Annotated in this window: 54 protein-coding genes and 1 pseudogene (1 of these 55 running past the window's edge); 19 read left to right on the top strand and 36 right to left on the bottom strand. The window is 68.5% G+C overall.

The features are described from left to right. The 5 genes from F787_RS0103020 to F787_RS0103000 all read left to right on the top strand — a co-directional run. Positions 1–1,299, top strand: the 3' portion of a protein-coding gene (locus tag F787_RS0103020; RefSeq protein ID WP_028491273.1) for a response regulator. It extends 891 nt beyond the left edge of the window; 1,299 of the gene's 2,190 nt are visible here — the last part of the coding sequence; its start codon lies off the left edge, out of view; its stop codon occupies positions 1,297–1,299. After that, positions 1,299–2,729 (top strand): diguanylate cyclase, encoded by a 1,431-nt coding sequence (locus F787_RS0103015; RefSeq protein ID WP_028491272.1) that lies wholly within the window; start codon positions 1,299–1,301, stop codon positions 2,727–2,729. Before F787_RS0103020 ends, F787_RS0103015 begins: the two co-directional genes overlap by 1 nt. Before the next feature lie 140 nt (positions 2,730–2,869). Further along, positions 2,870–3,241 carry a DUF5362 family protein gene (locus tag F787_RS0103010; RefSeq protein WP_018868833.1) on the top strand — a complete coding sequence of 124 codons (372 nt, stop codon included), beginning with the start codon at positions 2,870–2,872 and terminating at the stop codon, positions 3,239–3,241. Between the two features lie 96 nt (positions 3,242–3,337). Continuing rightward, positions 3,338–3,904: a hypothetical protein gene (locus F787_RS0103005; RefSeq protein WP_028491271.1), complete on the top strand. Its 567-nt coding sequence runs from the start codon at positions 3,338–3,340 to the stop codon at positions 3,902–3,904. 65 nt (positions 3,905–3,969) lie between these two features. Continuing rightward, complete coding sequence (locus F787_RS0103000) at positions 3,970–5,409, top strand: DUF945 family protein (protein WP_028491270.1); 1,440 nt, start codon at positions 3,970–3,972, stop codon at positions 5,407–5,409. Positions 5,410–5,412: 3 nt separating this feature from the next. Here the strand turns inward: F787_RS0103000 and F787_RS0102995 are convergent, their stop codons facing one another. Continuing rightward, the gene (locus F787_RS0102995) at positions 5,413–6,378 is read right to left on the bottom strand and encodes a sigma-54-dependent Fis family transcriptional regulator (protein WP_028491269.1); all 966 of its coding nucleotides are present in this window, start codon (positions 6,376–6,378) and stop codon (positions 5,413–5,415) included. Positions 6,379–6,699: 321 nt separating this feature from the next. Here F787_RS0102995 and F787_RS0102990 point away from each other — a divergent pair, with 321 nt between their 5' ends. From F787_RS0102990 to F787_RS0102975, 4 genes are all read left to right on the top strand, one after another. Beyond that, positions 6,700–8,685 (top strand): TonB-dependent copper receptor, encoded by a 1,986-nt coding sequence (locus tag F787_RS0102990; protein WP_028491268.1) that lies wholly within the window; start codon positions 6,700–6,702, stop codon positions 8,683–8,685. A gap of 18 nt (positions 8,686–8,703) precedes the next feature. Beyond that, entirely contained in the window at positions 8,704–9,252 is a 549-nt protein-coding gene (locus F787_RS0102985) for a copper chaperone PCu(A)C (protein ID WP_019569379.1), read from the top strand. Positions 9,253–9,328: 76 nt separating this feature from the next. Then, positions 9,329–9,871, top strand: coding sequence for an FHA domain-containing protein (locus F787_RS0102980; RefSeq protein ID WP_018868827.1), 543 nt, complete (start codon positions 9,329–9,331; stop codon positions 9,869–9,871). A 3-nt stretch (positions 9,872–9,874) separates the two neighbouring features. After that, positions 9,875–11,575: a serine/threonine-protein kinase gene (locus tag F787_RS0102975; RefSeq protein WP_019590888.1), complete on the top strand. Its 1,701-nt coding sequence runs from the start codon at positions 9,875–9,877 to the stop codon at positions 11,573–11,575. 19 nt (positions 11,576–11,594) lie between these two features. Here F787_RS0102975 and F787_RS0102970 read toward each other — a convergent pair whose 3' ends face one another. The 10 genes from F787_RS0102970 to F787_RS0102925 all read right to left on the bottom strand — a co-directional run bounded on the left by F787_RS0102970 (position 11,595) and on the right by F787_RS0102925 (position 20,648). After that, the gene (locus F787_RS0102970; protein ID WP_028491267.1) at positions 11,595–12,638 is read right to left on the bottom strand and encodes a LysM peptidoglycan-binding domain-containing protein; all 1,044 of its coding nucleotides are present in this window, start codon (positions 12,636–12,638) and stop codon (positions 11,595–11,597) included. A 63-nt stretch (positions 12,639–12,701) separates the two neighbouring features. After that, positions 12,702–13,544, bottom strand: a complete 843-nt coding sequence (locus F787_RS0102965; RefSeq protein WP_028491266.1) for a PP2C family serine/threonine-protein phosphatase — start codon at positions 13,542–13,544, stop codon at positions 12,702–12,704. 147 nt (positions 13,545–13,691) lie between these two features. Further along, positions 13,692–14,252, bottom strand: coding sequence for a rhodanese-like domain-containing protein (locus F787_RS0102960; RefSeq protein ID WP_018868823.1), 561 nt, complete (start codon positions 14,250–14,252; stop codon positions 13,692–13,694). A 99-nt stretch (positions 14,253–14,351) separates the two neighbouring features. Further along, complete coding sequence (locus F787_RS0102955) at positions 14,352–15,302, bottom strand: PDC sensor domain-containing protein (protein ID WP_018868822.1); 951 nt, start codon at positions 15,300–15,302, stop codon at positions 14,352–14,354. 115 nt (positions 15,303–15,417) lie between these two features. Continuing rightward, a complete protein-coding gene (locus F787_RS0102950; protein ID WP_028491265.1) occupies positions 15,418–15,636 on the bottom strand; it encodes a hypothetical protein in 219 nt (72 codons plus the stop codon). A gap of 58 nt (positions 15,637–15,694) precedes the next feature. After that, a complete protein-coding gene (gene hypE, locus F787_RS0102945) occupies positions 15,695–16,699 on the bottom strand; it encodes a hydrogenase expression/formation protein HypE (protein WP_028491264.1) in 1,005 nt (334 codons plus the stop codon). Continuing rightward, positions 16,696–17,784 carry a hydrogenase formation protein HypD gene (gene hypD, locus F787_RS0102940; protein ID WP_028491263.1) on the bottom strand — a complete coding sequence of 363 codons (1,089 nt, stop codon included), beginning with the start codon at positions 17,782–17,784 and terminating at the stop codon, positions 16,696–16,698. Before hypD ends, hypE begins: the two co-directional genes overlap by 4 nt. Then, complete coding sequence (locus F787_RS0102935; RefSeq protein ID WP_018868818.1) at positions 17,781–18,038, bottom strand: HypC/HybG/HupF family hydrogenase formation chaperone; 258 nt, start codon at positions 18,036–18,038, stop codon at positions 17,781–17,783. The genes hypD and F787_RS0102935 overlap by 4 nt, the downstream gene beginning before the upstream one ends. A 4-nt stretch (positions 18,039–18,042) precedes the next feature. Further along, entirely contained in the window at positions 18,043–20,391 is a 2,349-nt protein-coding gene (gene hypF / locus F787_RS0102930; protein WP_028491262.1) for a carbamoyltransferase HypF, read from the bottom strand. Continuing rightward, on the bottom strand, positions 20,388–20,648 hold the full coding sequence (locus tag F787_RS0102925) for a hydrogenase maturation nickel metallochaperone HypA (protein ID WP_019022603.1): 261 nt from the start codon (positions 20,646–20,648) through the stop codon (positions 20,388–20,390). Before F787_RS0102925 ends, hypF begins: the two co-directional genes overlap by 4 nt. Before the next feature lie 211 nt (positions 20,649–20,859). On the opposite strand from F787_RS0102925, the gene F787_RS0102920 reads away from it, so the two are divergent. Continuing rightward, a complete protein-coding gene (locus tag F787_RS0102920; RefSeq protein ID WP_018947323.1) occupies positions 20,860–21,177 on the top strand; it encodes a hypothetical protein in 318 nt (105 codons plus the stop codon). A gap of 92 nt (positions 21,178–21,269) precedes the next feature. Here F787_RS0102920 and F787_RS0102915 read toward each other — a convergent pair whose 3' ends face one another. Both F787_RS0102915 and F787_RS0102910 read right to left on the bottom strand, forming a co-directional pair. Next, positions 21,270–22,409 carry an acyl-CoA desaturase gene (locus F787_RS0102915; protein WP_028491261.1) on the bottom strand — a complete coding sequence of 380 codons (1,140 nt, stop codon included), beginning with the start codon at positions 22,407–22,409 and terminating at the stop codon, positions 21,270–21,272. Between the two features lie 57 nt (positions 22,410–22,466). Then, positions 22,467–22,940, bottom strand: a complete 474-nt coding sequence (locus F787_RS0102910; RefSeq protein ID WP_028491260.1) for a hypothetical protein — start codon at positions 22,938–22,940, stop codon at positions 22,467–22,469. A gap of 104 nt (positions 22,941–23,044) precedes the next feature. On the opposite strand from F787_RS0102910, the gene F787_RS0102905 reads away from it, so the two are divergent. Next, entirely contained in the window at positions 23,045–23,272 is a 228-nt protein-coding gene (locus tag F787_RS0102905) for a hypothetical protein (protein ID WP_028491259.1), read from the top strand. A gap of 212 nt (positions 23,273–23,484) precedes the next feature. Here F787_RS0102905 and F787_RS0102900 read toward each other — a convergent pair whose 3' ends face one another. The 9 genes from F787_RS0102900 to F787_RS0102860 form a co-directional block, all read right to left on the bottom strand. Continuing rightward, on the bottom strand, positions 23,485–24,609 hold the full coding sequence (locus F787_RS0102900) for a Fic family protein (RefSeq protein WP_028491258.1): 1,125 nt from the start codon (positions 24,607–24,609) through the stop codon (positions 23,485–23,487). Positions 24,610–24,868: 259 nt separating this feature from the next. After that, positions 24,869–25,342: a hydrogenase maturation protease gene (locus F787_RS0102895; RefSeq protein ID WP_155989580.1), complete on the bottom strand. Its 474-nt coding sequence runs from the start codon at positions 25,340–25,342 to the stop codon at positions 24,869–24,871. Between the two features lie 210 nt (positions 25,343–25,552). Next, positions 25,553–25,762: a type II toxin-antitoxin system BrnA family antitoxin gene (brnA, locus tag F787_RS0102890; protein WP_018868807.1), complete on the bottom strand. Its 210-nt coding sequence runs from the start codon at positions 25,760–25,762 to the stop codon at positions 25,553–25,555. A 25-nt stretch (positions 25,763–25,787) separates the two neighbouring features. Then, positions 25,788–26,060, bottom strand: a complete 273-nt coding sequence (locus F787_RS0102885; protein WP_018863205.1) for a BrnT family toxin — start codon at positions 26,058–26,060, stop codon at positions 25,788–25,790. Between the two features lie 78 nt (positions 26,061–26,138). Further along, positions 26,139–27,437 carry a Ni/Fe hydrogenase subunit alpha gene (locus tag F787_RS0102880; RefSeq protein ID WP_028491255.1) on the bottom strand — a complete coding sequence of 433 codons (1,299 nt, stop codon included), beginning with the start codon at positions 27,435–27,437 and terminating at the stop codon, positions 26,139–26,141. Continuing rightward, a complete protein-coding gene (locus F787_RS0102875; RefSeq protein WP_019569395.1) occupies positions 27,434–28,222 on the bottom strand; it encodes an oxidoreductase in 789 nt (262 codons plus the stop codon). The genes F787_RS0102880 and F787_RS0102875 overlap by 4 nt, the downstream gene beginning before the upstream one ends. Next, positions 28,219–29,094, bottom strand: a complete 876-nt coding sequence (locus F787_RS0102870) for an FAD/NAD(P)-binding protein (protein ID WP_028491254.1) — start codon at positions 29,092–29,094, stop codon at positions 28,219–28,221. The genes F787_RS0102875 and F787_RS0102870 overlap by 4 nt, the downstream gene beginning before the upstream one ends. Next, complete coding sequence (locus tag F787_RS0102865; protein ID WP_019569397.1) at positions 29,084–29,557, bottom strand: cyclic nucleotide-binding domain-containing protein; 474 nt, start codon at positions 29,555–29,557, stop codon at positions 29,084–29,086. The genes F787_RS0102870 and F787_RS0102865 overlap by 11 nt, the downstream gene beginning before the upstream one ends. Beyond that, positions 29,554–30,666, bottom strand: coding sequence for a 4Fe-4S dicluster domain-containing protein (locus F787_RS0102860; RefSeq protein ID WP_028491253.1), 1,113 nt, complete (start codon positions 30,664–30,666; stop codon positions 29,554–29,556). Before F787_RS0102860 ends, F787_RS0102865 begins: the two co-directional genes overlap by 4 nt. Before the next feature lie 158 nt (positions 30,667–30,824). Here F787_RS0102860 and F787_RS0102855 point away from each other — a divergent pair, with 158 nt between their 5' ends. The 3 genes from F787_RS0102855 (at position 30,825) to F787_RS0102845 (ending at position 35,272) form a co-directional block, all read left to right on the top strand. Next, entirely contained in the window at positions 30,825–31,832 is a 1,008-nt protein-coding gene (locus F787_RS0102855) for a 2-hydroxyacid dehydrogenase (RefSeq protein WP_019569399.1), read from the top strand. Between the two features lie 94 nt (positions 31,833–31,926). Continuing rightward, positions 31,927–33,936: a CocE/NonD family hydrolase gene (locus F787_RS0102850; RefSeq protein WP_028491252.1), complete on the top strand. Its 2,010-nt coding sequence runs from the start codon at positions 31,927–31,929 to the stop codon at positions 33,934–33,936. A 34-nt stretch (positions 33,937–33,970) separates the two neighbouring features. Next, the gene (locus F787_RS0102845) at positions 33,971–35,272 is read left to right on the top strand and encodes an acetyl-CoA carboxylase biotin carboxylase subunit family protein (RefSeq protein WP_028491251.1); all 1,302 of its coding nucleotides are present in this window, start codon (positions 33,971–33,973) and stop codon (positions 35,270–35,272) included. Positions 35,273–35,597: 325 nt separating this feature from the next. On the opposite strand, the gene F787_RS0102840 is transcribed toward F787_RS0102845, so the two are convergent. Then, the gene (locus tag F787_RS0102840; protein WP_028491250.1) at positions 35,598–36,611 is read right to left on the bottom strand and encodes a class 1 fructose-bisphosphatase; all 1,014 of its coding nucleotides are present in this window, start codon (positions 36,609–36,611) and stop codon (positions 35,598–35,600) included. Between the two features lie 191 nt (positions 36,612–36,802). Here F787_RS0102840 and F787_RS0102835 point away from each other — a divergent pair, with 191 nt between their 5' ends. The 3 genes from F787_RS0102835 (at position 36,803) to F787_RS0102825 (ending at position 39,650) form a co-directional block, all read left to right on the top strand. Beyond that, positions 36,803–38,068 (top strand): 6-phosphofructokinase, encoded by a 1,266-nt coding sequence (locus F787_RS0102835; protein WP_028491249.1) that lies wholly within the window; start codon positions 36,803–36,805, stop codon positions 38,066–38,068. A 93-nt stretch (positions 38,069–38,161) separates the two neighbouring features. Then, the gene (locus F787_RS0102830) at positions 38,162–38,641 is read left to right on the top strand and encodes a PA2779 family protein (RefSeq protein ID WP_019588983.1); all 480 of its coding nucleotides are present in this window, start codon (positions 38,162–38,164) and stop codon (positions 38,639–38,641) included. Positions 38,642–38,648: 7 nt separating this feature from the next. After that, positions 38,649–39,650, top strand: a complete 1,002-nt coding sequence (locus tag F787_RS0102825) for a PA2778 family cysteine peptidase (RefSeq protein WP_028491248.1) — start codon at positions 38,649–38,651, stop codon at positions 39,648–39,650. Positions 39,651–39,675: 25 nt separating this feature from the next. Here the strand turns inward: F787_RS0102825 and F787_RS0102820 are convergent, their stop codons facing one another. The 4 genes from F787_RS0102820 to glyQ form a co-directional block, all read right to left on the bottom strand. After that, positions 39,676–40,320, bottom strand: a complete 645-nt coding sequence (locus F787_RS0102820) for a hypothetical protein (protein WP_028491247.1) — start codon at positions 40,318–40,320, stop codon at positions 39,676–39,678. A gap of 114 nt (positions 40,321–40,434) precedes the next feature. Then, a complete protein-coding gene (locus F787_RS0102815; RefSeq protein WP_028491246.1) occupies positions 40,435–41,175 on the bottom strand; it encodes a 1-acyl-sn-glycerol-3-phosphate acyltransferase in 741 nt (246 codons plus the stop codon). A 12-nt stretch (positions 41,176–41,187) separates the two neighbouring features. Further along, on the bottom strand, positions 41,188–43,269 hold the full coding sequence (glyS, locus tag F787_RS0102810; protein WP_028491245.1) for a glycine--tRNA ligase subunit beta: 2,082 nt from the start codon (positions 43,267–43,269) through the stop codon (positions 41,188–41,190). 90 nt (positions 43,270–43,359) lie between these two features. Next, positions 43,360–44,307, bottom strand: coding sequence for a glycine--tRNA ligase subunit alpha (glyQ, locus tag F787_RS0102805; protein ID WP_028491244.1), 948 nt, complete (start codon positions 44,305–44,307; stop codon positions 43,360–43,362). Positions 44,308–44,446: 139 nt separating this feature from the next. Between glyQ and F787_RS0102800 the strand changes: the two genes are divergently transcribed. After that, positions 44,447–45,673: a cation diffusion facilitator family transporter gene (locus F787_RS0102800; protein WP_028491243.1), complete on the top strand. Its 1,227-nt coding sequence runs from the start codon at positions 44,447–44,449 to the stop codon at positions 45,671–45,673. A 218-nt stretch (positions 45,674–45,891) separates the two neighbouring features. After that, the gene (gene glnA / locus F787_RS0102795; protein WP_028491242.1) at positions 45,892–47,301 is read left to right on the top strand and encodes a glutamate--ammonia ligase; all 1,410 of its coding nucleotides are present in this window, start codon (positions 45,892–45,894) and stop codon (positions 47,299–47,301) included. Between the two features lie 175 nt (positions 47,302–47,476). On the opposite strand, the gene F787_RS0102790 is transcribed toward glnA, so the two are convergent. The 9 genes and pseudogenes from F787_RS0102790 to F787_RS15410 all read right to left on the bottom strand — a co-directional run. Continuing rightward, complete coding sequence (locus tag F787_RS0102790; RefSeq protein WP_018868787.1) at positions 47,477–47,680, bottom strand: cold-shock protein; 204 nt, start codon at positions 47,678–47,680, stop codon at positions 47,477–47,479. A gap of 181 nt (positions 47,681–47,861) precedes the next feature. Continuing rightward, complete coding sequence (locus F787_RS0102785; protein ID WP_028491241.1) at positions 47,862–48,617, bottom strand: SDR family NAD(P)-dependent oxidoreductase; 756 nt, start codon at positions 48,615–48,617, stop codon at positions 47,862–47,864. Next, complete coding sequence (locus F787_RS0102780; RefSeq protein WP_028491240.1) at positions 48,614–50,353, bottom strand: SpoIIE family protein phosphatase; 1,740 nt, start codon at positions 50,351–50,353, stop codon at positions 48,614–48,616. Before F787_RS0102780 ends, F787_RS0102785 begins: the two co-directional genes overlap by 4 nt. 5 nt (positions 50,354–50,358) lie before the next feature. Further along, entirely contained in the window at positions 50,359–50,664 is a 306-nt protein-coding gene (locus F787_RS0102775) for an STAS domain-containing protein (protein ID WP_018868784.1), read from the bottom strand. 27 nt (positions 50,665–50,691) lie between these two features. Beyond that, positions 50,692–51,894: a methyl-accepting chemotaxis protein gene (locus tag F787_RS17305; protein WP_028491239.1), complete on the bottom strand. Its 1,203-nt coding sequence runs from the start codon at positions 51,892–51,894 to the stop codon at positions 50,692–50,694. Further along, positions 51,891–53,003: a chemotaxis response regulator protein-glutamate methylesterase gene (locus F787_RS0102765; protein WP_028491238.1), complete on the bottom strand. Its 1,113-nt coding sequence runs from the start codon at positions 53,001–53,003 to the stop codon at positions 51,891–51,893. The genes F787_RS17305 and F787_RS0102765 overlap by 4 nt, the downstream gene beginning before the upstream one ends. Continuing rightward, the gene (gene cheD / locus F787_RS0102760) at positions 53,000–53,626 is read right to left on the bottom strand and encodes a chemoreceptor glutamine deamidase CheD (protein WP_028491237.1); all 627 of its coding nucleotides are present in this window, start codon (positions 53,624–53,626) and stop codon (positions 53,000–53,002) included. The genes F787_RS0102765 and cheD overlap by 4 nt, the downstream gene beginning before the upstream one ends. Further along, a complete protein-coding gene (locus tag F787_RS0102755; protein ID WP_028491236.1) occupies positions 53,623–54,447 on the bottom strand; it encodes a protein-glutamate O-methyltransferase CheR in 825 nt (274 codons plus the stop codon). Before F787_RS0102755 ends, cheD begins: the two co-directional genes overlap by 4 nt. Positions 54,448–54,470: 23 nt before the next feature. Further along, positions 54,471–54,905, bottom strand: a pseudogene (locus F787_RS15410) (methyl-accepting chemotaxis protein); the annotation flags it as partial.

The following is a 54,905-nucleotide window of genomic DNA, read 5'->3' as shown; positions in this document are numbered from 1 at the left end:
GTGCGCCCCCTGGTCGAGTCGCGGGGCAACGAGCTGAGGCTCGAGAACGGGACGCGACACGAGACCATCCATGCGGACCTGACCAAGCTGCGGCAGATCCTGTTCAACCTGCTGTCGAATGCCGCCAAGTTCACCGACCATGGCGAGATCCGCCTGGCCGTCCGGGACGGCGAGGATGGTGCGCTCGAGTTCGAAATCCGGGATACCGGGATCGGCATTACCGAGGAGCAGCTCGCGCGCCTGTTCCAGCCGTTCACCCAGGCCGATGCGTCCACCACGCGCAAGTACGGCGGTACGGGCCTCGGACTCTCCCTCAGCCGGCATTTCGCCCGGATGATGGGCGGTGACATCGAGGTCAGCAGCGAACCCGGTGAGGGCTCGACCTTCGTGGTGCGCCTGCCGCTGCAGGGTGAGGTACCCGAAGCCGGCCGGGATGCCTCCGGCTCCGCCGCGGTGGCACCACCGTCCGCGCGAAGCTGCCGCCCCGGGCATGTACTGGTGATCGACGACGATGCCAGCGTGCGCGACCTGATTCGGCGCAGCCTGGCCACGGAAGGCTACCAGGTGACGCTGGCCACCGGGGGCGAGGAAGGGCTGCGCCTGGCCCGCGAGCAGCGCCCGGACCTGATCACCCTGGACGTGATGATGCCCGCCATGGACGGCTGGGCGGTGATGACCGCGCTGAAAAACGACCCCGACACCCGCGACATCCCGGTCATCATGCTCAGCATGCTGCGCGACCGGGACATGGGGTTCATGCTGGGGGCGGCCGACTATGTCACCAAGCCCGTAGAACGGCATTACCTCCTCGAGGCCGTCGGGCGGCAGATGCCCCCGCCCTGCGCCTGGGGCGCAACCCCGGAGACCTGCGAACGATCGCCGGGCTGCGGCTGTACCTGCACGGTCCTGGTGGTCGAGGACGATGCCGAGACCCGCGAAATGATCCGTCGCCAGCTCGACTGCGAGGGCAGCCGGGTCATCGAGGCCGAGGATGGCCAGGCGGGGCTGTCCCGCCTCGAAGAGCGGGACGGCCGGGTCGACCTCATCCTGCTCGACCTGATGCTCCCGGGCATGGATGGTTTCGCCTTCCTCGACCAGCTGCAGCGTCACGAGCGCTGGGGGGAGATTCCGGTGCTGGTGCTTACTGCCCGGGATCTTTCCGCCGCGGAACGCGGCCGGCTTCTCGAGCGGGTAGAAGATATCTTCCAGAAGGGCGCCGTCAGCCGTGACGACCTGCTGGCGGCCATCCATTCCCACGTCGACCGCCATGCCTCCGCCAGCAACACGGATCTCGGGTAATGAACGCGGCGAACACCAATATCCGTCATGACCTGCGCACGCCGGTGAACCACATCATCGGTTACGCCGAGATGGTCCAGGAAGACCTGGAGGATGCCGGCATCGATGGTGGTTCGGGGCAGCAGTTGAGCGCCCTGGTGCAGAAGGCCCACGAGCTCCTCGAACAGGTCAATCGCATTCGCACCCCGGAGGAAGGCGGGCCGCCGCTGGAAGACCAGTTTGCCGAATGGACCGACGTGCTGTCCGAGCTGACCCGGCTGCATTCCGATGTCCGCGCCGCAGTTCCGGAGGCCGGGGCCGGGAGCCTGCACGGAGATCTCGACAAGATCGGAGACGCCATCAACCATCTGGCCGATATGGTGCGTGCCGGCAGTCGTACGCGTCTTGCCGATCCCGATCCCGATCCCGATCCTGGCCCCGAGGCCTCCGGGCCCGGCGATGCCACGGGCGCTTCATCCGACGCCCCGCCCGGGGAAGCGCCGGAAGACGCGCCGCGGATCCTGGTGGTCGACGACAATCGTTCCAACCTCGAGATTCTCGCCCGGCGTCTGGAGCGCGAGGGGTATCGCGTGTCGGCGGTGACCAGCGGCTTCCACGCCCTGGCCCGGCTGGGTGATGAAAACTTCGACCTGATCCTGCTGGACGTGGTCATGCCGGACATGGATGGCCAGGAGGTCCTGGACCGGGTGCGCCGCAAGTACGGCCCGACCGAATTGCCGGTGATCATGGTGACCGGACTGTACAACAGCGACAGCATCGTCCAGGCGCTCAATGCCGGGGCCAATGACTACATCACCAAACCGGTGGACTTCCCCGTGGCCCTGGCGCGCATCCGCACGCATCTCCAGCTGGGCGAGCTGGCGCGTGATCTGGCCGCGGCCAACGAGCGGCTGTTCCGGTATTCCTACATGGACGGTCTGACTGCGATCCCCAATCGGCGGCATTTCGACGAACACTATGCCCGCGAGTGGGATCGTGCCCGGCGGGAGTCGCTGCCCATTGCCGTGGTCCTGATGGACATTGACTACTTCAAGCCCTTCAACGACTACTACGGCCATGAGGCCGGTGACCGGGTCCTCAAGGAAGTGGGGCGCGCCCTGGACGCGACCCCGCGGCGCAGTTCCGATCTGGTCGCCCGCTACGGCGGCGAGGAATTCGTGGCGGTGCTCCCGGGTGCGGAACCGAGCGATGCCCGCGACTTCGCCGAGCGCCTGCGGGCGTCGGTGGAGGCCCTAGGGCTGGAACACAGCCAGTCCGGTGCTGCCGCGCATGTGACGCTGAGCGTGGGCGTCGCCGGGGAGCGGCCGGTCACGGGGGGTGACGAGGCGGACGACCGGCGCCGTCAGCTGCTCCTGCGCGCGGACGAGGCCCTGTACGAGGCGAAAGAAGGCGGGCGGAACCAGGTCCGCTGTGCGCCCGATCCGGCATAGGGGGAGAGGACCGGATCGGGGGGCCCGACTCGTGCCCCCTGCAAACATGCAGGTAAGTTCGCGCGGTTCGGCTGCTACACTTCGGCAAGGCGTCGGCGGCTGCGGGCGACCTGCCACTGAGGGAGAGAAAAAGGGGAATCATGAACGAGACAACCAGTACGACCGGCGTGCGCGAACTCATCGAGCCGGTTTATCGCGGCAAATTCTGGATGCAGCTGATCGGGGTCATGCTGATCCTGTCCGGGGTGCTCACGGCCCTGTCGATCATCGGCATCATCGTGGCCTGGATCCCGATCTGGGCCGGCGTGGTGCTGATGCAGGCCGCCGGCAGTTTCGCCCGCGCCTACGAGCGCGATGACGAGCTGGAGGCGAAGAATGCCATGGGCCGGCTGCGCACCCACTTCACCATCATGGGCGTGCTCCTGCTGGTCTACATCCTGCTGATGGTGCTGGGTTTCCTGTTCGGCATCGGCGCGGGGATGATGGGCATGAGCGAGCTTCAGGGCATGTAACCCGGGCAGTCGGGCCGCCAGCCGCGGCCCATTGCCTTTTGCGGCCCGTCGTCATAGCTTCTCCGGTATGTTCATCGTCCAGAACGGAGGTTCGTGATGACCCGCTCGCCAGCCGTGCTGTTCGCCGTTTCGCTTCTGCTCCCCGTTCCCGCGCTGGCCGGGCCGGATGCCGGTGAGGCGGAAGCCGATGCCTTCACGCGTGCCTACGCGGATTCCTGTCTGAGCGGAGTGAGCGATCTGGAGGCACTGCGGGCCGAACAGGAGGAAGACGATCTGCTGCGTCCGGAGCTGGCCGCGCCGTTTCTGGGCGGACAGGAAGGCGAAGCCTGGCGTCTGGAGTCCGAGGCCGGGCGTCTCGTGCTGGCCCTTCCCGAGGGTGACACGTTCTGTGCTGTGCACGCGCGTCGCGCCGATATCGAGCATGCGCACGAGGCGTTCGTGCGTCTGATCTCGGAGGCCCCCGACCCGATCGAGGCCCGTGAGGTCCGCGATGACACCCGGGAGGTGCCGGGGCGCGGCCCGACGCGTACCGTATCCTGGGAATGGGCGGTGCCCGAAGCCCCTCTCAAGCAGCTGTTCACCCTGAGCCTGGCCCCGGCCGACGATGACGGCCGGGGCCAGCTGATGGGGTCGGCGGCCCTGGTGACCGCGGACGACGACTGATTCGCTCCGGGGCCGTTGCTCACCCCGGGGCACACTGGCAACACCCACTAAAGAAGGGAGTCATTATGGCAAGTGGACTGGCGAAGGCCGGCGTGGCCGTCGGTGTTGTGGTACTCGGCGGAGCGGCCTGGGCGGGCGGTGACCGTCTGGTTCAGGCGCAGGCGCAGAACAGCCTGCAGGAGGCGCTCGACCGCTTCGAGGCGGATGCCGCGGCGGTGGACGAGTTCGACGTGATCCGGCTCGCATATGACCGGGATGCCGGGACGGTCGATTATCGCTTCCGCTACCGCCCGGAGTCCGACAACCCGCTGCACGAGCCGCTGGCGGAGCTGCAGGGCACGCCGGAGCCGAGCGTGAGTGCCAGTGGTCGCATGGAGGTCGAGGATTACGGCCTCGCCCGCTGGGTCAGCGGCCAGCCGTTCCGCGCGGCCGGTACGCTGCCGTGGGCCGAGGCGGTGGCGGCCGACCTGCCCGCACTGGAGCAGGATCACTGGGCCACGCTGGAGGTCGCTCATCGCCCCGGGGGCGACACCCGCATCCATCTGCAGGGCACCGGTTATGACGGCGATCTGCTGATGGCCGGCCAGCATCGCATCGGCGAGCTGTCCTGGGACGCCTGGGAGGCCTCCGCACAGATCGCGGGCGAGGCTGGTCTGCAGGCGCTGCACGCCGAGCTGCCCCGGGCCTGGGTCGGCGTGCCGGGCGAGGTGGATCTGCGGATCGACGGCCTGCGCATGCGCGGCGACAACCTGGTCATCGTCGACTCGCTGCTGGTGGAAGGCGATTCCGAACTCGCGCTGGACGGGATCGAGGGTGAGTTCGACGACGAGTCTTTCCGCATGCGCGACCTGCGTCTGGCGGGGGTGACCCGCGAGACCGACGGCCGTTCGCGCAGTGACCTGAGTCTGGAGCTGGGCGAGACCCGGGCGGAAGGCCTGACCGGTCTGCAGCAGTTCCGCGCCGAGCTGCATCTGGACCTCGATGCCGCCGCCGTCCGCGAGGCCGGGCGTCTGGGCCGCGAGGTCGAAGCCGGCCTGCACGCGCTGGAGGATGTGGACGCCCTGTATCAGCAGTGGCTGATGGATACCGCCTCGCAGGGCGCCGCCCTGGAGCTGCGGGAACTGCGGGTGGTGGACGCCCGGGGCGATGCCCTGGACGGCAGCCTGACGCTGCGGGCCGGGGAGATCCCGCCGGCCGCCTGGCAGGGCCCGGGATTGCTGGAGTATCTGTCGGGTTCGTTGCAGGCGGGCGTGGACCGGGGACTGATCCGCACCTCGGTGCGCGAGGACATGGCCCTGCGTGAGCCGCATCGGCCGGCGGCGGAGGTGGATCGCGAGGCCGAGGAGATCGTGGCCATGCTGATACAGGGCGCGCGCGAGTTCCCGCTGTTCACGGTGGAGGATGACCGGGTCCGGCTGGACGTCGAGGTCGCCGAGGGCATGATCGTGGTCGATGGCGAGCCGATGATGGCGGTCACCGACCTGATGATGCTGCTGCAGGGATAGCGGTCAGGCGATCTGGTATTTCTTCATGCGGTAGAGCAGGGTGTCGCGGGTCAGCCCCAGCAGGCGGGCGGCCCGCGACCGGTTGCCGGCGGTCTGTTCCAGGGCCTGGCGGATCAGGTCCATCTCCAGGCGCTCCAGGCTGAGCCCTCCCGGCGGGATCACGAACGGCCCGCCGGCCTGGTCCTGCGGGGTCTGCAGCCAGGCATCGGGCAGATCGCCCGGGTTGACCTCGGCACCGCTCATGAAGATTACGCAGCGCTCGACCAGGTTCTTCAGCTCGCGCACGTTGCCGGGCCAGGGCCACTGGCCGAGCCAGCGCAGCAGTGCGGGCGTGAACCGCGGCGGTTCCACGCCGTGGTGTTCCGCCAGTGTGACGCGAAAGTGTTCGGCCAGACGGCGCACGTCTCCCTGGCGGCTGCGCAGCGGCGGCATCTCCAGCGGCACCACCTGCAGGCGATAGTACAGGTCGGCGCGGAAACGCCCGTCGGCCACGCGCTGCTGCAGATCCTGGTGGGTCGCGGCGATCACGCGAACGTCGATCTGTTCCGCCTCGGCCGCGCCCAGCGGCTGGCATTCCCCGTTTTCCAGAAAGCGCAGCAGCTTGGCCTGGGCCCCGGCCGGGAGTTCGGCGATCTCGTCGAGCAGCAGCGTGCCGCCATGTGCCTGGCGCACCAGCCCCGGTTGATGGTCGTTCGCGCCGGTGAAGGCCCCGCGGCGGTGGCCGAACAGCTCGGACTCGACCAGCTCTTCGGGCAGGGCCGCGCAGTTCACCGTGATCAGCGGTCCGTCCGGGCGCCGGCTGCGGGCATGGATGTGGCGCGCCAGATGTTCCTTGCCGGTCCCACTCTCGCCCAGCACCAGCACCGTGGCATCGGTGGCCGCCACCATGCTGGCCTGACGCAGCACGGCCTGCAGCTCGGGCGAGCTCCCAACGAAATGTTCGGCGGTATTTTCTGATTCGACCAACATCTCCTCCCGGCCGCCAGGCGCTTGCCGCATGACTGCATAGCCTGCCCCAGAGTCCGTGCCCGGGCAAGGGAATCCGTCCGCGTCCGGTTCGCAACTGCGGCGTTTCACCCCTCCGCTGTGGCAAATCCCGCACCGGCCCCGGGGGCTGCCGTGTATGCGTGGCGGTTCCGGCCACCTCCGGTGGTGCTCCCAATGGTGCTTCGGGCGCCGCAGTCCGCCATTCCGGTTTCCCGTTCTCCGTTCGTGCCCGTATCTGGCCCGGCGCTTGCTCGCGAGTCGGTCGCACGACGCCAATGACAAGAACAAGGACGGAGAGAAATCATGAAGCATTCGCATGGATTCCGGTGCCGCTGGATCCCCCTGGCGATCGCCGGTGCCGCGGCCGCGCCCGTGGCGGCCGAAGGGCCTTCTGCGCCGCAGGCCGGGGACCCGGCGCGGCTGGCCCCGGTGGTGGTAACGGTTCCCGCCATGGAGGGGCCCGGGCGGATCAGTACCGATCCGCGCCAGCCCCGACTTCCGTTGCCGGCGCATGATGGCGGGGCGTATCTGGCCTCCATCCCCGGATTCGTGACCAGTCGCAAGGGCGGTACCAGTGGCGATCCGGCCCTGCGAGGCCTGGGAGGCTCGCGACTGTCGCTGCTGCTGGACGACGATCCGGTGCTGGGCGGCTGTGGCGGGCGCATGGACCCGCCCACCGCGTATGCCTATCCGCAGGCCTTTGACCGCATCGAGGTGAGCAAGGGTCCGCAGAGCGTGCGGCATGGTGCCGTGTCGGGCGGTACGGTGCGTTTCGAGCGGGACGCGCCGGTGTTCACGGAGGCCGGGGAGGTCACCGGATTCGCGGGCCTGACCGTCGGGCGTTTCGATCGCACCGACCTGGTGGCGGACGTGGCGACCGGGTCCTCCGCGGGCTATTTGCGTGCCATCGGCACCTTCTCGGATCAGGACGACTACCGCGACGGCGATGGCAACGAGGTCCACTCTCGGTATTCCCGCTGGAGTGGCACCGGGATCGCCGGCTGGCGCCCTGACGAGCAGACCCTCATTGAGTTCACGTATGACCGTTCCGACGCCGAGGCCGCTTACGACGACCGTGGCATGGACGGCGTGCGCTTCGACCGCACCGGCTACAGCCTTGCGCTTACCCGCGATGATCTCGCGCCCTGGTTCGAGACCCTGGAGGCGCGGGTCTTCCGCAACGAGATCGACCATGTGATGGACAACTACACCCTGCGGGAGCCTCCGGGCATGCCCATGGTCAGCTACCCCGAACGCATCACCGAAGGGGCGCGGGTGGCCGGGGATTTCCGGCTGCCGCGGGACATGGCCCTGCACGCCGGGTTCGATTACAGCCGCAACCGCCACAGCGGGAACCGCCTGATGGGGCCGGACGCCTTCGGGTGGCGCGATGTCGCCCGCGAGGATACCGCGCGATTCCGCGACGCAGGGGTGTTCGGCGAACTCGAGATCCCGCTGGATGCGCGGCGCCGCGTGGTGAGCGGCCTGCGGGTTGACCGGACCCGGGCCGAGGCGCAGCGCGACGGCTTTGGTGGCGCCAGCGACGGCGACCGCGAGCGCGCGACCGCCACCAGCGGTTTCCTGCGCTATGAACAGGAGCAGGCGCAGCGGCCGCTGGCCTGGCACGTCGGTGTCGGGCGTTCGGAGCGTGCGGCGGATTTCTGGGAGCGCCGGCGGGTGTTCGATCTGGATACCGAGGTCCTGACCCAGCTGGATGCGGGCATTGCCTGGAGCGGGCCGCGCCTCCGAGCCTCGCTGTCCGGTTTCTACGGCGAGTTCGACGACTACATCCTGGTGGCGCAGCCCGGGGATCGCACGCGCAACGTGGATGCGCGGACCTGGGGCTTTGAAGCGGACGCCGCTTGGGAACTGACGTCGGCGTGGACCGTGAACGCGAGTGCCGCCTGGGTGCGCTCGGAGAACACCACGGACGACGTGCCCCTGGCGCAGACCCCGCCGGCGGAGGCAACGCTGGGCGCGGAGTATGCGTCGGGGACGTATTTCGGCGGGCTTCAGGTCCGCGGCGTGATGCGTCAGGACCGCATCCACGAGGATCACGGTACGATCTACAGCCTGGACACCGGAGAGACCTCGGGCTTTGCCACCGTCGCGCTGTACGGCGGGGTGGAGCTGTTCGGGAACTCGCAGCTGACCGTGGGCGTGGACAACCTGTTCGATCGCACCTACAGCGAGCATATCCAGCGCGGCAGTGCCGAACTGGGAGCGGCCACCCGGCCGGTCAACGAACCCGGGCGTACCGTCTGGGCCCAGTGGAACGTGGAATTCTGAGAGAGGGAGACATAAGCAATGACCAACATCTCGCAATATCAACGCCCCGGGCGGCTGGCCCTGGCCGGTGCCGTATTCCTGGCACTGGCTGCCACCGGCGTGACGGCCGGAGAACATGCGCATGGCGCGGACGAGACCTTCGCCTGCGACTGTCCGGAGGGCCTGGAAATCGTGTCCGAGCCCTGGGTGCGCATGATGCCGCCGGGCATGGGCTCGACCGCGGCGTATCTGACCCTTGCCAACCATACCGACGAGGACATCGAGCTGGTCCGGGGCGAATCGCCGGTCGCCGGGGTCACCGAGCTGCACGACCACGTGCAGGATGACGCGGGCGTGATGCGCATGCGCGAGGTCGAGGCCATCACCATCCCGGCCGGCGGGAAGACCGCGCTGGAGCCGGGTGGCCTGCACGTGATGCTGATCGATCTGCATGAACCGCTGGAGCGGGATCAGCGTGTGTCGGTCACCCTGGAGACGGCCGCGGGCGAAACCGCGCGCTTCGAGGCCACGGTGCGCGATGGTGGCGGGTCGCGCCATGGCCACGGATCCGGCCACCACGGGCACTGAGGATTGATCCAGATCGTTGTGACCCTCCGGGGGGTGCGGGCATACTCCATCCCGTATGTCCATTCACGGGGGGAGCATGAACGAGCATTCCGAGGGACGGGGCGAGGGCCGCGACCGTAACGGCCCGCAGGGCACCATGCTGTTTCAGCGCGGCGAACTGCCCGAGGCCCCGCCGGAGCCCGCCGGCACCGAGGTCGAGGAGAGTGACCTGCCGGTGCTGGTGGGGGTCGCCGAGCCGTTCAAGCAGCAACGCCTGCTCATGCGCCCCGGCCGCCATTCGCTGGGGCGTCAGTCCGACAACGACATCGTCCTGCAGGAGCCGAGCGTGTCCTCCCAGCACGCCTGGGTCATCAACGAGGACGGCGAATGCCGGGTGATGAACCTGCTCTCCACCAATGGCACCTGGGTCAACGGCGAGCGGGTGCACGAGGCCACGCTCAGGGAGGGCGACCGCGTGCGCTTCGGCGGGGCCGAATTCGTGTTTCATCACCGGGATCATGCCGGGGCCGGTCTGCCCCTGGCCGGCCGCCGTCCGCGCTGGCGGGCCTGGCTGGCGGGCGGTGCCGCGGTGCTGGTGGTGGCGGTGCTGGTACGGATCGGGCTGGAGGTCCTGGCCTGATTCATGCGGCGCTTCGGCCGGTACGAAGTAGGGGAGGAGCTGGGCCGCGGCGCGATGGCGACGGTCCATCAGGGGTATGACCCGCAGATCCGGCGGACCCTGGCCATCAAGATCCTGCATGACGACTACGCCTGCGATCCGGAATACCGCCAGCGCTTCCTGACCGAGGCCCGTGCCGCGGGTACGCTGACCCACCCGGGTATTGTCACGGTCTTCGACGTGGGCGAAGCCGAGGGCCGGCCGTTCATCGCCATGGAGCTGGTGGAGGGGCAGACGCTGGATGCCTACGCCGAACAGTTCCGTCCGCTGCTGCTGCGCAATTTTCTCAAGGTGGCGCAGCAGCTGGCCGAGGCGCTGGACTATGCTCACCGCCATGGCGTGATCCACCGGGACATCAAGCCGGAAAACATCCTCGTCACCAGTGCCACGGTCAACATCAAGGTGATGGATTTCGGCATTGCCGAGACTTTGTTCGACCCCGAATGGCGCGCCGAGGACCACACCGCGTCGGCCGGGACCCCCCATTACATGGCCCCCGAGCTGATCCGCGGCGGTGATGCCGATGGTCGCAGCGATCTGTGGTCGATGGGCGTGGTGCTGTACGAACTGCTCACCGGGCATCGGCCGTTTCTCGATGGCGAGGCCGGTCGGGTCCTGCAGCGGGTCCTGGAAGAGCCGGTGCCGGAACCACGGCCGATCATCCGCGACTGCCCGGAAGACCTGGTCGCGGTGGTGCGCCGGCTGCTGGAACGCGACCCGTCCCGGCGGTATCAGTCGGCCGCCGAGCTGCTGGTGGATCTGCAGCGCATCGAGGACGAGCGCGCCGAACGCGAACGCGCCGGTGCGGGGCGCCGCATCGTGCCCCTGCGCCTGCGCTGGACCGCGGTGATGGGGGCTCTGGTCGCGGTCACCCTGGCGGTGGGTGCCTTCCTGGTGCAGCAGAAACAGAACGAGGTGATGACCGACCTCGCTTTCGATTACGGCTCCACGCTCGCGGGCACCATCGCGGTGGAGAGCGCCGAGGATCTGCTGCTGGAGGATTCCATCGCGATGCAGGCGCGCCTGCGCGACATGCAGGCCAATCGCGAGATCGAACTGCTGTCCGTTAGCGACCGGCACGGACGTATCGTCGCCAGCTCCGACCCGGACGCGCTGGGCGAGCCGCGCAACGAACCGCCGGCCGAGGATCTTCTGCTCTCGCGCGACGGGCGCACGGTATGGTCCACCGCCGGTCCGGACGGCAACGACGTGTTCCTGTTCGAGGCGCCGGTGCGGTTCCAGGATTTCGAACTGGGACATCTGCAGGTGGCGCTCAGTACCTCTTCGCTGCAGGAAGCGGGGCGCACCACCATGATGGCGCTGCTCATGCTGACGGTGGTGACCGTGCTGGCGGTGCTGCTGGGCGTCTATGTCTTTGCCCGGCGCCTGCAGGTGCCGATGGAAACCCTGCGCGGCGCGCTGGACCAGATCGCTCAGGGGCGGCTGGATACCCGTATCCGGGTGCGGCGGCGGGACGACTTCGAACGCGTATTCTCCGCCTACAACGCCATGGCGGATTCGCTGGAAGCGCGGGTCAAGCGGGCGGCTGCGGACCCGGCGCCGTCGGGGCACAAGGACGATGCCTCCGCCACGCGGACCATGCCGGTGGCTCCACCGGAACGGCCGCCCGGCGCGGACCCGGGCGGCGACGAACGCAGCGGATAGTCCGCCGCGGTCCGGCCGGTTACTCCATGTTCTCCAGGCGCCGCTGCAGCTCGCGGGCGCGCAGGCGATAGCCTTCCGCCGCGTCGAAGTCGGGATCGAGCTCGAGCGCGGCATCCCACAGCTCAATGGCCCGCTCGAGTTCCTGGTTGCGGTAGTGGACGATCGCGGCGGAGTGCAGGGTCTCCGCTTCCGCGCGCCGCAGACGCGCCAGTTCGGTTCGTGCCGGTTCGCGCCCGGGTTCCGCCTCGAGTGCGCGTTCCAGCCAGTCCCTGGCCGCGTCCGCGTCGCCCCGGTCTCGCGCATCCAGGCCGCGCCGTTCGTAATGGGCCGCCGCGGCCTCCCGTTCCAGCGGGTCGAGCCAGTCGTCCCAGGCCTCCCCGGGGGCGGCCTCCCGGGCGGCCCGTGCGGTCTCGTAGGCCGCTTCGTGACGCCCGGCGTCGAGGTCGGCGCGGATGGTCATGCGGTAGGACTCCCCGCGTTCGCCCGAGCCGTCTTCCGCGCCTGCGTCCAGGGCCTGCAGCTGCTCGTCGAGATCGGGGGTGACACCGGGCTCGCCGCCGTCCTGCGGGTCGGCGGGCGGGGGAACGCGCAGCTGCTGACCGACGGTCAGGTGCTTCGGCCGCCGGATGTCGTTGAGCCGAGCCAGGATCACGAACTGCGTGGCGTCGCCGGTGTAGCGCCTGGCGATCAGACCCAGGGTGTCCCCCGCCTCCACGGTATGCCGGGTCTCGCCGTCGGCGAGCAGCGTTTCCGGGTCCTCCTTGAGCTGACGTTGCAGCGAGCGCGCGGTGGGGTCCTCGGGGCGGGATTCCCGGAACTGCTCCAGCATGGCCTCCGCCCGGTCCCATTCGCCTGCCTGCAGCCGGTTCAGGATGCCCGCAAGGGTCGGCGGCGAGGCGCGTTCTTCGTCCGACCGGGCTGCTTCCGGCGGTTCATCCGTCGCTTGCGGGTCCCGGGTCGGTTCCGGGTCTGCGTCCGGTTCCTGTTCCAGCAGTGCACAGCCGCCCGTCAGGGACAGCAGGGACAGCAGCAACAGCGCGCGGACGAAACGGGAGGGGGGCATCGGGCGATCCATTATGTGAACGGCTTCACTTTTTCTGCAGTATACGGGTTCGGTGATTTCCGCTCATCCGCCGCCGACCGGCCAGAACAGGATCGCCAGCACCGCCAGCAGGATGATCCCGCCCAGCAGCGTCGACGGCACCAGCGACCCGCCCCGATGGCGCAGGCGGTCGAAGCCCCGGGGGGCGCCACTGCGCCAGGCGGCCACGGCGATGTTGTCGCCGCGCGGGCCCCCGCGCCTGGCGGCTACCCGCACCGCCTCGTCGAGCCCGCGGGACAGGTCATCGGACACCAGCAGGCCCGCCATCTCCGCCGGCTCGATCTGTTCCCAGAAACCGTCGGTGCACAGCAGGAACGCGGAGTCCGGATGGCGTTTCGCGTGTCCGTGGTCCAGGCGCAGGCCTCCGGGCATGCCCAGCGCCGCGAGCAGGTGGTTCTGATCCGGGTGGGTGGCCATCTCCTGCTCGCGGATCATTCCGGCCTCGAACAGCTCCTGCACCCGCGAGTGGTCGCGGGTGCGTTCGATCAGGCGCGTGCCACGGAAATGCAGCAGGCGGCTGTCCCCGCAGTGCACCCACCACGCACCGGCCTCATCGACGAACAGCACCACCAGGGTACTCCCGGGCGGGGCGGTGTCGTCGGTGATTTCCGCGCGCAGGGCGTCGTGGGCCGCGCGGGCAACGGTTTCCAGCCAGCGGGCCGGACGCGTGGGCATGCCGTTGCACTGCTCCCAGTGCGCCTCGATGGTGGCGATGGCGGTATGCGAGGCCCAGGCCCCGGCCGCGTGGCCGCCCATGCCGTCGGCGACGGCCAGCAGTGCGCGGCGACCGTCGTCGGAGACCCGGACGGTGACGGCATCCTGCTGTTCGGGGCGCGCCCCGATGTCGCTGGCGGAGGCGGTTTCCATGTCGAGTCCGGCGGGAGGGATGAAGACCCTGCCATGATGCCGGTTTCGGGGATTGCGGGACACCCCCGGGCGGGAGAGTACGGAACGGGTGACACGGCCCCGGTGGCATCCGGGGCCGCGGAGGATCCGGACAGATCCGGGTGGGGGTCAGTCGCTGCGGTGGATCTTGTCGGCGTTCATCTCGCGGCTCCACGGCAGGCCGGAGTTCTGCCAGCCGTTCTTCAGGCGGAAGCCGGCGCGTTCGCCTTCGCTGATGGCGTCGCCCTGGAAGCCGTTGACCACGTAACGGGCGTTGGGAAAGCCGTTCTCGCGCAGGAATGCTGCGCTGGGCTCCCCGCGTTCGCTGCCGGAGCGGCACATGGTGATGATCGTGGCGTCGCGGTCCAGGCCGCGCTCTTCCAGCGCCGCGTCGATCTGGTCGACGAAGTCGGGGTTACGCGAGGGGTTGAAGCGGTTCTTCTCGTCATCCCAGTCGTGGCGGTCCACCAGCAGGAAGGGGATGTTGAGATCGACCTTGTCGGTGAAGCCCACGAACATGATCTCGACCGGGTCGCGGACATCGATGAACAGGATGTCATCGCCGTCTTCCTGCACCAGGTTGTAGGTCGCCTGCGGCGAGATCCCGAATTCGTGGACGTCGTCGGCCACGGCGGTGGCGGGCAGGGCGAGGGCCAGGCCCAGAGTCAGGGCGGCGAGGGTACGCTGCATGCTTCTCTCCAGTATTTATTAGGGAATCCTAATATAAATGCAGCGCCGTGACCCCGGGAAAATGACCCGGCCCCCGAGGGGGTATGAGGCCGGGGCGGATCAGCCGGTCGCCCCCAGCCAGAATTCGATGGAACGCCCGAGGAATTCCTCGGAGGTCATGTAGTGTGAGCCGTCGCAGGAGAAGGTCAGGCTGACCATGCCGTTGAACAGGTTGAGCGACGCGGAACGCAGATACACGGTGTCGTCGGCGAAACGCAGGGTCCGCAGGCCGTCCAGCACCCGGCCGATGTCCCGTTGCGGGATCAGTGCCTCCTCCGGGTAGGGCTCGTGGGGGAAGGCCAGACAGACATCCGGGTCGGCCAGCGACTCGTGGGTCAGGATGCGGTAGCGGTACGGATCCTCGGTGGTCCACAGGGTCGCGCGCGAGCTGGAGAAGTGGAACACGCCCTGGAACACGCCCCGCTCGGTGAACAGCTCCTCCAGGATGGCCAGCGCGGTGTCCATGTTGCGGTCCATCAGGCTTTCGGTGCGGCTCTGCTGGAACAGCGTGCCGCGGATCGACGGGTCGCCCTTGATCTGACGCCACTCGCTGGATTCCTCGTACAGGTCTTCCGACAGGTCCGGCAGGTTGCGCAGGTCGAAGTCCGCGCCGAGGAAACCCAGGGCCCGGCCGTTGTCGTCGCGGACGAGCTGCAGGGCGGTCAGCGACGGGCGCCGCCCCAGCAGGCTGATATAGGCCTCGGACAGCAGGAAACCGTCGGCCGGCACGGCCTCCTTCATGTATGGCCGCTGCGAGCGGTCGCGGCCGAAGTGCTCGGGCAGCACGCCGCTGCGGGAGATGTTATCGGACAGCTGGATCCCGCGGGTGTTGAGCGCGTACATGAATGTGGCCTCGGGGATCCGCCGGATCCCGTCCTCCAGGATCGAGTCCAGTTCCTCGCGCCGGGGCCAGGCCGGCACCAGGCGCGCCGCGATCCCGCTCAGCGGCTCATGCAGCCGCTCTTCCAGGTACTCCCGCTGGTGCTCGATGGCCTGTTTCAGTTCGTTCATGGTGCGTTTCCGATTCCTTTTGGTGCGCGCGCATTATCCCCGAACCGGGTTTTCACTGTCGTGACCGGCCCTCCCGAGCATTCAGCGGTTTTGTCAGCAGGATTCGTGCCCGCCGTCAGCTCCGCAGGTCTTTCCGTCGGCGCGAGCGCCGCCACAGCCATGCGCCGCCGATCACGGCGGCCAGCAGCAGGGCCGCGGCCGCGGGCCAGACATGCTCCGGCGAGCTCAGATAATGCAGCAGGGAATGGCCGTCGCCGTGCCCATGTCCGGGGTGCGCGAGCGCCGGACTGGAGGTCAGGGCCAGCGGGGCGAGAGCGAGGGGGCGAAGGGTCATGGTCGGTCTCCGGTGGTATGGCGGGCCCGGCCAACGATAGCGCGTGCCGGCGCGGTTTTCAGCAGATGCGCGGGAGCTGTTCTCCGGCCGGCAGGACCAGTCGGCGTTCCACGCCGGTGGCCAGGCGCCGGATCACCGCGGGGTCGCCGGCCGCGGCCCGGCCGATGGCGACCGCGTCCCGGGTCTCGGGAACGGATCGCAGGATCGCCAGTGCCTGCTCGGCATGGTCCGCCGGGACGGCCGCGAGGAACCGCCCCTCGCAGGCCGAGTGCAGCGGGTCCAGCCCGAGGATCTCGCAGGCCCCGCGCACGTCTTCGCGTACGGGGATGGCCGCATCGTCCAGCACCAGGCGGCTGCCGGAGGCCTCGGCCAGCTCCTGCAGCGCGGCCAGCGTGCCGCCGCGGGTGGGGTCGCGCAGTGCATGTACCGGCACACCGGCGTCCAGCAGGGCCGCCACGCCCGCGGCCACCGACGCGCTGTCGCTGGGAACCGGCGGCTCGAGGCCGAGGTTCTCGCGGGCGGCGAGGATGGCCACGCCATGGCGCCCGAGGTCGCCGCTGGCCAGCAGCACGTCGCCCGGCCGGATCGCGGTCGGTTTGATGCCAACCCCGTTCGGGACCACGCCTGCGCCGCTCGTGTTGATGTAGACCCCGTCACCATGCCCGGCCTCGACCACCTTGGTGTCGCCGGCCACCACCTGCACACCACATTCTTCGGCGGCCGCGCTTACGGAGGCGAGGACGCGGCGCAGGTCCTCCAGCGGGAGCCCCTCCTCGAGGATCAGCCCCAGCGTCAGCCACAGCGGTCGCGCCCCCGCCATCGCCAGGTCGTTGACCGTGCCGTGTACCGCGAGGCGGCCGATGTCGCCGCCGGGAAAGAACAGCGGCCGCACCACGAAGCTGTCGGTGGTCATGGCCAGGCGCCCGCCCGGCGCGTCGAGCACGGCGGCATCGGGGGCGCCGCAGGCGCGGGCGCCCAGGGCCGGCAGGATCACCTCGTCCAGCAGCCTGGCCTGCAGCCGGCCCCCGCCACCATGTGCCAGCCGCACGATCTCGGTGGTCATGTCTCGCCCCGGTAGTGGAGGTAGGCCGCACAGGCCCCCTCGGAGGAGACCATCGGCGCCCCCAGAGGGTGATCCGGGGTGCATTCGCGGCCGAAGGCCGGACAGTCGGTGGGTCGGCTCAGCCCGCGCAGCACCTGGCCGGCGATACAGGGACCGTCTCCTCCGGATTCGGTCCCGGCCAGGTCAAAGCGCTTCAGGGCATCGAAGCGCGCGAATTCCGGGCGCAGGGCCAGGCCGCTGGCGGGCAGGCGGCCCATGCCGCGCCACTCGCGTTCCACCGGCTCGAATACGCGGGTGACCGCATCGCGCGCGGCGGCGTTGCCGTCATCGCGGGCGGCGCGGTCGTAGCGGTTCTCCACCCGCGCTTCGCCGCGTTCCAGCTGCTCCACGCAGGCATGGATCCCGGCCAGCAGGTCCACCGGCTCGAAGCCCGTCACCACGATGGGAACCCCGAAGTGTTCGGCGATCGTCCGGTAGACGGTTGCACCTTCCACCGTGCAGACGTGTCCGGCGGCCAGAAAGCCCTGGATGCGACTGTCCGGATCGGTGAGCAGGGCCTCCATCGCCGGCGGTACCAGCGAGTGCGAGACCAGCAGCGACAGGTTGGTCAGGCCCAGGGCCTCGGCCTGCAGCACCGCGATGGCGGCGGCCGGGGCGGTGGTCTCGAAGCCCACCGCCAGCAGCACCACCTCGCGCTGCGGGTGTTCGCGCGCCAGCGCCACCGCATCCAGCGGCGAGTAGATCACGCGCACGTCGCCACCGGCCGCGCGGGCGCCGTTCAGATCGCCCAGCGCTCCGGGCACGCGCAGCATGTCGCCGAAGGTGCACAACATCACCTCCGGGCGGCGGGTCAGCAGTACCGCCTGATCAAGGGTCTCGGCCGGGGTCACGCAGACCGGGCAGCCGGGCCCGTGGAGCAGCTCGACCGAGTCCGCCAGCAGCTCGTCCAGCCCGTGGCGCAGGATCGCGTGGGTCTGGCCGCCGCAGACCTCCATCAGCGTCCAGCGCCGGGTGCAGGCCGCGCGGATCGCCTCGACCTGGTGCAGGATCAGCGCCGGATCGCGGTATTCGTCGAGGTGCTTCACGGAGCCTCCGGAGCGGACGGATCGTGCCCGGGGATCTCGCGCAGGGCCGCCAGGGTGCGTTCGGCGGCCGCCTCGTCGACGGTGGCGATCGCGATGCCGGCGTGCACCAGCACGTAGTCGCCGGGCCCGGCCTCCGGCGTACAGGCCAGCGACACCGTGCGCGTGACCCCGCCGAAGGCCACGCGGGCCTGGCGGAACAGCGGATCGTCCGCCTCCTCCACATGGTCGATGCGGCCGGGGATGGCCAGGCACATGGTCTCAGTCTCCGTCGGTGGTTCGCACGGGCGAGGTCGCCCGTCTTGCAATCACGGCCTGGCCGGTCGCCAGCCCGCCGTCGCCGGGCGGGATGCGCTGCGGCCAGAGCGGGCGGAAACCGGCCGCCCGCAGGGCGTCCACGCATTGTTGCAGCAACCACCGATTCTGGAAGCATCCGCCGGTCAATGCCACGGTTTCCCGGTTATTGGCGCGGGCCGCCGCGACCGCGAATCCCGCGAGCGCCCGGTGCAGCCGCGTGGCCATGCGTGCGGGCGCGTCCACCGGCCGCGCCGGGCGTTCCGCGAGCAGGGCATCGACCAGCGGGGCCCAGTCGCCCTGCCAGGGTGCAAGGTCGGTATCCAGCGGGATCGCGTCTGTATCGCCGTACTTTGCACCATTGTCTGCGGGCCCGGCTGCCTCCGCGGCTTCCTGCACGCGCAGCGCGGCCTGGCCTTCGTAGCCGGCGGCGATGCGCAGGCCGCTGAGTGCCGCGACCGCATCGAACAGCCTTCCCGCACTGGAGGTCACCGGGGCGTTGATCCCCCGGTCCAGGCAGGCGAGCAGCGGCTGCCATTCCGCTGCGGTGAACAGGGCGCGCGCGGGGCTGGCCTCGAGGGCCGCGTGATCGCCGTGGTACCGGGCATGCAGCAGACCCAGCAGCGCGCGCCGCGGTTCGCGCATCGCGGCCTCGCCCCCGGGCAGGCGGAACGGTCGCAGATGCCCGCTGCGCCGCCAGCTCCCGTCACGGTCGAGACTCAGGCACTCGCCGCCCCACAGCGTACCGTCGTCGCCCAGCCCGGCCCCGTCCCACACCAGGGCCAGCGCCGGTTCGCGCACGCCGTGCTCCGCGAGGGCCGCCACCGCATGGGCATGATGATGCTGTACCCGCGTGAGCGGCAGGTTCCAGGTTTCGGCCAGGCGTGTGGACGCGTAATCCGGGTGCCGGTCGCAGGCGATCCGTTCGATGTCCACCCCGCAGAGCTCCCCCAGCGCCCGGGCCTCGCGGTTCAGCCGCTGTAATGCCGTGTCGCTTTCCAGGTCGCCGACATGGGCGCCGACCACCACTTCGTTCGCGAGCGCCAGGGCGGGCGCTGCCTTGAGCTGCCCGCCCAGGGCCAGGGTCACCGGTCCGGGCGCAACCGCGGGCTCCCCCGCAGGCAGTGGCACGCGCGTTGGCATGCAGCCGCGCCCCAGTCGCAGGCACTGGGGTTCGCCGGCGGCGACCTGGAACACGGAGTCGTCCAGCGCCCGCGCGACCGGCCGGTCGTGATCCAGGATCGCGTCCGCGATATCGCCCAGCCGGGCAACCGCCTCGTCGCCTTCCACGCACAGGGGCTCGCCGCTGCGGTTCCCGGAAGTGCAGACCACCGGTTCGCCGAAGTCGTCCAGGAGCAGGAGGTGTAGCGGGGTGGACGGGCGCATCAGTCCGCGACGTCCGAGCCCCGGGGCGACCCCCTCGGCCAGCGGTGCCTCCGGCCGGCCCTCGACCAGTACGATGGGGGCCTCCGGGGATTCCAGCAGCGCCCGCTCGACATCGTCGATGCGGGCGAGCGTATCCGTTTCGGCCCGACCCGGCAGCATGATCGCCAGTGGTTTCTCCGGCCGCTGCTTGCGCCGGCGCAGCCGCGCGACCGCTTCCGGTCGGGTGGCATCCACCAGCAGCTGGAAGCCGCCCGTGCCCTTCAGGGCCAGAATGCCCCCTTCGCGCAGGGTGTCCACCCCCGCGCGCAGGGCGGCGTCGCCGGTGCTCCGCGCGTCCCCGTCCGGCGTGCGCAGCGTGAGTTGCGGGCCGCATTCCGGACAGGCCATGGCCTCCGCGTGGAAGCGCCGGTCCTCCGGGTCCTCGAATTCGCGGAGACACGCCGGACACAGGGCGAACCCGGCGAGCGTGGTCCGCGCCCGCTCCCAGGGCAGGCCGGTCGTGATGCTCCAGCGCGGTCCACAGTCGGCACAGGCGGTGAACGGATAGCGGAACCGCCGCGCAGCCGGATCACGGATTTCGGCCCGACACGCCGGGCAGGGCGCGCGGTCGGGGGCCAGTGCGGGAGCGCCCCCGCCGGCGGCATGATGGGTGCGGACGTAAAAATCCGCATCGCCGAGCGGCGGAATCGTGGTGGCGGTGATCAGGTCCACGCGTGCGGCCGGCGGGCCGTCCTCCTCCAGGGAACGGCGGAAGGAACTCAGCGCCGCCTGCGGCCCTTCGATCTCGATCACGACCCCTTCCGAGGTGTTCGCGACCGCCCCCGTCAGCCCCAGCCGACGCGCCTGACGGGCGACGAACGGCCGGAACCCGACGCCCTGGACCCGGCCTGCGACGATCAGGCGCCAGCGCGCACGGGCGCGGTCGTTCACACCACGTCCAGGTTCCGCAGCAGGATCTGCTGGGCTTCGGGGTGGGTGTCGTCGTCCGAGGTCTCCACCTCCAGTTCGGCGCCCTCGGCCACTGTGCCGCGGGTGCCGTCCTCGAAATGCTCGCGGAAATGCTCCGGCGTGATATGCGACAGCGCCCCCAGCCACACCCGGACCCGGGTTACGCGCTCGGCGTTGTTGTCGGCCGCCACCTGCTCGATCTTGCGCAGCAAGTCGGCCATCAGCGAATGTTCGTGCATGGTTCAGTGTCTCCCCGTCCCGGTTTCCTTAAGGTAGACTGGTTCCTTCCTATAATGGCTGCAGGGAGGCGGCATGGAAAAGAACGAAACCCGGAAACCGTCGATGTTTCCCTGGGTCTCGACGTCCTCTCCATACCGTTCGCCGTGGATGTCATCCGGCATGTTCGACGGGTACGGGCGGCGGATACCCACTGAACGGAGCCCGACATCCATGCAGATCCACATCGACACCCCCGACCTGATGACCCGCGTGCGGCTCGAATCGCGCTGGCGCGCGGCCGGTGCCGAAGTGACCGGCAGCGGCGAGCCCGCAGCCCCCGACCTGATCGTGATCGACCTCGGTGCACGGGACGTTGCGAGTGTGTCGACCTGGCGTGAACGCTGTCCGGGTGCCGCCATCCTCGCCTTTGGCCCGCATGTGGAAGGGAGCATGCTCAAGGCCGCGCGTGAGGCCGGAGCCGACGAGGTGGTGGTGCGCGGCAAGGTCGCCGATCGCGTGGCGAAAAAGATCGCCGACGACACGGCCTAGCGCAGTCGGGCAGCGGGCGCATGCCCGAGGCCGACCGGGTCGTCCGCTTCAATGCACTCTCCGGGCCCCTGAACTCCCGGGAGGGCAGGGCGTCAGGCGGAAGCCGATGCCGTGCCTTGGCAGGCCGACAGCGCGCGCAGGCGGCGACGCTGCATCTTGAGGCGATACTCCAGTTCCTTGAATCGGGTGCGCAGTTCCGTGCGCAGCCAGCGGTCGTTCAGGGCCTCACGACCGGCCCGCATGTTTTCCGCCTGCACCTGCTGCCACTGGTTCACCGTATCGCGGAAGTGCTGGTATTCGCGTTCCACGGTCGCGCGCCAGGTGTCGTGCATCGGCCCGGCCTCATCGGGGTTCAGCAGGCGGCGGAACTCGGTGTGCAGCCGCGCGCGCAGGATCTTGAAGCGCGGCGTCCAGCGCCGGTCATGCACCAGCCCCGTCCACGCCAGCAGGTTGATCAGCCACTTCGAGGGGTCGTACTGCCACCAGCGCACGCCGTTGCGGTAGTCGCCCTGAAAGGCATGGTGGAAGTTGTGGTACCCCTCGCCCCAGGTGAGCAACGCGACCAGGCCGTTGTCCACGGCGGTATTCTCGTCACTGTAGGGGCGCCATCCCCACCAGTGCGCCAGGGAGTTGATAAAGAACGTGAAATGGTGACTGAGCACCAGCCGCAGCACGCCCGCCAGCAGCAGCATGCCGATCACGTCCCCGAACACCAGCCCCAGCAGCAAGGGCAACCCCAGGTTCAGCCCCCACACCAGGGTCCAGTAGTGGCGGTGCTGCCACATCACCACCGGATCCTTCGTCAGGTCCTTCGCGCGTGAATAATCGGCCCGGCTGGCGGGCCAGTTGCGCAGCATCCATCCCATGTGGGCGTGCCAGAAGCCGCGCTTGATGGAATGCGGGTCGCGTTCCACGTCATCCACGTAGCCATGATGCACGCGGTGCCGGGCACTCCAGTTGTAGATACTGTTCTGCAGCGCCAGCGCCCCGCAAAGCGCCAGAATCACGCGCAGCGGGCCGCGCGCCTTGAAGCTGCGATGCGCCCACAGCCGGTGATAGCCCACGGTAATCCCCAGGCCGCCGAGCACCATGAAGATCCCGAAAAAGGCCCAGGCCGCGCCACTGAAGCCCTGCGTCAGGCCCCACCACGGCACCAGCGTGAGGGCGGCCAGATTGCTCGCCAGAAAGAAGATCGCCGTGGTCCGGGCAATCGGCGGGGTCGGTTCGGACATCGAAAGATACCTGCTGACGATCGGGGCAAGCGCCAATGCTTGCCCCTTCATGTTCGTTCAGACCACGTTGCGAGCAAAAAATGCCCAACAGGGTGTAAAACCCACAGGGCCCAGGGCGCCGGCGGTCAGCTCAACGGCCACATCGTCCAGCGCACTCAGCCCTTCGTCGACCGCGCCATCATGGATGCGGGCTCTGGCGTGGGCTACCTGTCCGATGATTGCCGGTGCCTTCAGGCCGGGCCTGTGTCCCCTTTCCATCGCCTTTCGCGCCCAGTGTCCGGTCCCCGGCATGTCGCCGCACATCAGACGTTCGTAGGTTCTGACCGCAGCGATCCACGCCCGGACCGGGTTGTCCGGTGCATCCGCGACCAGAGTCCCTTCCAGGTCTCCGTCTCCATATGCCGCCATGGCCCGGAGTTCCAGCAGCTCCGACGAAGGCGGGAGGGTGAGGTCGTTAATCAGCTCGCGCGCCCGGGCAAAGTCACCGGCGTCGAGGGCCGCGCGTACCTGTATCAGATCTGGATCCGCCATCTCTCACTTCTCCTTGTCCGTATCGTGACAGGAACTGTCACGCCTTCCGTGTGGATGCTCGATGCATCTGTTCCGTTTAAACCAGAGCATAGGGAGTAGTTGTCATGTCCGAAACCGAAACGCTTTACGACCGGCTCGGTGGCCAGGCCGGAATCGACAAGCTCGTAAACCGCATTGTCGAGCTTCACCTTCAGAACCAGACGGTGGGTCCCCGGTACTGGGCACTCGACGACATCGTGCAGGCCATGCAGGAGATGGATTATCCGCGTCCGGTCTGCGACGAAGTACTCGGTATTTCCTATTCCCTGAAGGAGGAGATCGTCCACAAATAGGCCAGCCTCGGGCTGCCCTTTTCGTCCGACGTAAAAATGGAAACGGGGCCGGGTCTCTCGTCGTATCCGGCCCCTTTCTTCTCACGGACCCGGATAGACCTCGCGAATGAACTCCCCCGGGTCGGAGAGTGCGGCCCACTTCTGTCGCCACGGAAAAATGCGTGTCTGCCGTCCGGGCGCATCCAGCACAGGCCTTTGAATGCAGAAAGGAGTCAAACGCGGACGAGCCGCATCAGGGACTCGAAGCGATAGACGGCCGAACGGCGGCCAGCAGCCTCGCGCACCGGCTGCAGAAGGCCTTCTTCAAGAAGCACACGGGTAAAGCGCGCGGCGGTTTGTCGGGGAATTCCCGCGGACTGTGTGAAGTGGCTGTTGCGAAAGACCGGCCAGGTGAACAGGTAGTCGAGTGCGAGGACGGAATACCGGGAGCCGAGGACATCGGCAAAACGGACTTTCATTTCCTCGTAGTGATCGCGAATGGAGCGGGCCACGTCCGTGTTCCTCCGGGCCTGTTCACGCACGGCGTCCAGAAAGAAGCAGCACCATTCCTCCCAGTGGCCGCTGGCCGATACCTCGCGTAACCGGGCAACATACTCGTCCTTTTGTTCTTCGAAGTAGCGACTCACATAGAAATGTGGCGCGGATATGGCTCCTCCGTGCCACAACATCAGCGTGATCAGCATCCGTCCCACGCGGCCGTTGCCGTCCTTGAACGGGTGCAGGGCCTCGAACTCCGCGTGCGCCAGCGCGGTGCGGAGCAACAGCGGTACATCGTCGCTGGCTATGAACGCGAACAGCGTCTGCATGCCGCTGACCAGCTGTTCGGGTGTCGCGGGAACGAAACGGGCCTCCCGGCTGCCGCGTTCACCGACGTAATTCTGCTCCGTCTTGTACTGGCCGGGGGATTTCTCCGCCCCCCGCCCGAACGAGAGTAGCTGTTGGTGGATGCTGCGAATCAGGCCCTCGGAGAGCGGGTAGCCGTCTTCGAGCTGTGCCTGGGCCGTATTGAGGGCCCGTCGGTACAGGGCCGTTTCGACAACGTCGGATCGGTACAGTCCGGTGGCCCCGGTCTCGTTTTCGTCCTGTTCCGCTTCCAGCTCCAGAATCTCGTCGAGCGTGCTGATGGTGCCTTCCATGCGCGAGGAGATCACGGCCTCCTGGCTGCGTAGCGGGGCCAGGAAGATTTCGCTGTTATGGATGTTCTGCAGGGTCTGGTCGTAGCGCGCCAGCGCATCGGTTGCGGCCAGCAACGACGGCATGAGACGGCTGTAATCGAGCGGGCGGGGCGGGAAGTCACCGGTGTGGTAATGCACGGCGCGAGTACAGTCGATGTTCATGTCGCCCACGCTCGTTTGTGATTAACCAATGACTGGATTTGAGCAACAAATGGCTTTGTCGTCAACAAGAAGACCCCAACAGGGTTTGCGTTCAATAATGGCCGGATTATTGATCTCAATGGGGCTTGCCGGCATTCCGTTACTGTCAAACTTGTTTGTTGTTCATTCGGCGAGGTCGGTGAGCGACAAGCGTGCCAAGTTTCCTGATCGGCCCCGAATCCCGGACCAAGGCGGTTGTTTGCCATTGGACTGAATCGATTCAGGGGGTGCCGCGAGACCCGGATACCGCCTCGGCGAGATCGCTCGTGATTCGGCTGACGACCCGGGCAAGGCTGTCGCGGATCTCGGGCGAGAGGCCGGCGCCATCTTCGAGGCGGGCAGGCTCGATGCCGTGAACGATGAGGGTGTCCGGGAGTTCGTCCAGCGAGCGGGCGAGTTCGACGGCCTCGGCGAGGCCGATGCCGTGGGAGGAGTAGCGGGCGCCGCGCGGCAGCGGCTCGCGGGCGTCCAGCCGGTGGAGGGTGCCGGGCGCAGCGCCGGTGACGATGGCATCGACGAGGATCACCGGGTCGTGGCCCTGCCACAGCTCCATCAGTTCGGCGGGCTCGCCGTGGCTCTTCGCGGTGGCAAGATCCGGGGTATCGGCCAGTGCATCCACCACGGCGTGGCCGATGCCGTCGTCGCCGCGCCAGGGGTTGCCGATGCCGATGACCAGCGCCTCTTTGTCGGTCATTGGCATGTCGGGAGCGGCAGCGGATGCCTCTTGCGGGTGTTCAGGTGCTACGGGGGTGTTTCTTGCCGCCTTGAGAGTTTCTTCGCGGTGTTCGTCGCTCAGGTCCGATCGCCGCCCGTCTGCCTCGGAAGCCGCAGGCAGCCGTTTTTCCCGTGGGGTCTGTCCGGGTGGTCGTGCCACGGGGCGCTCCTGATCGATACCTGGCGGTGGCTAACGTGGCGTGCTCTCGCTTTTCCGGGCAGCAGTGGTCGTTTCCAGCCGCTCCGCCAGCCAGATCTTGATGATGGATTGACGGGTGACGCCCAATCGGCTGGCTTCTCGGTCCAGGGACTCGATCATCCAGTCCGGGAAGTCCACGTTTACCCGCCGCTGTTTGCGCAGCGGTCGTTGGGCCCCGGACAGATCCAGGGCATCGGTCATCTCTTCTCCGCTGTCAAAGCGCTCGTCAAATGTCTTCGCTTTCATACAGCGCTACCTCTTCTTTGCGCGACCTGCGTACCGAAATGATACGGACGCAGGCCTCTCGGTGAGTGACAACGGCGGTCCAGTGCCTCCTTTCAATGCGACCGATCACCAGAAAGCGGGGTTCGTCCTCCGTGCGGCCGGGGACCTCGAGCAGATCGGGGTCACGCCAGAGGGCCTGGGCGGTCACGAAGTCGATGCCGTGTTTCTCCAGATTCGATCGACTCTTCCGTTCGTCGAACTCGAATGAATGCATGGTGTAGAAATTATACCTTTATTCTATCAAACGGGTCCTCACTTGCGCAGAGCCAAGGGTTCCGTTTTGTGCAGGGCTTCACCGGCGGTCGACGGTGAGGTCGAGGAAGTGGGTGGCGCAGGAGATGCAGGGGTCGTAGTTGCGGATGGCCACCTCGCAGTGGTGGCGCAGTTCGTCGTCCGGCAGATGGAGATGGGTCTGCACCAGTTCGCGCAGGTCGGCCTCGATGGTGGGCTGGTTGACCGAGGTGGGCGGGACGATCCTGGCGTCGGTGATGAGGCCCGCCTCGTCGATGCTGTAGCGGTGGTAGCAGATGCCGCGCGGGGCCTCGGTGGCGCCGAAGCCGGTGCCGGCGCGCGGGGTGACCGGCCGCGCGGGTTGGGCCGGCGCGGTCCGGTAGCCGTCGACCAGGCGCAGGGCCTCCTCGAAGGCGAGCACGATCTCGATCATGCGCACCTGGATGCTGCGGAACGGGTTGCGGCAGGCCGCGCCCAGCCCGGCGCGCTCGGCCAGTTCGGCGGCGCGCGGGGTGAGGCGTTCGCGGTTCAGGGCGAAGCGTGCCAGCGGGCCCATGAACACCGGTTCGCCGCTGTCGGAGCGGTGGCTGTGCAGGGCGTTGGAGTGGGCGACGTGTTCCTCGGTGAAGACGTCGTCGTAGTCGCGGATGGCGGCGTCCAGACCGCTGCCGGAACCGAGCCGGCCGTGGGTGATCGGGTATTCGTCCGGGTGCACCAGCGACACGAACTCGTAGTCGCGCTCCAGGTTCGGGTAGTCGAGGGTGGCGAGGAATTCGGCGACCTCGCAGGACGCCTCCAGGCCCCAGGCCAGATCCTCGCGCAGCCCGGCGACCTCGTCGGGCGTCGGCGTGCGGTAGAAGCCGCCGACCCGCAGGTTGACCGGGTGGATCTCGCGCCCGCCCAAAAGGCGCAGGATGGAGTTGCCAATCTTCTTGATGCGCAGGCCGTTGCGCACCATGTCCGGGTGGTCCTTCGCGGCAGTGACCGCGTCGGGATAGCCGAGGAAGTCCGGCAGGTGGAGCATGAACACGTGCAGCGCGTGGCTCTCGATCCATTCGCCGCAGTAGGCCAGCCGGCGCAGGTCCTGCAGCACGCCATCCACGGTTACCCCGCAGACGTCCTCCATCGCCAGCGAGGCGCCCAGCTGGTAGGCGATCGGGCAGATGCCGCAGATGCGCGCGGTGATGTCCGGGGCCTCGCGGAAGTCGCGCCCGCGCAGGAAGCCCTCGAAGAAGCGCGGGGCCTCGAAGATCGACAGCTTCACCTCCTCCACGCGGTCGCCCTCGGTGCGCACGTACATCGCGCCCTCGCCCTCCACGCGCGCGAGGTAGTCGACTTCGATGGTGCGGGTCTCGCTCATGGTCCGTTTCCTGATTCTTCGCGCTCGCTCTCCTCGCGGAAGGCGTCGGCGCCGGCATTGAAGGTGCGGTAGAAGCGCACGCGGGTGGCGCGCTCCATGCCGAGGGCCTCCAGCTGCCCGGACAGGCCGGGCGCGTTGGGCGTCTCCTTGGGGCCGAAGCAGCCGTAGCAGCCGCGGTGGCAGCCGGGGCACAGCGCGCCGCAGCCGGCGTGGGTGACCGGACCCAGGCAAGGCGTGCCGTGGGCGACCATCACGCAGACCTGTCCCGCCCGCTTGCACTCCTCGCAGACGCTGGCGCTGGAGACCTGCGGGCGGCGGCCGTAGAGGAAGGCGCTGATGACCTCCAGCAGCTGGTACTTGTCGATCGGGCAGCCGCGCAGCTCGAAGTCCACCGGCACGTGCTGGCTGATCGCATCCGAGGTGGCCAGGGTCGAGATGTACTCCGGGTGGGCGTAGACCTGGCGGGTAAACTCTTCGACGTCGGCAAAGTTGCGCAGGGCCTGGATGCCGCCGGTGGTGGCACAGGCGCCGATGGTCACCAGGAACTTCGATGCGCGGCGGATCTCGCGGATCTCTTCGGCCGCCTCCGGCGTAGTGATCGAGCCCTCCACCAGCGTCAGGTCCCAGGGCCCGTCGATGCGGGTGCGGGTGGCCTCGGGGAAGTGCGCGATCTGGATCCGGTCGGTCACCGCCAGCAGCTCGTCCTCGCAGTCCAGCAGCGAGAGCTGACAGCCGTCGCAGGAGGCGAACTTGAACACCGCGAGGGTAGGCTTTTCCCGACTCATAGCTCGCGTATCCGGAAGGCCGGTTCCATTACCGGGTAGGGAAACACGGGGCCGTCGCGGCAGACGAACTGCGCCCCGATCTGGCAGTGCCCGCAGAAACCCAGCGCGCAGCGCATGTTGCGCTCCATGGAGACAAAGATGTCTTCCGGCTTGACACCGCGGCGCTCCAGCGACGACGCGGCAAAGCGCATCATCACCTCCGGGCCGCAGACCATCGCCAGCGTGTTGCGCCGGTCGAAGCCGCCGCGGTCGATCAGCTGGGTGACCACGCCGACATCGCCGCGCCACGCGGCCGTGCCGCGGTCCACGGTGATGCGCAGGTCGAGATCGTCGCGCGCGCCCCAGGCCTCCAGCTCGTCACGAAAGATCATGTCACCGGGCGAGCGCGCGCCGTAACAGATCACCACATGACCAAAGTCGTCGCGCCGTTCCAGCGCCGCATGGATCACCGGCCGCAGCGGGGCCAGGCCGATGCCGCCGGCGACCAGCACCAGATCGCGGCCATGGGCCTGCTCCACCGGCCAGGCGGTACCGAACGGCCCGCGCAGGCCGACCACCGCGCCGGGTCCCAGATCCTGCATCGTGCGGGTCACGCTGCCCACCGCGCGGGTGGTGTGCACGATGCCGCCATCCGCGGTGATCGCGGACACCGAGATCGGCACCTCGCCCACGCCGAACAGGTAGAGCATGTTGAACTGCCCGGGCGCCGGCGGTGGCCCCGGGTCGACTCCCGGCTCGGGGTACAGCGTCCAGCTGAACACCTCGTTGCTGGCGACGTCCGGGCGCACCGAATGGATGCGCCAGGGCTGTGGCGCCATCGCCTGTTCCGGCAGGGCGCTGTCGGCGCGGGGCTGCAGGGTTTCAGGTGCCATGCCCGGGCCCTCCGTGACTGTAGATGTCCAGCGCCTGCAGCCGCGCGGCCTGCAGCCGCTGCACGATCAGTGCGGAGAAATGTTTCATCAGCATGTAGCCGAACGCCGGGTCGGCCTCCATATGTTCACGCAGCACGCCGGCATCGAAGTGCAGGGTTTGCAGATCGGTGATCGCCCGGGCGTCGTAACTGGCGCGATACGGCGGTAGCAGCCACGACCAGCCGAGGATGTCGCCGGGCCCCAGGGTCTGGAAGGTCACGCAGCCTTCGCGCAGCGGGCTCTCCAGCGCGACCTGGCCCTCTCGGATCAGCCAGAAGGTCTCCGTCGGCTCGTGGTCGCGCATCAGCCGCGTGTCCGCCGGGTAGCTGAGCTTCGCGGCGCAGGCCGCCAGCAGGCGCCGGTGTTCCGGCTCCATGTCGGCAAAGAACGGCTGGTCTTCGAGGATCGCCAGCAGCTCGTTCATGCCCGGCCCTCCGGGTCGCGGCGCACCGCGGTGACCTCCTCGGTGATGTCGATGCCCACCGGGCACCAGGTGATGCAGCGTCCGCAGCCGACACAGCCGGAGGTGTCGAACTGGTCGTGCCAGGTCGCCAGCTTGTGGGTGATCCACTGGCGATAGCGCGCGGCTACCGAGTCGCGGTGGGCGCCGCCGACCAGGTGCGAGTGTTCCTGGTTGAAGCAGGAGTCCCAGCGCCGCACCCGCTCGGTGCGCTGGCCTTCCAGGTCCGGGACCTCTTCGATCTGCGAGCAGAAACAGGTGGGGCAGACCAGGGTGCAGTTGGAGCAGGACAGGCAGCGCTCGGCGGTCTCCTCCCAGCGCGGGTGTTCGAAGGCCCGGTTCAGTACCTCGCGCGCGTCGCCGGGCATCTGCCGGCCCATCTTTTCCGGGGCCTCGGCCCATACGCGTTCGGCGGCGGCCTGCTCGGCGTCCGTGCCCGGGCGCGGCTCCAGCCGGTCGAGCATCGCGCGCCCGGCCTCGCTCCCGGCCTCGGCGATCAGGAAATGCTGCGTGGCATCGATCACCTCGGTCAGGGCCAGGTCGAAGCCCTCGCGGGCGCGCGGTCCGGTATCCATGGAGGCGCAGAAGCAGGTGCCGCCGGGCTCGGCGCAGTGGGCCGCGACCATGAACACGTCCCGGCGCCGCGCTGCATAGCCGCGGTCCTGCACCGCCTGTCCGAGGAACACCCGGTCCTGCACGCCGATCGCCGCCAGCTCGCAGGCACGCATGCCGATGAACGCACGCGGCGGCGCGTCGGATTCGCCCGGCTCGGTGGTGAAGCTGCCGTCCGCCTGGCGGGTCAGCCGGAACAGGGTCTCCTGCGGGGGGAACAGGTACTTCTTCCAGGAATGCGGGCCGACCACGTAGCCGAACAGGGCGCCGTCTCCGCGCTCGCGCAGGCGGTAGTGGCCGGGGGCGTGCTCGTCGGTCCAGCCCGCCGGCAGGTCGTCGAGACCGTGCACCCGGTCGTAGACGATCGCGCCGTCGCGCCGTGTTGGACCCACCACCTCGTAGCCATCAGAGGCCAGCAGGCGGATCAGCGTATCCACGGCCTGGGGTGTGATCACTTCCACGGGGTGCTCCCGTTCCCGATGGGATGGTTTCCATATTGCGCCAGAATCCCCTGCGGGGCCAACCCCCGGCAGCCCCGACGCGCATCCGGGGCCCCGGTCGTGCGAAGCTGTAGGTCATCAGTCAGGGCCCGACCCGGGCCAGCCACCGGAGGAAATGGATGAAGGTCGCCGTATTCAGTGCCCAGCAACACGATCAGGAGCATCTGGTGCCGATGCTGCGCGAGGCCGGCATGGAGCCGGTACTGGACGAGCGCCGCCTGACCCCGGAGACGGTGGGTGACGCGGCCGGTGCGGATGCGGTCTGCGCCTTCACCAACGACGACCTGTGTGCGGCCACCCTGGACGGGCTGCAACGTCACGGCATCCACGTGGTGACCCTGCGCTGCTCGGGCCACAACAACCTGGATGACGAACATGCACGCCGCATCGGCATGCGCGTGGCCCGGGTCCCGGCGTACTCGCCGAATGCCATCGCCGAGCACGCGGTGGCGCTGCTGATGACCCTGAACCGCCACACCCACTTCGCCTGGAAGCGCACCCGGCGCGGCGATTTCCGGCTGAACAACCTGGTCGGCTTCGACGTCGCGCAGCGCAGCGTCGGCGTGGTCGGTACCGGCAAGATCGGCGCGGCCTTCGCCCGCATCATGCTTGGCTTCGGGGCTCGCGTTCGCGCGATGGACCCGTACCCGGATTCGGAACTGCAGGCCGCCGGCGTCACCTACACCGACCTCGACGAACTGCTGGCGACCTCCGATGTGGTCTGCCTGATGTGCCCGCTGACGCGCGACAACCACCACATGATCAACGCCGAAACGCTGGCGCGCATGCCGCGCGGGGCCATCCTCATCAACACCGCGCGCGGGGCGCTGGTGGACACCGATGCGGTGGAGGCCGCGCTGGATTCGGGCCAGCTCGGGGCAGCGGGTCTGGATGTCTACGAAGACGAAGGCCCGGTGTTCTTCCGCGACTGGACCGGCACCCCGGACGGTGTCCCCGATGCCCGGCTGGTCCGCCTGACCCGCCGCGACAACGTCCTGGTCACCGGCCATCAGGCGTTTCTCACCCACGAAGGACTGACCGGCATCGCCGAGACCACCGTGCACAACCTGCAGGTGCTGGCGCGCGACCCAGAGGGCCACGAGGAACTGCCGGGCCGGCTGGTGTGATGACGGGCCTGGCGCTCGATCGAGGCGCTTGATTTTCCCTGCCCGGCACCATATATGTCCTGAACGGAGGCCATTCGGGCAGGGAGGACAGAAGATGAGCGAGGTCGACGGTGCAAGGGTCATCGAGAACACCTGGATCACCCTGAGCGACGGCTGCCGTCTGGCCGCCCGCATCTGGCTGCCGGAGGACGCCGAGCACAACCCGGTGCCGGCGATCCTCGAGTACATCCCCTACCGCAAGAACGACCACAAGGCCCTGCGTGATGCGGAGGTGCACGGGTTCTTCGCCGCGCACGGCTACGCCGGGGTGCGCGTGGATCTGCGCGGCAGCGGCGACTCGGAGGGCGTGCTGCGCGACGAATACCTGCAGCAGGAACTCAACGATGGCCTCGAGGTGATCCGCTGGATCGCGCAGCAGCCGTGGTGTTCCGGCAGGGTCGGCCTGTTCGGGCTGTCCTGGGGCGGCTTCAACGGGCTTCAGCTGGCGGCCCTGCAGCCGCCGGAACTGGGGGCGGTGATCTCGGTTTGTTCGTCGGATGACCGCTATGCCGACGACGTGCACTACATGGGCGGCTGTCTGCTGACCGACAACCTTTCCTGGGCGTCGACCATGTTCGGCTTCAACTCCTGCCCGCCGGATCCGCAAGTGGTCGGCGAGGATCGCTGGCGCGACATGTGGCGCGAGCGGCTGGAGGGGTCCGGCCTGTGGATCCGCAACTGGCTGGAGCACCAGCGCCGCGACGACTACTGGAAGCACGCTTCGGTCTGCGAGGACTACAGCGCCATCCAGGTCCCGGTGATGGCGGTCAGCGGCTGGGCCGACGGCTACTCCAATACGGTGTTCCGCCTGCTCGAGCACCTGCAGGCACCGCGCGCCGGGCTGGTGGGGCCCTGGGGCCACAAGTATCCGCACATGGGCGGGCCGGGGCCGACCATCGACTTCCTGGGCGAATGCGTGCGCTGGTGGGACCACTGGCTCAAGGGCATCGACCGCGGCGTGGACGCCGATCCGATGGCACGGCTGTGGCTGCACGACGCGCGCAGCCCGCTGGTCCCGGAGATCACCGGTGAGTGGATCGCCGAGCAGCGCTGGCCCAGCCCCAATATCCACTACCACGAATTCGGTCTGGCCCGGGGGCGCCTGGTCGCCGGCGGCGAACGCACCGATGAAGCGGAAACCCTGACCATCCGCAGCCCGCTGAGCGTGGGGCTGTTCGCCGGCAAGTGGTGTTCCTACGCCGAGACCACCGACCTGCCTTCGGACCAGCGCCTGGAAGACGGCGGCGCACTGGTGTTCGAGACCGATCCGCTGGACGAAGACTTCGACCTGCTGGGCGATACCGAACTGGAACTGGAGATCGAGGCTGATCGTCCGGTGGCCCAGGTCGCCGCGCGCCTGTCCGATGTGGACCCGGAGGACCGGGCCACGCGCGTCACCTTCGGCATCCGCAATCTGACGCATCGCGACGGGCACGAGGACCCGCAGCCGCTGGAGCCCGGGCGGCGCTACCGTGTCCGGTTCCGGCTGAACGAGGTGGCCCAGCGGTTTCGCCGCGGTCATCGGATTCGCCTGTCAATCTCCAGTTCCTACTGGCCGCTGGCGTGGCCGGCACCGGAACCCGCACGTCTGACGCTGCATCTGGAAGGTTGCTGCCTGCATCTGCCGGAACGCCGGGTCGACGCCGACACCCCCGTCCCGCGGGATCTCGGCGAGCCGCGGCATGCCCCCACCCCGGGGCATACTCTGCTGGCCCCGGCCCACCGGGAATGGAAGACCGAGCACAACCTGGCGACCAACGAGGTCGCCCTGAACGTGATCAACAACGACCCCGTGCTGCAGCTGCATGACAATGACCTGACCTTTGGCCGGGAGGTGCACGAACGCTACAGCTACCGCAGCGAGTCCTACGAAACCGTGCGGGGCGAGGTGGTGCAGACCCGGCATTTCCGGCGTGATGACTGGTCGGTGCGCACGGTGACCCGCACCGTGCTCACCTCTACCCCCGACACCTTCCGGATCCGCGCCACCCTGGACGCCTACGAGGGTGATGTACGCATCTACGCGCAAAGCTGGGACGAGAGCATCCCGCGCGACCTGGTGTAACCCGACAACATACCGGGAAACCGGGAGGGAGAGCATGAGCGAAAAGAAGCACGTTTTTGTCGTTGGCATGGATGCCTTCAACCAGGCCAAGCTGGAGCGCCTGCCCCAGGCGGCCGAATGCGAGTTCCACTCGGCCCTGGATTTCAGCGACATCCGCAACGTCGAGTCCTTCGACATGGAGGCGCTGATTGAACGTGCGGCCGGCAACATCGAGGCGGCCGGCGTGCCGGTGGATGCCATCGTCAGCTTCTACGACTTCCCCGGCACCGTGATGGTCCCGTTGCTGGCCGAGCGCTTCGGCGTGCCCGGCCCCTCGCTGGAGGCCGTGCTCAAGTGCGAGCACAAGTACTGGAGCCGGCTCGAGCAGCGCAAGGTGATCCCCGACCATATCCCGCGCTTTCGGGCCTTCGACCCGCATGACGAGAATGCGTGGTCGAAACTCGGCATGCTGCCGCCGTTCTGGATCAAGCCGATCAAGTCGTTCCGTTCGTTTCTCGCCTTCCAGATCAACGACGAGCGACAGTTCCGGTCGGTCATGCAGATCTGCCGCGAGAAGGGCGGTTTCATCGGCGGGCCCTTCGCCTGGCTCATGCAGCGCTCCGGCGCCCCGCCGGAGATCGCCGAGATGCCCGAGAGTTTCGTGGCTGAATCGCCGATCGGCGGCTGGCAGTGCACCCTCGAGGGATACAGCTACAACGGGCAGGTGAATGTCTACGGCGTGGTCGACTCGGTGACCGAACAGGACGGCTCGTCGTTCTCGCGCTACGAATACCCGTCCTCGCTGCCGCTGGAGATCCAGCACCGCATGATGGATCTCGCGCGGCTGGCGGTGCAGCAAACCGGCCTGGACAACTCGCCGTTCAACGCCGAGTTCTACTACGACCAGACCGGCGACCAGGTGTGGCTGCTGGAGATCAACCCGCGGATCTCCCAGGCTCATTCGGACATCTTCGAGAAGGTGCACGGCATCTCGCACCATTCCGTGATGGTGGACCTGGCGCTGGGACGCAAGCCGCGGCCGATGGAGCGTAACGGCGAGTTCAACGTGGCCGCCCATTTCATGTTCCGCACCCATGAAGCCGGCCGCGTGCGGCGTATCCCCAGCCCCGAGGCCATCACCCGGCTGAAGACCCGCCAGCCCGGCACCGAGGTCAAGATCCCGGTGAAGCCGGGTCAGCACCTCAGGGACCTGCAGGGCCAGGACATGTACAGCTTCGAGATCGCCAACGTGTTCATCGGCGGCCGCGACCGGGCGGATCTGCTGGACAAGTACGACGAGGCCCTGTCGGTTCTGCAGTTCGACATCGAGAAGGACACCGAGGCGGTCATCACCTGACCCTCGTGCCGGATCGGCGAGAGGGGGCGCCTCCTGCCGGTTGATGCCTCCTCGGGCCGGATCGGCGAGAGGGCTCGCCTCCTACCGCGGTTGATGCCTCCCCGGGCCGGATCGGCGAGGGGGCTCGTCTCCTGCCGCGGTTGATGCCTGACCCGTAGGAGGCCGGCCCTCCGGCCGATCGGCGTCACGGGTTGCCAGCCGGCGCTGGCTCTCGCGCGGCCCGAACCTCCGTACGGGCCAGCAAAAAAGGCCCGGTCCCCCGAAGGGGCCGGGCCCTGCAAGGCCGGGTCGGCATGCCGCGAAGTCCTCGCGGCCGCCGGCGCGATCAGCCCTCGTTGTGGTAGCGGGTCACGCGCTCCACGTCGTTCTTCGCGCCCAGCACCACCGGCACGCGCTGATGGATGTCCTTCGGCGGGACCTCCATGATGCGCTGGCGCCCGGTGGTGGAGGCACCGCCGGCCTGCTCGACGATGTAGCTCATCGGGTTGGCCTCGTACATCAGGCGCAGCTTGCCTTCCTGGCCCTTGGCGGTGGTCTTGGAGTCCAGCGGATACATGAAGACACCGCCGCGCGACAGGATGCGGTGCACCTCGGCGACCATGGAGGCGACCCAGCGCATGTTGTAGTCCTTGCCCAGGGCGCCTTCCTTGCCGGCCAGGCACTCGTCGACATAGCGCTTGATCGGGGCTTCCCAGAAACGCATGTTCGACATGTTGATGGCGAACTCCTGGGTGTCCTCGGGGATGTGGACTTTTTCCTTGGTCAGCAGGAACTCGCCGAAGTCCTTGTCCAGGGTGAACATGTTCACGCCCTGGCCGGTGGTCAGCACCATCATGGTGGAGGGGCCGTACAGGCAGTAACCGGCGGCCACCTGGGTGGTGCCGGGCTGCAGGAAATCCTCGGCCTTCGGGTTCTCGACGCCTTCCGGTGCCTTCAGGATCGAGAAGATGGTGCCGACGGAGACGTTCACGTCGATGTTGGAGGAGCCGTCCAGCGGGTCGAACAGCACCAGGTAGTGGCCGCGCGGGGCGTCCTTGGGCAGTTCGAGGATCTCGTCCAGTTCCTCGGAGGCCAGGCCGGCGACATGACCGTTGTGCGACAGCGCCTCGATGAATACCTCGTTGGTGATGATGTCCAGCTTCTTCTGGGTCTCGCCCTGCACGTTCTCCGAACCGGCCGAGCCGAGGACGCCGACCAGGTCGCCCTTGTCGACCAGTGCCGAGATCTTCTTGCACGCGGTGGCGATGTCGTTGAGCAGGCCGGTGAACTCGCCGGTGGCGCCCTGGATCCCGCGCTGGGTTTCGATGATGTAGTTGGTCAGTGTCGTGCCGATATGCATATTGCCGATCCTGATGGTTGTGAGTCCGTGCGACATCGGGGCACTCTTGGGGGCAGGCGGTTGCGCACGCTGCTGGCGCGAACCGCGCCGTCCGGCCCGTGTCCTAACCGGCACAGTGTAGCAAAAGCGGGCGCGGGGGCCGATTCCGGGGCCACGAGGCCCGATGAGCAGGGACATCCAGGGAGAGACACATGCCGCAGAACGCACTGTACGCCCAGTCCGGCGGGGTCACCGCCGTCATCAACGCCAGTGCCTGGGGGGTGATCGAGGCCGTGCGCGGTCATCCGGCGCATTTCGGGCGGATCTACGCCGCGCGCGACGGGATCCTGGGCGCGCTGCGCGAGGAGCTGATCGATCTCGACCACGAGGACCCGCTGACCCTGCAGGCGCTGAAGCACACCCCCGGCGGTGCCTTCGGTTCCTGCCGCTTCGATCTGGGCGATCCGGACACCCACCCCGAGCAGTACGAGCGGCTGGTGGAGGTCTTTCGCGCCCACGACATCGGCTATTTCTTCTACAACGGCGGCGGCGGCTCCATGGATACCGCCCTCAAGGTCGCGAAGATGGGTGACCGCATGGGCTACCCGATCACCGCGGTGGGCGTGCCCAAGACCATCGACAACGACCTCGCCATCACCGATTCCAGTCCGGGTTTCGGTTCGGCGGCCAAGTTCATCGCCACCACCGTGCGCGAGGCCAGCCTGGATGTGGAGTCCATGCACACCAGCTCGACCAAGGTCTTCATCCTCGAGGTGATGGGGCGGCATGCCGGCTGGCTGGCGGCCGCCGCCGCGCTGGCCCAGGAGTTCGACGGCCAGCCGCCGATGCTGATCCTGTTCGCCGAGACGCCGTTCGACGAGGCGGATTTCCTGGATCACCTCAACCGCACCATCGAGCGCCACGGCTACTGCGTGGTCGTGGTCTCCGAGGGCCTGAAGAACCCCGACGGCAGCCTGTTCTCGGTGGCGCAGAGCCACGACGTGTACGCCTACACGCAGCTGGGCGGCGCCGCGCCGCGGCTGTCCGAGCTGATCCGCGAAAAAACCGGGCACAAGCTGCACTGGGCGGTGGTCGACTACATCCAGCGGGCCGCGCGGCATATCGCGTCGAAGGTGGACGTGGACCAGGCCTATGCCTGCGGGCGCGCGGCGGTGGAGGGCGTGGTGGCCGGCGAGCACAGCTTCATGCCGATCATCCGGCGCGATTCCACCCAGCCCTATCGCTGGAGCATCGGGCGTACCTCGCTGGAGAGCGTGGCCGACATCGAGCAGGGCATGCCGCGCGAATACATCACCCCGGACGGCTACGGCATCACCCAGGAGGCGCGCGACTACCTGCGCCCGCTGATCCAGGGCGAGGAGCAGCCACCGTTCGAGCGTGGCCTGCCGGCCTATCCGCGAATCCGCGGGGAGCTGCTGCCGAAACGCTGTCCGCCGTTCGACGTGGATCACGACTGAGCCTGGCGGATCGTTCGCGGGGCTTGGCGCGCCCCGTAACGAGCGTAAGATAGGAAGCACGTTTCCCCATCCGAGCCTTCGAGGAGGCCGTCCATGTCGATTCCGACCATTTCGCGTTTGCGTCGTACTCCGTCCGTATCCGGCATGCTGGCCGGCTGTTGTGCCCTCGGCCTGGCCCTGCTGCCGGCCACCTCCGTGCTGGCCGAAACGGCCGAGCGCGCGCAGGGGGCATCCGCAAGCGGCGATGACACCGGGCAGATGGTGGGTACCCGCGCCCTGATCGATCAGGTGCAGGCGGAGGACACCCGGGCGCAACTGCTGGAACGTCTGGACGATGCTTCCGTACAGGAGCAGCTGATCGCCATGGGCGTGGATCCGGAACAGGCCCGCGAGCGCGTGGCCCGGTTGACCGACGAGGAGCTGGCGGAGCTGGAAGCGCGCATTGACTCCGAACCGGTGGGGGCCGCCGGCGCCCTGGGCGTGGTCGCCATCGTGTTCCTGGTGTTCGTCATCACCGACGCCCTGGGCGTGACCGACATCTTCGCGTTTGTCCATCCGCCGGGCGAGCGGTGATCCTGGCGTGATCCTCCGGGGACTCGCGGCGCTGCTGCTGGCGGCGCTGCTGGCAGGCTGTGCCACCGCGCCGCAGAGCCGGGACCTGGCGGGTGACCCGGGGGCCCTGCCGGATCTGCCGCCGCGCGTCGAGCTGAGCGACATCCCGTTCCACCCGCAGGAGGACTACCAGTGCGGCCCGGCCGCGCTGGCCACGGTGCTCGAGGGGCGCGGTCTGGAGGTGTCGCTGGAAGGGCTGATCGACGAGGTCTACATCCCCGCCCGCGAGGGCACGCTGCAGGCCGAGATGCGTGCAGCGGTGCGCGCGCGTGATCTGGTGGCGTATCGCCTGGAGCCGGATCTGGAGGCGATCCTGCGCGAGGTGGCCGCCGGGCACCCGGTGGTGGTGTTCCAGAACCTCGGGCTCGCGATGTTCCCGGAATGGCATTTCGCGGTGGTCATCGGCTACGACCTGGCCGCCGGCGAGATCATCCTGCGCAGCGGTACCCACGAGCGTCACGTGAACGAGTTCGCCCGCTTCGAGCGGACCTGGGCGCGCGGCGAGCGCTGGGCCTTCATCCCGGTGGCGCCGGACGAGCTGCCGGCCACCGCGGAGCCGCTGAACTGGCTGCGCGCGGTCAACGAGCTGGAGGTCATCGGCGCACTGGAGAGCGCGGCCACGGGTTACCGCACGGCGATCGACCAATGGCCCGATCAGCCGGTGGGCTATGTCGGTCTGGCGAACGTTGCGATGGCGCAGGATGATCCCGAGTCGGCCGAGTCTGCGCTGCGCGAGCTGATCGAGCGTGACTCCGGCGTGGACGCGGCCTGGAACAACCTCGCCCATGTCCTGCTGGCGCGTGACTGCACGGAACCCGCCCGCGCGGCGGCCGCCTGTGCGGTGGCGCTGACCGGGGGCGAAGACGAATCCCCGTATGCCCCGACGCTGCGGACGCTGGAGCGGGCGGCCCCGTCCGGCGGGCCATGCGACCCCGTCCCGGACTGCCCGGCCGATTCGCGCGCCGACTGAGACGGGCACGCGGTTCGGTGCGGCGTCAGTCCTCGAACAGCGCCTCCACCCGCGCATGGATGTGCTGGTCCGCGTCCGGTCCGATCTGCGTGGTTTCCGGATCGTGGCGGTCGCAGAACGCCCAGGCGAATTTCAGGTCCTTGATCCCCAGCGAGCCGAACAGCCGCGCCTCGGCCGAATGGTCGGTGGCTTCCGGGATCACGGTCGGCCAGCCGTCCTGGCCCGGGGTCAGCGCGGGGCCGAAGAAGATCGCCCCCGGCAGGTTCTTGATCCGCAGGGCGCAGGTGCCCTCGGTGACGCCGCCCATCGGCAGGAAGTCGATGGTGCGCGACAACCGCTGCTTGCGGTTGAACGGGGTATCCACGGTGCCGCCGGCGGCGCGGATCGCGGGTGCCTCGGCCTCGTAGGCCAGCACCTCCAGTCCGGCCTCGCGCCAGGCGTCGAGGTCGCGCGCGCCGCGGTGGCTGGGCAGGAACAGCCAGCCTGGCTCGGTGAGTGCGCGCAGCTCCTGCAGCAGGGCATCCGAAAACGGCGGGGCGTTCACCAGGATCCCGCCCATTTCGCGGTCGTCGATCAGCCAGACCGCCGGCTCGTCGTGGCCGACGCGGTGGATGTTGCGTTCGCGCAGTTCGACCAGCGCCGGGCCGATCGTTCCGGGGGAAGCGGACATGCGGGCGTCTCCGGGTTCCTCTGGGGTGTAGTCGGGAAGGTTGCGGGCTTCCTGCCCCGTGCGCAATTTGGGCGGGAATCCGGCGGGAGATCGTCGGATCGTCGGGCCGCCGGGTTACTGCTCCCGCGGGGTGGCCTCGTCGCGCGGTTCCAGCTGCGCCATCTCGCTTTCGATCCAGTCCTCGGTCAGCGCCAGCACCTCGGCGGCCGAACGGCCCTGCGTCTCGATCGGCGGCCCCACCGAGACCTCGATGGTCCCGGGATGGCGCAGGATCCCGCGCCGCGGCCAGTACGTACCGGAGTTCAGCCCCACCGGCAGCACCGGGTAGCCGCCGCGCGCGGCCAGCTGCGCGCCGCCCTGACGATAACGGCCCTTTTCCCCGGGATTCACGCGCGTGCCCTCGGGGAACACGATCACCCACAGCCCCTGGTCCAGGCGCTTCTTGCCTTCCCGCAGCAGGCCCTCCAGCGCCTGGCGACCGGCACCGCGGTCGATCGGTACCGGGTTGAGCATGGCCAGGGTCCAGCCGAACAGCGGGATGCGCATCAGCTCGCGCTTGAGCACCCAGGTCTGGCGCGGGAAGATCGACACGAACGCGAGCGTCTCCCACGCCGACTGGTGCTTGGACATCACTACGTGGGGGCGCGAGGTGTCCACGTGTTCCAGGCCGCGTACCCGGTAGCGCACCCCGCAGGTGACCCGCAGCCACCAGATGTTGAAGCGGCCCCACTGGATCAGGATGCGGTAGCGGCGTTCATGGGACAGTGGCCAGATCAGCAACGGCACGATCAGGCCGTAGATCAGCGAAGAGCTGATCAGCCCGACGTGAAACAGCAGTGAGCGCAGATACAGCATGCTTGCCTGCCCTCAGCCGGTGGCCAGCCGCCCGATGTCGGCCACGGTCTCGAAGGCCTGGCGCAGCTCGCGCAGCAGGGCGAGGCGGTTGCGCCGCTCGGCCGGGTCCTCGGCCATCACCATCACCCCGTCGAAGAAGCGGTCCACGCGCTCGCGCAGCCCGGCGAGTTCGCCCAGCGCCAGCACGTAGTCGCCGTCGGCCACCGCGGCATCCACCGCCGGACGCACCGCCAGCAGACCCTGGTGCAGCTGGCGTTCCTCGTCGGCCACCAGGGCGTCGGGCTCCAGCGTGCCGGCGGCCTCGTCGCCGGCCTTGCGCAGCAGGTTGTGGATACGCTTGTTGGCCGCGGCCAGGGCCTCGGCCTCCGGGCGTTCGCGGAACTGCGACACCGCGCGCACCCGCCGGGCGAAATCCAGCGGCTGGTCGGGGGCGACCGCGCCCACGGCCTCGATGATCTCGTGGGCGTGGCCCTGTTCCAGCAGGTAGCCGCGCAGGCGCTCGACGATGTACTCGCGCACCGGCTCCACCGCCTGGTCGGCCTCGGCCACGCGTTCGCGGATTGGCTCGGCGGCCGCCGCGAGCAGCGGGGTGAGGGCCAGCGGGAGCTCGCGTTCCACCAGGATGCGCACCAGCCCCAGCGCGGCCCGGCGCAGGGCGAACGGGTCCTTGGTGCCGCTGGGCTGCTTGCCGATGGCGAAGATCCCGACCAGGGTGTCGAGGCGGTCGGCCAGCGCGAGGGCCTGGGCCAGCGGACCGTCCGGCAGCTCGGAGCCCGACTGGCGCGGCCAGTAGTGCTGTTCGATCGCATCGGCGACCGCCTCGTCCTCGCGGTCGTGCAGCGCGTAGTAGCGCCCCATGGTGCCCTGCAGTTCGGTGAATTCGAACACCATCCGGGTCAGCAGGTCGCATTTGCACAGCCGCGCGGCGCGGGCGGCCTGGCCGGCATCCAGTCCCATCGGATCCGCCAGACCCTGCATCAGCGTCTCCAGGCGATGCGACTTGTCGCGCAGCGTGCCCAGGCGCTTCTCGAACACCACCGAGCCGAGTTCGTCGAGGCGTTCTTCCAGGCGGTGCTTGCGGTCCTGCTCCCAGAAGAATTCGGCATCCGCGAAGCGCGGGCGCAGCACGCGCTCGTTGCCGTCGCGCACTGCCTCGGGGTCGCGCGATTCGATGTTGCTGATCACGATGAAATGGGGCTGCAGGCGGCCGGCCTCGTCCACCACCGGGAAGTATTTCTGGTTGTCCTGCATGGTGGAGATCAGCGCCTCCTGCGGGACTTCGAGGAAACGCCGGTCGAAGCTGCCGCCCAGCGCCACCGGCCATTCCACCAGCGCGGTGACCTCGTCCAGCATGTCCGGGTCGACCAGCGCGCGCCCGCCCAGTTCGCGGGCGGTGGCGTGGACCTGCTCCAGGATGCGTTCGCGACGGGCCTCGAACGAGGGCTCCACGCGGCCCTCGGCGCGCAGCCTTTCGGCGTAGTCCGCGGGGCTGGCGAGCTCCAGCGGGGCCGGGTGGTGGAAGCGGTGACCACGCGTGTGGCGGCCGGCCCCCTGTTCCAGCACCGTCATCGGCAGGACGTCGGTCCCGTGCAGCACCACCAGCCAGTGCACCGGGCGCACGAATTCCGTGGTGCTCTCGCCCCAGCGCATGCGCTTGGGCGTGGGCAGGTGCTCCAGGGCCCCGGCCAGCATCTCCGGCAGCAGTTCGCCGAGGGCCTGTCCCGGCTGCATGCGGCGGAAGATCAGGTATTCGCCCTTGCCGGTGTCCTCGCGCTCGAGCTGTTCCACCTCCACCCCGCAGGAGGAGGCGAAGCCCTGCGCCGCGCGGGTCGGCCGGCCCTGGTCGTCGAAGGCGGCGGCCACGGCCGGGCCGCGGCGTTCCTGCAGCTGGTCGGGCTGGCGGCCGGGCACTGCGGGGAAGCGCACGGCCAGGCGCCGGGGTGTGGCGAAGGCCTCGGGCTCGCCGGGTTCCAGCCCGGCGTCGCGCAGGCGGGTGGTCAGGCCCTCGGCGAAGGCGTTGCGCAGGCGCGCCAGTGCGGTGGGCGGCAGTTCTTCGGTGCCGAGTTCGATCAGAAGTTCGCGGGCTTCGTCCATGTTCGGTCCAGTCGGGTTCCGGTGGGCCCGCGCGCCCGTTCGGGGCGGCGGCGGGCACGGGTTCGGGGTGTGCCCCGGTGTCGGGTGGCGTCAGGCGGCGTCGGACTTGCCGGTGTCGCCCGGGGCGCACAGCGGAAAGCACAGCGCCTCGCGCGATTCATAGTATTTCTGCGCCACGTTCCTGGAGAGCTCGCGCACCCGCAGGATGTAGCGCTGGCGCTCGGTGACCGAGATCGCTCCGCGCGCGTCCAGCAGGTTGAAGCTGTGCGAGGCGCGCAGCATCTGCTCGTAGGCCGGCAGCGGCAGACCCAGCTCGATCATGCGGTCGCTCTCCGCTGCATGATGGTCGAACGCGGCGAACAGGGCAGCGCGGTCGGCGTGCTCGAAGTTGTACTTCGACTGCTCGACCTCGTTCTGGTGATAGACGTCGCCGTAGGTGACCGCGCGCCCGTCCGGGCCGACGGTCCAGACCAGGTCGTAGACGCTCTCCACGCCCTGCAGATACATCGCCAGGCGCTCCAGCCCGTAAGTGATCTCGCCGGAGACCGGGTGGCAGTCGATCCCGCCCACCTGCTGGAAGTAGGTGAACTGGGTCACCTCCATGCCGTTCAGCCAGACCTCCCAGCCCAGCCCCCAGGCGCCCAGCGTCGGCGATTCCCAGTTGTCCTCGACGAAGCGGACGTCGTGGGTCAGCGTGTCGAAGCCCAGCGCCTCCAGCGAGCCGAGATACAGATCCTGGATGTCGGCCGGGGAGGGCTTCAGCAGCACCTGGAACTGATAGTAGTGCTGCAGGCGATTGGGGTTGTCGCCGTAGCGGCCGTCGGTCGGGCGCCGGCTGGGCTGCACGTACGCGGCGCGCCAGGGTTCCGGCCCGATCGAGCGCAGGAAGGTCGCCGGGTGGAAGGTCCCGGCGCCCATCTCCATGTCGTAGGGCTGCATCACCACGCAGCCGTGGTCGTTCCAGTAATCCTGCAGTCGGCGGATCAGATCCTGGAAGGTGGGACTCGCGGTCTCGGTTCGGTCGCTTGCGTTCGCCATGGCTGGGGGTCCGGAGCGGATCAGGGGCGGCAGTATATCGGCCCGCGCCCGGGTGCGGCCACCGCCCGGCCCGGCTGCGGTGGCCGGAGGTCGCGGCGCGGTCCATAATGCCCCGAATCGAGGCATCTCCGGGGGTACGATGGCCGCGGATCACCAGCAGCAGCCGGACAGGGCGCCCGCCGAACCGCCCGACCCGCTCGAGTCGGGCACCGACGACCGGCGCTACCGCGACACGCGCCGGGTCACGCTCACCGGCGCCGCGGTGAACTCCGGGCTGGCCGTGACCCAGCTGCTCAGCGGCTGGCTGCTCAACTCCCAGGCCCTGATCGCCGATGGCGTGCACACCGTCTCCGACCTGGTCACCGATGCCGTGGTCCTGGTCGCGGCAGGGCATGCCGCCGCTTCCCCCGATCGGGATCACCCCTACGGCCACGGCCGCATCGAGACGCTCGCGACGGTGGTCGTGGGCCTGTTCCTCGCGCTGGCGGGGCTGGCCATCGCCTGGGGCGCCGGCGGACGCCTGCTGGAGCTGGACGATGCCACGGGGCCGGCACCGCTGGCGGTCGCCTTCGCCGTGGTGACCCTGGTGGCCAAGGAGGGTCTGTACCAGTACACCCGTCGGGTCGCGCGCCGGCTGGGCTCGCGCATGCTGGAGGCAAACGCCTGGCATCACCGCACCGACGCGATCTCTTCGGTCATCGTGCTGCTGGGGGTGGCCGGCGCGGTCGCCGGCTGGCCGTGGCTGGACGCGCTGGCGGCGCTGCTGGTGGCCCTGTTCATCCTGCATGTCGCCGGCCGCCTGATCCGTCGCAGCGTGGCCGAGCTGATCGACACCGCGCTGGAACCGGAAAAGGTCGAGCGCATCCATCGCACCATCCTGGACGTGCCTGGCGTAAAGGATGCCCACATGCTGCGCACCCGCCGCTCCGGCGACGACGCGGTGGCCGACGTGCACGTGCAGGTCGCGCCGATGATCTCGGTGTCCGAGGGGCACCGCATCGCCGATGCCGTGCATCGCGCGGTGACCGAGGAGGCGGGCGAGGTCAGCGACATCACGGTGCACGTGGACCCCGAGAACGACGAGGACCAGGTGGCCAGCTCGCGGCTGCCCCTGCGCCCCGATCTGGTGGCCGGCCTGCGCGAGGCCTGGGCCGGTTTCCCCGAGCTGGAGGCCCTGGAACACCTCTCCCTGCATTATCTCGGCGGGCGGGTGCATGCCACCGTCACCCTGCGGCTGGATCCCGCACGGACGGGAGCCGCCCTGCAGGAGCGCGCCGATCTGCTGACCCGGCAGCTGCGGGAACACCCCGTTCTGGGGCCGGTACTGGGACAGGTGACCGTGCTCTATCGGCCTTGCACCGAATGAGGGCGCATGCCGCGCGGTAGCACTATATTGGTGCATCCTGTGCACTGCGGGTGTGCGGCATTCGGCCGTGGTGGCGCAGAGATGGGCGCAGAGGCGCCCCGAACCGGGGCTTGCAGACTGGCACGCCACCTGCATGACCAACGGGCAGACGCCGATCGGCCCCAGGCGACCGCACCGGCATCGACCGTCTCAAACTGAAGACCAGAGGAGTCCTCATTATGTCCGCAGCCGAAGTGCTGAAGCAGATCCAGGAACAGGAAGTCCGTTTCGTTGACCTTCGTTTTACCGATTCCAAGGGCAAGGAACAGCATGTCACCCTGCCGGCCCACGACCTCGACGAAGATTCCTTCGAAGAAGGCAAGATGTTCGACGGCTCTTCCATCTCCGGATGGAAGGGCATCAACGAATCCGACATGATCCTGATGCCGGATCCGGAGTCCGCGGCCATCGACCCGTTCTTCGAGGACATGACCATGAACATCCGCTGCGATGTCGTGGAACCGGCCACCATGCAGGGCTACGACCGCTGCCCGCGCTCGCTGGCGCGTCGTGCCGAGGCTTATCTGCAGAGCACCGGCATTGCCGACACCGCGCTGTTCGGTCCGGAGAACGAGTTCTTCGTGTTCGACGACGTGAAGTGGGGCTCCGACCTCTCCGGTTCCTATTGCCGCGTGGATTCCCAGGAGGCCTCCTGGAACTCCGAGCGCGTGTATGACGACGGCAACATTGGCCATCGTCCGGGCGTGAAGGGTGGCTACTTCCCGGTCCCGCCGGTCGACAGCCTGCACGACATCCGCTCCACCATGTGTGAAGTGATGACCGAGATGGGCCTGACCACCGAGGTGCATCACCACGAGGTGGCGACGGCCGGCCAGTGCGAGATCGGCGTCGGCGCGGCGACCCTGACCAAGAAATCCGACGAAGTGCAGATGCTCAAGTACGTGGTGCAGAACGTTGCCCACATGCACGGCAAGACCGCCACCTTCATGCCCAAGCCGATCGTCGGCGACAACGGCTCCGGCATGCACGTGCACCAGTCGCTGTCGAAGGATGGCAAGAACCTGTTCTCCGGTGACCTGTACGGCGGCCTGTCCGAGACCGCGCTGTACTACATCGGCGGCATCATCAAGCATGCCCGCGCGCTGAACGCCTTCACCAACCCGTCCACCAACAGCTACAAGCGTCTGGTGCCGGGTTTCGAGGCGCCGGTGATGCTGGCCTACTCCGCGCGCAACCGCTCGGCGTCCATCCGCATCCCGTTCGTGATGAGCCCGAAGGCCCGCCGCATCGAGCTGCGCTTCCCGGACTCCACCGCCAACCCGTATCTGGCGTTCGCCGCGATGCTGATGGCCGGCATCGACGGGATCCAGAACAAGATCCACCCGGGCGAGGCGATGGACAAGAACCTCTACGACCTGCCGCCGGAAGAAGAGAAGGGCATCCCGCAGGTCGCCCATTCGCTGGATCAGGCCCTGGAGGCGCTGGACGCCGACCGCGCGTTCCTGACCCAGGGCGGGGTGTTCACCGACGACATGATCGATGCCTACATCGATCTGAAGATGGAAGACGTCACGCGCATGCGCATGACCACCCATCCGATCGAGTTCGACATGTACTACAGCCTGTAAGCCCTGCGGGCTTTCCGGCCGTCATCGGGCCCCGGCGTTCGCGCCGGGGCCTTTTTTTGGTTCCGCTCCGGGCGAACCTGCGCGGCCTGCGCGGAGAGCGCGCACAAAAAAGGGCCGCCCGAAGGCGGCCCTCTGCTTCCCGAAGCGCGCCCGGAGGCGCGCAGTGCGGGGAGTCTTACAGCGCGGTCACGTCACCCGCGGCCAGACCCTTGGCGGTTTCCTGAATCTCGAAGGAAACCTTCTGGCCTTCGGCCAGGGTCTTGAAGCCCGAACCGTTGATCGCGGAGAAGTGCACGAACACGTCCTTGCCGCCATCATCGGGGGTGATGAAACCGAAACCCTTGCTCTCGTTGAACCACTTAACAACACCGGTATTCACAACTACTTACCTCATCATGTAACTAAAGAAACGTGATTGCGGAACGCTACCAACAGATCAACGGGAGCACTGGTCCAGAAAACTGGGGACTTCCTTGGAGTTGCTGCTTACCGCGAATCACGTATTCGACTATACGCTCCTGTGTCGGCAAAAGCCAATGGGGTGTGATGAAGTTTTCCTGTCAGCGCCGACCGGTCAGGCGCGCGTATTCTTCCGGGTCGTTGAGTGCACGGATGTCCACGAAGCTGCCGGACGGCTGTTCGCGCAGCCGAGGCAGTACGTCGAGGATGTCGCGTGCCGCGGTTTCCGGTTCCGGCATGGTGCGGGTGCCGCGCGCGGCCTTGAGCCGCTGCAGGGCAGTGAAGGTCTCGCTGTCGGCCTCGTCGCACAGATAGTCCTGCATCGCGGTGTCGATCAGACCCGGTGCCAGCGAGTGCACCGGCACGCCGGGGAATTCGTGCGAGTAGAGCTGCATCAGCATGTTCATCGCGGCCTTGGACAGCGAATACCCGCTCCAGCCGGCATTGCCGAACACCGCCGCCCCCGAGGAGATGGCGACGATCTGGCCGACCGCGATCTCGCGCGTCAGCAGACGATCCAGAATCACCTTGTTGGCAAAGGTATTGACGTCCATCAGCAGGCGCAGTTCTTCCATCGGGGCATCCGGCATGCGCTGGATGTGTCCCAGCAGGCCGGCATTCAGGATCACGAGGTCCAGCCGGTTAACGCCCTGCAGCAGCCGGTCCATGGCCTCCGGGATGGCGTCGAAGTCCGCCAGGTCGATCTGTGCGTCGCCGGCGACCCCGTCGTCAGGGCAGCCTCGGCGGCTCATGCCGTAGACCGCCGCGCCGTCGGCGGCGAGGACCCGGGTGAGTCCGAGGCCCAGGCCGCTGGAATTGCCGGTAATCAGTGCCGATTGCGGAGTGGTCGATGTCATGTCTGCTCCTCGCTGATTGGTTCCATCCAGGCGTACTCGGCCTCCACCACGTTGCCGCTCCCGAGGTGCCGCATCTGCCGGCACAACCGGTGCACCAGGGTCAGGCCGCGCCCCCACAGCCTTTCGTCGCTCTCGCCCTCGAGAGCCCGCCGTACCCGTTGGTGGTCGAAGCCCGCGCCACTGTCGCGCACACGGATGCGCACGCAGTGCCAGTCGTCCGTGCGGCGGTAGCGCAGGTTGATGCCGATGCGCCCTTCCAGGCGCTCGAGTCCTTCCTGGCGCAGGCGATAGTACTCGGCGAAGCCTTCCGCGGTGGCCTTCATCTCGGAAGACAGGCCCAGCACGCCGTGTTCGAAGGCATTGTTGCAGAGCTCGGCGACCACCGTCTGCAGGGCCTGAACGTGTTCGCCGGGCTCCGGGAACCAGCGCCGGAGCTGCTGCCGGGCCTCTTCCGCGACGTCCACGCGGGCCAGCTCGGCCCCGGCGGCCTCCATGGACCAGCGTCGGTTGCCGGTGGTGTCCGGGGGTACCGCGAGGCCGGTTTCCAGCACGACCTCGGGGGCGCAGGTGATCGCGACCGCGGTGATGTCGTCGGCCGGTGACGCATCCCCCATGTGCCGTGACAGGGCATCGCCCAGCCGTGCGATCCGCTCCGGTGGGCGCTCCGGATGGCACAGACAGGCATGCAGGCGTGCCTCGCCGAACGGTTCACCGGCGGTGCCTTCCTCTTCCAGAACCCCGTCGGTGACGATCAGCAGGGTCTCGTCGGCGGCGATGGCGTGACGCCGGGGGCCGCGGTCCAGCTCCAGCCGGGGCAGGATCCCCAGCGGCATCGCCTGCGAGGGCAGGCTGCGCAGTTGTCCGTCGCCGCCGCACAGCAGGGCATCCGGCAGGCCGCCGTTCCAGGCGGTCAGGGTTTGCCCGTCGGGCTCAAAGGTAACCAGCACGGCGCCCATGAACATCGACGGTGGCAGAAAGCCGTGGAGCACGTGGTTGAGCTCGAAGACCAGCTCGGTGTCGCCCACGCCTTCGCGCGTCAGTGTATGGAAGGTCTCCGAAACCGGATAGGTGCCGATGGCCGCAGCCAGGCCATGCCCGGTGAAGTCCCCCACCAGTACGCGCAGGCCGCCGTCCGGGGTGAAGTCCGACAGCACCACGTCGCCGCTGAAGGTGGCGGCGGCCCACTGGCGTACGTGCAGCCGTTCGTCGCCCACGTTGCGCCCGGTGATGGCGCGCGAGAGCACGCTCTCCGCGGTCTCTTCCTCCCATGCCTGGCGCCCCCGGGCCCGGTCCAGGGCCTCGTTGCGCTCGCGCAGCCCGTGGTGCAGGTCGCGCAGGCGCTCCATGGCGTGGATCTTGGCGCGCAGCACCGAGAGGTTGAGGGGCTTGCTGAGGAAGTCGTCGGCACCGGCGCGGATGCCGCGCAGCAGGGAGTCCTCGTCGTCCAGGGCGGTCAGCATGATTACCGGGATGAAACGATCACCGCACTCGTGCTTGATCTGCCGGGTGGACTCGAAGCCGTCCAGCCCCGGCATCATCACGTCCATCAGGATCAGGTCCGGGGGAGCGTTGCGTGCCTGCTCCACGGCCTGGTGGCCGTCGGTCGCCTCCTCGGTGTCGTAGCCGGCGCCGGTCAGCATCATCTTCAGCAGGCGCCGGTTGTGCTTGTCGTCGTCGACGATCAGCACACGCCCCTCGCCGGACGCCAGCGGCACGCTTTCGGGGAAGGCGCTCACGGACGTCACTCGATGGTGAACAGGCGACCGAAATTGGCGATGTCGAGCACCTTGCGCACCCCGCCGGACGCCCCGACGATGCGCACGTCGGCGCCATCGCCGCCGGCGTGTTCCCGCAACAGCAGCAGCATGCCCAGCGCGGAGCTGTCCATGTACTCCGTCTGCGACAGGTCGATGACGTAGCGCATGCCGGCGCCGCGGGTCTCGCGGTAGGCGCTGCGGAAGTCCTGGTGCTGGTCAAAATCAAAGCGACCGTGGATGGCGATGCGCAGTTCGCTGCCGTCCGTCGATGTCCGGGTCTGGATGCTCATGCGGTCTCCGTCGGGAGTTTTCGGGGGTCAGAAGAGTTCAACGTCGCCGGTGTCCAGGTTTTCCTGATTCACGGCGCGATGATGACGGGTCTGGCGATCCTCGCGCCAGGCGCGCACGCGCTCGGCCATCGCGCGGGCATCGTCGGTGGAGCGTGCCTCGTGCAGGATCCCCTGCAGTTCGTGCAGATGGGCCAGGGCGTCTTCGGCGGTGCCCAGAGACTGACGCGCGATGTCCTCGAACTGCAGCGAGCGAACCGCGGTGGCGACCGCCTGGTTCATGCGATCGGTCAGCTCCGCCTCTTCCCGCAGCCGGTTTTCCATGTCCTCGGTGGCCTCGCGGGCGTATTCGAACAGCGAGCCGACGCGTTCCTTTTCTTCCATGCTGTCGCTCATGTCGCGCGAGGCCATGGCGTGGACCGTGTCGTGCACCTGACGGATGCTGCGGCGCGCCTCCTCGATCTGCTTGCGGATGTCCTCGTGGAAGGTGGCCGAGCGCTTCGACAGGTTGCGGACCTCGTCGGCCACCACCGCGAACCCGCGCCCGGCCTCGCCGGCCCGTGCGGCCTCGATGCTCGCGTTCAGCGCCAGTAGATTGGTCTGGTCGGCGATCTCGCCCGCACTGTCCAGCAGCTTGAACACCCCGTCCATGTGCTGGTTCATGTCCGCCATGTGGTGCGCGCTCTCCACGCTCTGCCGACTGACCTCCACCAGGGTGTCGATGAACATCTGCAGGGTCTCGTCCGACTGGCGGGTCAGGTCGCGCAGGATCTCCGGCTGGGATCGTCCGTCTTCACCTCCATGATTCTGTTTCGCCAGGTCGGAGCTCATCAGCTCCTGCTGGCGTTCGGCGATCTGGTGCATGTCGCTGAAGCTGTCGCCCAGTTCCTTCACCGCGTTCTCGATCAGCCCCTTCTGCCGGGTGATCTCCTGATCGATCTGGTCCAGTTCGAAGCGCATCGCCTGGTCGATCTCGTCGGACAGTTCCGCGCCGCCGGCCACGTGGTGGGCGGCTTCCTGCTCGCCGTGGCGGGTGGCGTCCGCGTCCGGGGTGTGCCACAGGGCGACCACCAGCGCGGCACCCAGCAGCAGGGGCACCACCAGCAGGCTGGCCGCCGCGGCTGCTCCGGCCAGCCAGACGCCCGTGATGCCCGCGAGCAGGGTGGCCACCAGGGCGATCGCCAGGGCCCGCTGCAGCGGCGGCTGCGTCAGACGTTGTTTCCAGTCATTCATGACGTGTCTCCTCCGTTGGCGACGGCGCGGGCGGTGTCGCGATGATCGTCCAGCAGTGCGTCGGCAATGCGCCCCAGCGGCAGAACCTGTACGGCCGCGCCGCGTTCCACGGCCTCGCCGGGCATGCCCCAGACCAGGCTGGTGGCCTCGTCCTGGGCGATGGTGTGGGCTCCGGCCTCGCGCAGCGCCAGCAGCCCGCGGGCGCCGTCGTCCCCCATCCCGGTCAGCAGCGCGGCCACGGTATTGGCGCCGGCGGACTGCGCGGCGGATTCGAACAGTACGTCCACGCTGGGCCGGTGGCGGTTCACCGGCCCCTGGGCGTCCAGCCGGCAGACATAGCGTGCGCCGTCCCGGTCCAGACGCAGGTGATAGTCCGTGCCGGGTGCGACGAACACATGTCCGGGCATCACGATATCGCCGTCCTCGGCCTCCTTCACCCGCAGCGCGGTGCTGCGGTCCATGCGTTCGGCGAAGGCCTGGCTGAAGCCTGCCGGGATGTGCTGGGTGATCACGATCCCGGGTGCGTCCGGTGGCAGTCCCATCAGCACCTCCTTGAGCGCCTCGGTGCCGCCGGTCGACGCGCCCAGCGCGATGACGCGGTCGGTGGTGCGAAAGCGCCGGGTCCCGCCGCCGGCGCTGGCCCGGGGGGACGGCGTCGGTCCTTCGGTCGGCGTACTGCTGCGTGCCTGCACGCGAATGCGCGAGGCCGTGCGGATCTTCTCGATCAGGGCGTCCGCGTAGGCCTCCATGGCATGCGCCACATCGGTCCCCGGCTTGGTCACGAAATCCACCGCCCCCAGCTCCAGTGCCTGAAGGGTGACATCCGCTCCCGCCTCGGTCAGCGAGGAAACCATGACCACCGGCATCGGGCGCAGGCGCATCAGATTGCGCAGGAACGTGATGCCGTCCATCTTCGGCATCTCCACGTCCAGGGTCAGGACGTCCGGATCGTGCTGCTTGATCTTCTCGCGGGCGTCGTACGGATCGGCCGCGGTGTCCACCACCTCGATGTCCGGTGCCTGGTCGAGGATGCGCGCCAGCAGCTTGCGGATCAGGGCCGAGTCATCGACCACGATCACACGGATGGGGCGGGCCTGATTTTCCGTCATTCGAACAGCTCCACGTCGCCGGCCATGTCCTCGCCTTCGAGGCGGCGGCGGTAGTCCTGCTCGCGTTCGAGCAGGGTGTTGTTGTGCAGGGACACGAGCTTTTTCAGCCGGACCCGTCCGGAGGCGGGGAAGAACACCACCTTGCGCGGCCACGGGCCGCCCACGTCCTCGGCCAGAATCTCGAGCCCTTCCTCGCGCGCGTACCGGCGCAGAAACGCGATGTTCCGCGCGCCCACGTCACTCATGCCGGCCATCACGCGCCCGCCCCCGAACATCTTGATGCGCAGGTCGTCGCGCTCGGCGCCCAGCTTGAGCAGCTCGTTCACCAGGAACTCCATCGCGTGGGTGCCGTAGCGCGTGGCATTGGAAACTGCCGGGCCCCAGCCGCTGTCGCGTTCGCCTTCCGGGAGCATGAAATGGTTCATGCCGCCCACCCCGGCCTTCGGCGACCATACGCAGGCCGACACACAGGAGCCCAGCACCGTGGTGATCAGCTCGGTCGACGACACCGAAACATAGCATTCCCCGGGCAGCAGTTTGGCCGCCGGGGCATTATTCATGCGATCCCAGTAGCGGTTGATGTGCGCGAAGGCGCCATCATGCAGCTCGGGCAGCGCGCTCATGGCGAAACCCTCCGGTACAAAGTCTGTTCCAGCAGCCGGAACGTGTCGGTCACCCGGTACAGCGACTCGGAGTGGCCGATGAACAGGTAGCCGCCGGGGCGCAGGACGGTCGCGAAGCGTTCGACCAGCTCCTTCTGGGTCGGCTTGTCGAAATAGATCAGCGTGTTGCGGCAGAAAATCGCGTCCAGCGGACCGCGGATCGGCCATTCGTCGAACAGGTTGAGCTGCTGGAAGCGTGTCATCGGGCGCAGATCATCACGGATCCGGACCTTCCCGTCCTGTGCGCCCTTGCCGCGCAGCAGCCAGCGCCGCTGGCGTTCGCGCGCGATCCCGGTGATGCGACTGCCGTCGTAGATCCCGGCATCGGCATGCGCGACCACGCGCGAGTCCACGTCGGTGGCCAGGATGCGGGCCGCATCGGTGGAGCCCGTCGCGTCGGCCAGGGTCATCGCGATCGACCACGGCTCTTCTCCGGTGGAACAGCCGGCCGACCAGATCTTAAGCGGCCCGTCCGGGTTGGCCCGGCGCATCTCCTGCAACACCGATCCCTCCAGCATCTCGAAGTGATGCGGCTCGCGGAAGAACGCCGTGAGGTTGGTGGTGAGGGCATTGATGAACTCTTCGAGCTCGGCCTCGTCGCCACCCTCGACCCGGTCGAGATATTGTTCGAAGCGTTCCAGGCCCAGGGCCCGCAGCCGCCGTGCCAGGCGGCTGTAGACCAGCTCCCGCTTGCTCTCGTTGAGCATGATCCCGGTGCGTTCGCCAATCAGGCGGGCGACGCGCCGGAAGTCGCGGTCGCTCAGGCTCTCGAAACGGCCCATTCAGCAAAGGTCTCCCGTGCGCCTCAGAATTCTTCCCATTCTTCGCTGCTGTCCGCGGTGGCGGACTTCTGCTGCGTCCGGGCGCGCGGGGCCGGGGCCGGCTTCTTCTTCTCCTCTTCCTTCTTCGCGGCGGGACGAGTGCTGCCGGCGGCGGCCGGGCGCTGTGCCCGGTTTTCCTCGGTGCGCCCGGCGGGGCGGGCGGCTGCGGCCGGAGCGGCCGGGGCCTCGCTGCGCGAGCCCTTGAAGAAGGCCATCAGCTCGAGCAGTTCGCGAGCCTGATCGTCGAGGGATTCGGAGGCGGAAGCGGCCTCCTCGACCAGGGCGGCGTTCTGCTGGGTGACCTCGTCGAGCTGGGAGACGGCCTTGTTGATCTCGTCGAGCCCGGTGGACTGCTGCTCGGAGGCGGCGGCGATCTCGGCGATGATGTCGGAGACCTTCTTGACCGAGTCGACGATCTC

This window comes from Thioalkalivibrio sp. ALE19, from assembly GCF_000428605.1.
Lineage (GTDB): Bacteria > Pseudomonadota > Gammaproteobacteria > Ectothiorhodospirales > Ectothiorhodospiraceae > Thioalkalivibrio.
Note: the sequence above shows the minus strand (reverse complement) of the source record. Positions and strands in the feature narration are given on the sequence as shown.

What these genes read in the sequence shown, in the direction of transcription:
- F787_RS0102765 (WP_028491238.1), bottom strand. Translation starts at nt 53,003, where the DNA reads ATGACGGAAAATCAGGCCCGCCCCATCCGTGTGATCGTGGTCGATGAC.
- F787_RS0102975 (WP_019590888.1), top strand. Translation starts at nt 9,875, where the DNA reads ATGCGGCGCTTCGGCCGGTACGAAGTAGGGGAGGAGCTGGGCCGCGGC.
- F787_RS0102990 (WP_028491268.1), top strand. Translation starts at nt 6,700, where the DNA reads ATGAAGCATTCGCATGGATTCCGGTGCCGCTGGATCCCCCTGGCGATC.
- F787_RS0102925 (WP_019022603.1), bottom strand. Translation starts at nt 20,648, where the DNA reads ATGCACGAACATTCGCTGATGGCCGACTTGCTGCGCAAGATCGAGCAG.
- F787_RS0102845 (WP_028491251.1), top strand. Translation starts at nt 33,971, where the DNA reads ATGAGCGAAAAGAAGCACGTTTTTGTCGTTGGCATGGATGCCTTCAAC.
- F787_RS0102755 (WP_028491236.1), bottom strand. Translation starts at nt 54,447, where the DNA reads ATGGGCCGTTTCGAGAGCCTGAGCGACCGCGACTTCCGGCGCGTCGCC.
- F787_RS0102870 (WP_028491254.1), bottom strand. Translation starts at nt 29,094, where the DNA reads ATGGCACCTGAAACCCTGCAGCCCCGCGCCGACAGCGCCCTGCCGGAA.
- F787_RS0102970 (WP_028491267.1), bottom strand. Translation starts at nt 12,638, where the DNA reads ATGCCCCCCTCCCGTTTCGTCCGCGCGCTGTTGCTGCTGTCCCTGCTG.
- F787_RS0102915 (WP_028491261.1), bottom strand. Translation starts at nt 22,409, where the DNA reads ATGTCCGAACCGACCCCGCCGATTGCCCGGACCACGGCGATCTTCTTT.
- F787_RS0103005 (WP_028491271.1), top strand. Translation starts at nt 3,338, where the DNA reads ATGACCCGCTCGCCAGCCGTGCTGTTCGCCGTTTCGCTTCTGCTCCCC.
- F787_RS0102830 (WP_019588983.1), top strand. Translation starts at nt 38,162, where the DNA reads ATGTCGATTCCGACCATTTCGCGTTTGCGTCGTACTCCGTCCGTATCC.
- glnA (WP_028491242.1), top strand. Translation starts at nt 45,892, where the DNA reads ATGTCCGCAGCCGAAGTGCTGAAGCAGATCCAGGAACAGGAAGTCCGT.
- cheD (WP_028491237.1), bottom strand. Translation starts at nt 53,626, where the DNA reads ATGAGCGCGCTGCCCGAGCTGCATGATGGCGCCTTCGCGCACATCAAC.
- F787_RS0102895 (WP_155989580.1), bottom strand. Translation starts at nt 25,342, where the DNA reads ATGACCGACAAAGAGGCGCTGGTCATCGGCATCGGCAACCCCTGGCGC.
- F787_RS0102950 (WP_028491265.1), bottom strand. Translation starts at nt 15,636, where the DNA reads ATGACCCTTCGCCCCCTCGCTCTCGCCCCGCTGGCCCTGACCTCCAGT.
- F787_RS0102985 (WP_019569379.1), top strand. Translation starts at nt 8,704, where the DNA reads ATGACCAACATCTCGCAATATCAACGCCCCGGGCGGCTGGCCCTGGCC.
- F787_RS0103010 (WP_018868833.1), top strand. Translation starts at nt 2,870, where the DNA reads ATGAACGAGACAACCAGTACGACCGGCGTGCGCGAACTCATCGAGCCG.
- F787_RS0102935 (WP_018868818.1), bottom strand. Translation starts at nt 18,038, where the DNA reads ATGTGCCTGGCCATCCCCGGCCGCATCGACCATGTGGAGGAGGCGGAC.
- F787_RS0102980 (WP_018868827.1), top strand. Translation starts at nt 9,329, where the DNA reads ATGAACGAGCATTCCGAGGGACGGGGCGAGGGCCGCGACCGTAACGGC.
- F787_RS0102835 (WP_028491249.1), top strand. Translation starts at nt 36,803, where the DNA reads ATGCCGCAGAACGCACTGTACGCCCAGTCCGGCGGGGTCACCGCCGTC.
- F787_RS0102855 (WP_019569399.1), top strand. Translation starts at nt 30,825, where the DNA reads ATGAAGGTCGCCGTATTCAGTGCCCAGCAACACGATCAGGAGCATCTG.
- F787_RS0102995 (WP_028491269.1), bottom strand. Translation starts at nt 6,378, where the DNA reads ATGTTGGTCGAATCAGAAAATACCGCCGAACATTTCGTTGGGAGCTCG.
- F787_RS0102900 (WP_028491258.1), bottom strand. Translation starts at nt 24,609, where the DNA reads ATGAACATCGACTGTACTCGCGCCGTGCATTACCACACCGGTGACTTC.
- F787_RS0102965 (WP_028491266.1), bottom strand. Translation starts at nt 13,544, where the DNA reads ATGGAAACCGCCTCCGCCAGCGACATCGGGGCGCGCCCCGAACAGCAG.
- F787_RS0103000 (WP_028491270.1), top strand. Translation starts at nt 3,970, where the DNA reads ATGGCAAGTGGACTGGCGAAGGCCGGCGTGGCCGTCGGTGTTGTGGTA.
- F787_RS0102775 (WP_018868784.1), bottom strand. Translation starts at nt 50,664, where the DNA reads ATGAGCATCCAGACCCGGACATCGACGGACGGCAGCGAACTGCGCATC.
- F787_RS0102815 (WP_028491246.1), bottom strand. Translation starts at nt 41,175, where the DNA reads ATGCTGTATCTGCGCTCACTGCTGTTTCACGTCGGGCTGATCAGCTCT.
- F787_RS0102875 (WP_019569395.1), bottom strand. Translation starts at nt 28,222, where the DNA reads ATGAGTCGGGAAAAGCCTACCCTCGCGGTGTTCAAGTTCGCCTCCTGC.
- hypE (WP_028491264.1), bottom strand. Translation starts at nt 16,699, where the DNA reads ATGACCACCGAGATCGTGCGGCTGGCACATGGTGGCGGGGGCCGGCTG.
- brnA (WP_018868807.1), bottom strand. Translation starts at nt 25,762, where the DNA reads ATGACCGATGCCCTGGATCTGTCCGGGGCCCAACGACCGCTGCGCAAA.
- F787_RS0102850 (WP_028491252.1), top strand. Translation starts at nt 31,927, where the DNA reads ATGAGCGAGGTCGACGGTGCAAGGGTCATCGAGAACACCTGGATCACC.
- glyQ (WP_028491244.1), bottom strand. Translation starts at nt 44,307, where the DNA reads ATGGCGAACGCAAGCGACCGAACCGAGACCGCGAGTCCCACCTTCCAG.
- F787_RS0102955 (WP_018868822.1), bottom strand. Translation starts at nt 15,302, where the DNA reads ATGAACGAACTGAAACAGGCCATCGAGCACCAGCGGGAGTACCTGGAA.
- glyS (WP_028491245.1), bottom strand. Translation starts at nt 43,269, where the DNA reads ATGGACGAAGCCCGCGAACTTCTGATCGAACTCGGCACCGAAGAACTG.
- F787_RS0102865 (WP_019569397.1), bottom strand. Translation starts at nt 29,557, where the DNA reads ATGAACGAGCTGCTGGCGATCCTCGAAGACCAGCCGTTCTTTGCCGAC.
- F787_RS0102820 (WP_028491247.1), bottom strand. Translation starts at nt 40,320, where the DNA reads ATGTCCGCTTCCCCCGGAACGATCGGCCCGGCGCTGGTCGAACTGCGC.
- F787_RS0102960 (WP_018868823.1), bottom strand. Translation starts at nt 14,252, where the DNA reads ATGCAGCGTACCCTCGCCGCCCTGACTCTGGGCCTGGCCCTCGCCCTG.
- F787_RS0102840 (WP_028491250.1), bottom strand. Translation starts at nt 36,611, where the DNA reads ATGCATATCGGCACGACACTGACCAACTACATCATCGAAACCCAGCGC.
- F787_RS0102880 (WP_028491255.1), bottom strand. Translation starts at nt 27,437, where the DNA reads ATGAGCGAGACCCGCACCATCGAAGTCGACTACCTCGCGCGCGTGGAG.
- F787_RS0102800 (WP_028491243.1), top strand. Translation starts at nt 44,447, where the DNA reads ATGGCCGCGGATCACCAGCAGCAGCCGGACAGGGCGCCCGCCGAACCG.
- F787_RS0102910 (WP_028491260.1), bottom strand. Translation starts at nt 22,940, where the DNA reads ATGGCGGATCCAGATCTGATACAGGTACGCGCGGCCCTCGACGCCGGT.
- F787_RS0103015 (WP_028491272.1), top strand. Translation starts at nt 1,299, where the DNA reads ATGAACGCGGCGAACACCAATATCCGTCATGACCTGCGCACGCCGGTG.
- F787_RS17305 (WP_028491239.1), bottom strand. Translation starts at nt 51,894, where the DNA reads ATGAATGACTGGAAACAACGTCTGACGCAGCCGCCGCTGCAGCGGGCC.
- F787_RS0102785 (WP_028491241.1), bottom strand. Translation starts at nt 48,617, where the DNA reads ATGACATCGACCACTCCGCAATCGGCACTGATTACCGGCAATTCCAGC.
- F787_RS0102905 (WP_028491259.1), top strand. Translation starts at nt 23,045, where the DNA reads ATGTCCGAAACCGAAACGCTTTACGACCGGCTCGGTGGCCAGGCCGGA.
- F787_RS0102885 (WP_018863205.1), bottom strand. Translation starts at nt 26,060, where the DNA reads ATGCATTCATTCGAGTTCGACGAACGGAAGAGTCGATCGAATCTGGAG.
- F787_RS0102920 (WP_018947323.1), top strand. Translation starts at nt 20,860, where the DNA reads ATGCAGATCCACATCGACACCCCCGACCTGATGACCCGCGTGCGGCTC.